At 68.8% G+C, this 46,743-nt stretch carries 46 protein-coding genes (1 of these 46 cut by a window edge); 14 read left to right on the top strand and 32 right to left on the bottom strand.

Annotated features, from left to right (window positions below):
• Nucleotides 1-27: 27 nt before the first annotated feature.
• From VG502_RS01785 to arfA, 10 genes are all read right to left on the bottom strand, one after another.
• Nucleotides 28-321 (bottom strand): hypothetical protein, encoded by a 294-nt coding sequence (locus VG502_RS01785; RefSeq protein ID WP_325548122.1) that lies wholly within the window; start codon nt 319-321, stop codon nt 28-30.
• Between the two features lie 21 nt (nt 322-342).
• Nucleotides 343-1,221, bottom strand: a complete 879-nt coding sequence (locus VG502_RS01780) for a hypothetical protein (RefSeq protein ID WP_325548120.1) — start codon at nt 1,219-1,221, stop codon at nt 343-345.
• Between the two features lie 4 nt (nt 1,222-1,225).
• Entirely contained in the window at nt 1,226-2,209 is a 984-nt protein-coding gene (locus VG502_RS01775; RefSeq protein WP_325548118.1) for a ComEA family DNA-binding protein, read from the bottom strand.
• A gap of 161 nt (nt 2,210-2,370) precedes the next feature.
• A complete protein-coding gene (locus tag VG502_RS01770) occupies nt 2,371-3,267 on the bottom strand; it encodes a DegV family protein (RefSeq protein ID WP_325548116.1) in 897 nt (298 codons plus the stop codon).
• Nucleotides 3,268-3,271: 4 nt separating this feature from the next.
• Nucleotides 3,272-6,130, bottom strand: coding sequence for a leucine--tRNA ligase (leuS, locus tag VG502_RS01765; protein ID WP_325548114.1), 2,859 nt, complete (start codon nt 6,128-6,130; stop codon nt 3,272-3,274).
• A 272-nt stretch (nt 6,131-6,402) separates the two neighbouring features.
• Nucleotides 6,403-6,669, bottom strand: coding sequence for a 30S ribosomal protein S20 (rpsT, locus tag VG502_RS01760; protein ID WP_325548112.1), 267 nt, complete (start codon nt 6,667-6,669; stop codon nt 6,403-6,405).
• Nucleotides 6,670-6,863: 194 nt separating this feature from the next.
• The gene (holA, locus tag VG502_RS01755) at nt 6,864-7,820 is read right to left on the bottom strand and encodes a DNA polymerase III subunit delta (protein WP_325548111.1); all 957 of its coding nucleotides are present in this window, start codon (nt 7,818-7,820) and stop codon (nt 6,864-6,866) included.
• Between the two features lie 100 nt (nt 7,821-7,920).
• Entirely contained in the window at nt 7,921-8,226 is a 306-nt protein-coding gene (arfC, locus tag VG502_RS01750) for a channel accessory protein ArfC (RefSeq protein ID WP_325548109.1), read from the bottom strand.
• Nucleotides 8,226-8,384 (bottom strand): channel accessory protein ArfB, encoded by a 159-nt coding sequence (arfB, locus tag VG502_RS01745; protein ID WP_325548107.1) that lies wholly within the window; start codon nt 8,382-8,384, stop codon nt 8,226-8,228. The genes arfC and arfB overlap by 1 nt, the downstream gene beginning before the upstream one ends.
• Before the next feature lies 1 nt (nt 8,385).
• Complete coding sequence (gene arfA / locus VG502_RS01740; RefSeq protein WP_325548105.1) at nt 8,386-9,564, bottom strand: channel-forming protein ArfA/OmpATb; 1,179 nt, start codon at nt 9,562-9,564, stop codon at nt 8,386-8,388.
• 298 nt (nt 9,565-9,862) lie between these two features.
• Here arfA and purU point away from each other — a divergent pair, with 298 nt between their 5' ends.
• Entirely contained in the window at nt 9,863-10,714 is an 852-nt protein-coding gene (purU, locus tag VG502_RS01735) for a formyltetrahydrofolate deformylase (RefSeq protein ID WP_325548104.1), read from the top strand.
• On the opposite strand, the gene VG502_RS01730 is transcribed toward purU, so the two are convergent.
• The 3 genes from VG502_RS01730 to VG502_RS01720 are packed head-to-tail and all read right to left on the bottom strand — an operon-like array spanning nt 10,711 to nt 13,702.
• Entirely contained in the window at nt 10,711-11,544 is an 834-nt protein-coding gene (locus VG502_RS01730) for an ABC transporter ATP-binding protein (protein ID WP_325548102.1), read from the bottom strand. The genes purU and VG502_RS01730 overlap by 4 nt on opposite strands.
• Complete coding sequence (locus tag VG502_RS01725; RefSeq protein WP_325548100.1) at nt 11,541-12,641, bottom strand: FecCD family ABC transporter permease; 1,101 nt, start codon at nt 12,639-12,641, stop codon at nt 11,541-11,543. Before VG502_RS01725 ends, VG502_RS01730 begins: the two co-directional genes overlap by 4 nt.
• Nucleotides 12,638-13,702, bottom strand: coding sequence for a FecCD family ABC transporter permease (locus VG502_RS01720; protein WP_325548098.1), 1,065 nt, complete (start codon nt 13,700-13,702; stop codon nt 12,638-12,640). The genes VG502_RS01725 and VG502_RS01720 overlap by 4 nt, the downstream gene beginning before the upstream one ends.
• 176 nt (nt 13,703-13,878) lie before the next feature.
• Between VG502_RS01720 and VG502_RS01715 the strand changes: the two genes are divergently transcribed.
• Nucleotides 13,879-14,946, top strand: coding sequence for an iron-siderophore ABC transporter substrate-binding protein (locus tag VG502_RS01715; RefSeq protein WP_325548097.1), 1,068 nt, complete (start codon nt 13,879-13,881; stop codon nt 14,944-14,946).
• A 1-nt stretch (nt 14,947) separates the two neighbouring features.
• On the opposite strand, the gene VG502_RS01710 is transcribed toward VG502_RS01715, so the two are convergent.
• The 3 genes from VG502_RS01710 to hflX form a co-directional block, all read right to left on the bottom strand.
• Nucleotides 14,948-17,263, bottom strand: coding sequence for an ATP-dependent DNA helicase (locus tag VG502_RS01710; protein ID WP_325548095.1), 2,316 nt, complete (start codon nt 17,261-17,263; stop codon nt 14,948-14,950).
• A 190-nt stretch (nt 17,264-17,453) separates the two neighbouring features.
• Nucleotides 17,454-20,126 carry an MGH1-like glycoside hydrolase domain-containing protein gene (locus VG502_RS01705; protein WP_325548093.1) on the bottom strand — a complete coding sequence of 891 codons (2,673 nt, stop codon included), beginning with the start codon at nt 20,124-20,126 and terminating at the stop codon, nt 17,454-17,456.
• 38 nt (nt 20,127-20,164) lie between these two features.
• The gene (hflX, locus tag VG502_RS01700; RefSeq protein WP_325548091.1) at nt 20,165-21,634 is read right to left on the bottom strand and encodes a GTPase HflX; all 1,470 of its coding nucleotides are present in this window, start codon (nt 21,632-21,634) and stop codon (nt 20,165-20,167) included.
• Between the two features lie 210 nt (nt 21,635-21,844).
• Here hflX and VG502_RS01695 point away from each other — a divergent pair, with 210 nt between their 5' ends.
• The gene (locus tag VG502_RS01695) at nt 21,845-23,143 is read left to right on the top strand and encodes a COG4705 family protein (RefSeq protein ID WP_325548089.1); all 1,299 of its coding nucleotides are present in this window, start codon (nt 21,845-21,847) and stop codon (nt 23,141-23,143) included.
• A gap of 36 nt (nt 23,144-23,179) precedes the next feature.
• Nucleotides 23,180-23,788, top strand: coding sequence for a class I SAM-dependent methyltransferase (locus tag VG502_RS01690; protein ID WP_325548088.1), 609 nt, complete (start codon nt 23,180-23,182; stop codon nt 23,786-23,788).
• Between the two features lie 37 nt (nt 23,789-23,825).
• Here the strand turns inward: VG502_RS01690 and dapF are convergent, their stop codons facing one another.
• Complete coding sequence (gene dapF, locus VG502_RS01685; protein ID WP_325548086.1) at nt 23,826-24,704, bottom strand: diaminopimelate epimerase; 879 nt, start codon at nt 24,702-24,704, stop codon at nt 23,826-23,828.
• Nucleotides 24,705-24,747: 43 nt separating this feature from the next.
• Complete coding sequence (gene miaA, locus VG502_RS01680; protein ID WP_325548084.1) at nt 24,748-25,689, bottom strand: tRNA (adenosine(37)-N6)-dimethylallyltransferase MiaA; 942 nt, start codon at nt 25,687-25,689, stop codon at nt 24,748-24,750.
• Between the two features lie 43 nt (nt 25,690-25,732).
• Here miaA and VG502_RS01675 point away from each other — a divergent pair, with 43 nt between their 5' ends.
• From VG502_RS01675 to VG502_RS01655, 5 genes are all read left to right on the top strand, one after another.
• The gene (locus VG502_RS01675; RefSeq protein WP_325548082.1) at nt 25,733-26,692 is read left to right on the top strand and encodes an acyltransferase domain-containing protein; all 960 of its coding nucleotides are present in this window, start codon (nt 25,733-25,735) and stop codon (nt 26,690-26,692) included.
• Nucleotides 26,693-26,717: 25 nt separating this feature from the next.
• Nucleotides 26,718-26,846 (top strand): hypothetical protein, encoded by a 129-nt coding sequence (locus VG502_RS01670; protein ID WP_325548080.1) that lies wholly within the window; start codon nt 26,718-26,720, stop codon nt 26,844-26,846.
• 83 nt (nt 26,847-26,929) lie between these two features.
• Nucleotides 26,930-27,217, top strand: a complete 288-nt coding sequence (locus tag VG502_RS01665; RefSeq protein WP_325548078.1) for a hypothetical protein — start codon at nt 26,930-26,932, stop codon at nt 27,215-27,217.
• Between the two features lie 51 nt (nt 27,218-27,268).
• Nucleotides 27,269-28,081 (top strand): class I SAM-dependent methyltransferase, encoded by an 813-nt coding sequence (locus VG502_RS01660; protein WP_325548076.1) that lies wholly within the window; start codon nt 27,269-27,271, stop codon nt 28,079-28,081.
• Between the two features lie 74 nt (nt 28,082-28,155).
• Nucleotides 28,156-29,325, top strand: a complete 1,170-nt coding sequence (locus VG502_RS01655) for an RtcB family protein (RefSeq protein WP_325548074.1) — start codon at nt 28,156-28,158, stop codon at nt 29,323-29,325.
• 77 nt (nt 29,326-29,402) lie between these two features.
• On the opposite strand, the gene trpS is transcribed toward VG502_RS01655, so the two are convergent.
• Together trpS and VG502_RS01645 are read right to left on the bottom strand one after the other, a co-directional pair.
• Entirely contained in the window at nt 29,403-30,500 is a 1,098-nt protein-coding gene (trpS, locus tag VG502_RS01650; RefSeq protein ID WP_325548073.1) for a tryptophan--tRNA ligase, read from the bottom strand.
• A 147-nt stretch (nt 30,501-30,647) separates the two neighbouring features.
• The gene (locus VG502_RS01645; protein ID WP_325548071.1) at nt 30,648-31,868 is read right to left on the bottom strand and encodes an MFS transporter; all 1,221 of its coding nucleotides are present in this window, start codon (nt 31,866-31,868) and stop codon (nt 30,648-30,650) included.
• 84 nt (nt 31,869-31,952) lie between these two features.
• On the opposite strand from VG502_RS01645, the gene VG502_RS01640 reads away from it, so the two are divergent.
• Nucleotides 31,953-32,822, top strand: coding sequence for a LysR family transcriptional regulator (locus VG502_RS01640; protein ID WP_325548070.1), 870 nt, complete (start codon nt 31,953-31,955; stop codon nt 32,820-32,822).
• 68 nt (nt 32,823-32,890) lie between these two features.
• Here VG502_RS01640 and miaB read toward each other — a convergent pair whose 3' ends face one another.
• The 7 genes from miaB to VG502_RS01605 form a co-directional block, all read right to left on the bottom strand.
• Nucleotides 32,891-34,420 (bottom strand): tRNA (N6-isopentenyl adenosine(37)-C2)-methylthiotransferase MiaB, encoded by a 1,530-nt coding sequence (gene miaB, locus VG502_RS01635; protein WP_325548069.1) that lies wholly within the window; start codon nt 34,418-34,420, stop codon nt 32,891-32,893.
• Between the two features lie 58 nt (nt 34,421-34,478).
• Nucleotides 34,479-35,018 (bottom strand): hypothetical protein, encoded by a 540-nt coding sequence (locus tag VG502_RS01630; protein WP_325548067.1) that lies wholly within the window; start codon nt 35,016-35,018, stop codon nt 34,479-34,481.
• A 9-nt stretch (nt 35,019-35,027) separates the two neighbouring features.
• Nucleotides 35,028-35,657 carry a proline-rich domain-containing protein gene (locus VG502_RS01625; RefSeq protein WP_325548065.1) on the bottom strand — a complete coding sequence of 210 codons (630 nt, stop codon included), beginning with the start codon at nt 35,655-35,657 and terminating at the stop codon, nt 35,028-35,030.
• 75 nt (nt 35,658-35,732) lie between these two features.
• Nucleotides 35,733-37,100 carry an FAD-binding oxidoreductase gene (locus tag VG502_RS01620; RefSeq protein ID WP_325548064.1) on the bottom strand — a complete coding sequence of 456 codons (1,368 nt, stop codon included), beginning with the start codon at nt 37,098-37,100 and terminating at the stop codon, nt 35,733-35,735.
• A 23-nt stretch (nt 37,101-37,123) separates the two neighbouring features.
• Complete coding sequence (locus VG502_RS01615; protein ID WP_414655689.1) at nt 37,124-37,657, bottom strand: LysE family translocator; 534 nt, start codon at nt 37,655-37,657, stop codon at nt 37,124-37,126.
• An 85-nt stretch (nt 37,658-37,742) separates the two neighbouring features.
• Nucleotides 37,743-38,294 carry a helix-turn-helix domain-containing protein gene (locus VG502_RS01610; protein WP_325548060.1) on the bottom strand — a complete coding sequence of 184 codons (552 nt, stop codon included), beginning with the start codon at nt 38,292-38,294 and terminating at the stop codon, nt 37,743-37,745.
• Between the two features lie 40 nt (nt 38,295-38,334).
• A complete protein-coding gene (locus tag VG502_RS01605) occupies nt 38,335-39,114 on the bottom strand; it encodes a class I SAM-dependent methyltransferase (protein ID WP_325548058.1) in 780 nt (259 codons plus the stop codon).
• 72 nt (nt 39,115-39,186) lie between these two features.
• Here VG502_RS01605 and VG502_RS01600 point away from each other — a divergent pair, with 72 nt between their 5' ends.
• Complete coding sequence (locus VG502_RS01600; protein ID WP_325548056.1) at nt 39,187-40,050, top strand: LysR family transcriptional regulator; 864 nt, start codon at nt 39,187-39,189, stop codon at nt 40,048-40,050.
• Between the two features lie 14 nt (nt 40,051-40,064).
• Here VG502_RS01600 and VG502_RS01595 read toward each other — a convergent pair whose 3' ends face one another.
• From VG502_RS01595 to VG502_RS01575, 5 genes are all read right to left on the bottom strand, one after another.
• On the bottom strand, nt 40,065-40,817 hold the full coding sequence (locus VG502_RS01595) for a regulatory protein RecX (RefSeq protein WP_325548055.1): 753 nt from the start codon (nt 40,815-40,817) through the stop codon (nt 40,065-40,067).
• Between the two features lie 122 nt (nt 40,818-40,939).
• Nucleotides 40,940-42,007, bottom strand: coding sequence for a recombinase RecA (recA, locus tag VG502_RS01590; protein ID WP_325548053.1), 1,068 nt, complete (start codon nt 42,005-42,007; stop codon nt 40,940-40,942).
• Nucleotides 42,008-42,266: 259 nt separating this feature from the next.
• Nucleotides 42,267-42,734: a DUF2000 domain-containing protein gene (locus VG502_RS01585; protein ID WP_325548051.1), complete on the bottom strand. Its 468-nt coding sequence runs from the start codon at nt 42,732-42,734 to the stop codon at nt 42,267-42,269.
• Between the two features lie 51 nt (nt 42,735-42,785).
• Entirely contained in the window at nt 42,786-43,277 is a 492-nt protein-coding gene (locus tag VG502_RS01580) for a DinB family protein (protein ID WP_325548050.1), read from the bottom strand.
• A 58-nt stretch (nt 43,278-43,335) separates the two neighbouring features.
• A complete protein-coding gene (locus tag VG502_RS01575) occupies nt 43,336-44,142 on the bottom strand; it encodes an AraC family transcriptional regulator (protein WP_325548048.1) in 807 nt (268 codons plus the stop codon).
• 156 nt (nt 44,143-44,298) lie between these two features.
• Here VG502_RS01575 and VG502_RS01570 point away from each other — a divergent pair, with 156 nt between their 5' ends.
• The 3 genes from VG502_RS01570 to VG502_RS01560 all read left to right on the top strand — a co-directional run.
• Nucleotides 44,299-44,976, top strand: coding sequence for a FadR/GntR family transcriptional regulator (locus tag VG502_RS01570; protein WP_325548047.1), 678 nt, complete (start codon nt 44,299-44,301; stop codon nt 44,974-44,976).
• Nucleotides 44,973-45,740 carry a creatininase family protein gene (locus VG502_RS01565; protein WP_325548045.1) on the top strand — a complete coding sequence of 256 codons (768 nt, stop codon included), beginning with the start codon at nt 44,973-44,975 and terminating at the stop codon, nt 45,738-45,740. Before VG502_RS01570 ends, VG502_RS01565 begins: the two co-directional genes overlap by 4 nt.
• A 93-nt stretch (nt 45,741-45,833) precedes the next feature.
• A protein-coding gene (locus VG502_RS01560) for a CE1 family esterase (protein WP_325548044.1) crosses the window boundary here: on the top strand, nt 45,834-46,743 show its 5' portion. The gene runs 92 nt beyond the window's last position; 910 of the gene's 1,002 nt are visible here — the first part of the coding sequence; it begins with the start codon at nt 45,834-45,836; the stop codon falls past the right edge of the window.

Genomic DNA, 46,743 nt, shown 5'->3' with positions numbered 1-46,743 from the left:
TCGTGTCCCACTTCTCCGGCTCCACGATCACCCCTGCAAGCAGCGCGCGATCCGGTCGAGCGCACCCGGCACCAACGCCCACTCGTAGGTCACCCGGCCCTCAGCCAACCGCTCGCCCTCGATGATGCCGACGTCCTCGAGCATGCGGAGCTCGTCGTGCCGGGACGGCAAGTCGGCGGTGAGCTTCGGCCCGTCGAGCAGCAGCTGCAGCGTTTCGAGCCGCGACCGGGTGCCGAGGACGTGCAGGATCGACGCCAACGCGGTGAAGTCTTTGGCGCGCGACAGCGGCACGGTCAGATTGGCGGCGATGGGTCGAACCATGCCCGAATTATCACCCGTCCATCACAACCATGTAACAGAATCGTTCGTCCCCGATACGGCATTCAGATGCGTCATGCCGGTCGCGCGCATGTCGTCATTGAGCTGGGCAGGCAGCCGCGAGGTGTCGCCCATCACCAGGGCCGGCACCAGGCCGCGGGGGTCGGTCGGCAGGCCCTCCGTGGCCGCCCGCGTGTCGCGCCGGACCTCCTCGACAGCATCGAAGAGCGGACCCGCGCCAGCGATGACCCGCGGTGGCCCGCGTGCCGTCAGCACGGCTTCCACGTCATCGCCGCGTTCCGCGGGCTGCAGTCGCCCGGTGATCGCAACACGCTCGTGCCAATGGACGGCCAGCCACCGCTCGTCGCCGAGCACGAGCACCGGTGTGTTGGGCGTGCTGAGCATGCCGCGGCCGACGATCTGGCGCACCGAGAGCTTCGCGATCACCAGACTCCGGTGGCCGCCGAGCCCGGCACCCACCGGCCGTGGGTCGGAGGTCACCACGGCTTCGAGCCGGACGATCGCCCGCCTCGCAGCCAGTTGGTCGACCGTGCCGGCCTGGCGTGTCATGAGATGTCCGGCGGTCCCGGCGCAGACGAGCGCGACAGCCGCCCCCGCGAGCGCCACTGTCTCCAGCATTCTGCGGCGGCGTCCGGGCACCTCCGCGGGTCGGCGTCGAAGCACGATCACAGCCGAGCAGAACGCGCCGGCCGCGGCGAGGCACACGCTGACCCCGGCCGGCAGCCGGAGTGCGACGAGCGTGACCGGCCAGGCGACCGCGGCAGCGGTGAACAGCCGAAGATCCAGCGAGCGCGACCGACCGGTGACGGGTTCGGGCACGCTCCGGAGCCGCTCGAGCACGGGCTGGATGACGGCCGCGCCGACTGCCCGCAGAGCACGCACCTCCTCAGCCGACCGTCACCAGCGGAAGCAGCTGCGCCAACGTCTTGTCGCCGATGCCACTGACCTCGCCGAGCTCGTCCACGGTGCTGAACCGACCGTTGTCCGCGCGCCATTGCAGGATGCGTTGAGCCATCACCGGCCCCACTCCGGGCAGACCCTCGAGGGTTGCCTGGTCGGCCGTGTTGAGATTGACGATGCTGCCGGTCGTGCTCCCGGCACTGCTCCCGGCCGCGCCACCCGTCGCCGACGCCGCCCCCGCGGCGCCGCCCGGCGGCGGTGCCGGCTGCTCGCCGGGCTTGGGGACGTGGATCTGCTCACCATCGGCCACGACTCGCGCCAGGTTGATCGCCGACAGGTCGGCGCCGGGCAACGCACCACCGGCCGCGGCGACCGCGTCCTGGACCCTTGACCCGCTCTTGACGTGCACCACGCCGGGTTTGCGCACCTGTCCCACGACCTGGACGACCAGGGTGGTGGGAGTCGCGCTCGATGAGGGGCCCGTGGCACCGAACCCCTGCCGCGCGGTCGAGGGCCCCGACGCCGGCGCCGACGCGGCGCGTGTGGAGGAGACCGCGCTCGCCGAACTGACCGGGTGCGGCTGCGCGGCCGCCCGCGCCCACAGCACCCGCCCGCCGAAGACCAGTGCCGCGACCGACACCAGGATCAGCGCACCGATCACGGCGAGTCTGCTCGGCGCGACCTGCGCACCGATGAGCGGCTCGGGTGGCCGAAGCAACGGCTCGCGCGGGCGCAGCTCCTCACCGGTCACCCCGGCGGCATGCCGACCCCCACGCCGAGCCTGCTCGGTGCGTTCGACCCGACGCGTCGCGGCGACCCGGCGCGGCAGGTCGGCGACCCGGGACCGCGGCTCGTCGACCACGGAGTCCTCGCTCGGCACCCAGCCCGGTGCGCGACGCACCGCCTCCAGCTCCTCCAGCACCGCCGCCAACCGATCGGGTGTGGCGTCCTCCGCACGCGACCTCCCCATCAGCTCACTCCCCAGCTCGCCGTGGTTGTTGCGAATTGACTGTCATGGGTGGAACTGTAAGTACGACAACGCAGTTCGCGCTCGAGCCAGGCGACTGACCTGTGGACAAACCGGCGTCCGCGCGGGGATGTGGACAACCCGCTGACCAGCCGTGGTTCCGGTCAGTCGGATGACCCCACGATGCGGGTCCGGCCGGACAGTCGCGGAGTCACGACCGCCGCCAGCGTGCCGGGGCCGACATGGGCGCCGACAGCCGCGCCGAGTTCGACGAGCAGCAGCCGGCGTGCCCTCGGCAGCTCGGCGGCCAGTTGTTCCACCAGGGTCTCGGCGCGCTCGCGCGAATCAAGGTGGTGCACGGCCACGTCCACCCCCTCGACGTCGTCGCGCTTCTCCAGTTCCTCGACCGCGTCAACCGTATGTTTCACGAGCCGGGCAAGTGCCTTGCCGGTGGTGCGCACGCGTTCCAGCGGCTCGATGTGCCCGTCGCGCACGGTCAGCAGCGGTTTGATGGCCAGCGCGGATCCCATCAGCGCGGAGGCACGACCGATACGTCCACCGCGGCGCAGATGCTCGAGGGTGTCGACGTAGAAGACGGTCGTGGACGCTCCGGTATGACGCCGCGCCGCGTCGGCGACCACTGTCGCATCAGCTCCGGACGCGGCGGCCTCCGCGGCCGCGATGACGCCGAAACCCATTGCCATGCCGATGGTTTCACTGTCTATCACGGTGACCGGGATCGGCGCGTCGCGCGCCGCCAGTTGTGCCGAGGACAGCGTCGCCGACATCTGCGAGGACACGTGCACCGACACGATCGAGTCGTGGCCGGCAGCCGCGAGTGCGGCATACACCTGGCTGAAGAGCGCCGGCGACGGCCGCGAGGTCGACACCGGCACGAAGTCGCGCAGCGCCTGCGCGACCTCCTCCGCGGAGACGCCGCGCCCCTCGTCATACGACACGCCACCGATCGCGAGCCGCATCGGCACGACCGAGATGCCGTTGGCCGCGGCCACCCCCGACGGCAGATACGCCGTCGAGTCGGTCACGACTGCCACAGACACGGAGTCAGCCAACGACCAAGTTGACGAGCTTGGGAGCGCGCACGATCACCTTGCGAATCTGCTTGTCCCCCACCGCTGCTGCGATCTTCTCGCTGGCACGGGCCAGCGACTCCAGGTCGGCGTCGGAGATGTCCGGCGACACCTCCAGGCGGTCGCGGACCTTGCCCTGGATCTGCACGACGCAGGTGACCGTCTCGTCGACCAGCAGGGACTCGTCGGCGGCCGGGAAGTCCTCGTGCGCCAGCGATGACTCGTGACCCAACCGGGACCACAGCTCCTCGGCGATGTGTGGTGCGACCGGTGCGGTCATCAAGACCAGGGGCTCGATGACCGTCCGTGGTGCGGGGCCATCCGCCGAAGCCTTGGTCAACGCGTTGTTCAACTCGATCAGCTTGGCGATCGCGGTGTTGAACTGCAGCGCCTCGTAGTCCTTGCCGACGCCGTCGGCCGTCTTGGCCAGCAGGCGCTGCAGATCCTGCGATGGCTCGGAGTCCGATACCCGCAGCTCGCCGGTCTCCTCATCGATCACGTTGCGCCACAGGCGTTGCAGGAAGCGCTGGGCACCGACAACGGCGCGGGTCTCCCACACACGGGACTGGTCCAGCGGGCCCATCGACATCTCGTAGACGCGGAACGTGTCCGCGCCGAAGGTCGCACACATCTCGTCCGGCGTGACGACGTTCTTCAGGGACTTGCCCATCTTGCCGAACTCGCGAGTGACCGGCTGGCCCTGCCAGGTGAAGGTCGTGGTGTCACCACTGACCTGCTCCTCCACCTCCGCGGCGGGGACGGGCTGGCCGCGATGGTCACGGTAGGCGAACGCCTGCACGTAGCCCTGGTTGAAGAGGCGGCGGAACGGCTCCTCGGAACTGACGTAGCCCAGGTCGAACAACACCTTGTGCCAGAAACGCGAGTAGAGCAGGTGCAACACCGCGTGCTCGACACCTCCGACGTACAGGTCGACGCCACCGGTGTCGCCGGCCCGACCGTTCGGCCCCATCCAGTAGCGCTCACAGTCGGCATCGACGAAGCGTTCCTTGTTGGACGGGTCCGTGTAACGGATCTCGTACCAGCATGAGCCGGCCCAGTTGGGCATGGTGTTGGTCTCGCGACGATAGGTCTTGGGACCGTCGCCCAGGTCGAGCTCGACCTCCACCCATTCCTCGGCGCGAGACAGCGGGGACTCGGGCATGGAGTCCGCGTCGTCGGGCGCGTAGGTCTTCGGTGAGTAGTCCGCCACCTCGGGCAGTTCGACGGGCAGCATCGACTCGGGCAGCGGATGTGCGACGCCGTCCTCGTCGTAGACGATCGGGAACGGCTCGCCCCAGTACCGCTGCCGGCTGAACAGCCAGTCGCGCAGCTTGTAGGTGATGGTCCCGCGCCCGGCGCCGTGCTGCTCCAGGAAATCGATCACGATCTGTTTTGCGTCGTCGATCTCCTTGCCGTCCAACGAGATTCGGTCGTTGGTGGAGTTGATCTTCGCGCCCGGACCGGTGTATGCCGTGTCCTCGTCGTGGCCCTCCGCGGGCTGCACGGTGCGCAGATACGGCAACTCGTACTTCTTGGCGAAGTCCCAGTCGCGCGGGTCCTCGGCAGGCACGGCCATGACTGCTCCGGTGCCGTAGCCCATCAGCACGTAATCGGCGATGAAGACCGGGATGCGTTCTCCGGACACGGGATTGGTCGCGAAGGCGCCGGTGAAGACTCCGGTCTTGGCCTTGGCATCCTCGGTCTGGCGCTCGAGCTCGGACTTGCGGGACGCGGCCCTCCGGTATGCCGATACCGCCTCCGCCGGGCCGGCCGCGCCGCCCGTCCACGCGTCCTGCGTGCCTTCCGGCCAGGCATCGGCGGTCACGATGTCCACCAGCGGGTGCTCCGGTGCCAGCACCATGAAGGTGGCGCCGAAGATCGTGTCGGGTCGGGTCGTGAAGACCTCGATCCGGTCTGTTGTGCCATCGACCTCGAACTCGACTGCGGCGCCTTGGGATCGGCCGATCCAGTTGCGCTGCATCGCCTTGACCGACTCCGGCCACTGCAGCCGGTCCAGGTCGTCGATCAGCCGGTCGGAGTAGGCGGTGATGCGCATCATCCATTGCGGCAGGTTGCGCTGGAAGACCGGCATGTCACCGCGTTCGGTCAGGCCCTCGTTCGTGACCTCTTCGTTGGCCACCACGGTGCCCAGGCCCGGCGCCCAGTTGACCGGCACTTCCTTCTTGTAGGCCAGTCGCCGGTTGTCGATCTCGTCGCGCCGCTCGGCAGCGGTCAGCTGCGACCAGGCGCGACCGTCCGAGGTCGGCACGTCGCCGGCTTCGAAGGCGGTCACCAGCTCGGCGATGGGCCGTGCCTTGGCGACGCGTTCGTCATACCAGGCGTTGTAGATCTGCAGGAAGATCCATTGGGTCCACTTGTAGAAGTCCGGGTCGATCGTCGCGAACGCCCGCCGCTTGTCGTGGGACAGGCCCAGCTGCCGCAGCTGCCGGGTGTAGGTCGTGATGTTGTCCTCAGTGGTCTTGCGCGGATGCTGGCCGGTCTGCACGGCATACTGCTCGGCCGGCAGCCCGAAGGCGTCAAAGCCCATCGTGTAGAGGACGTTCTTGCCGGTCATCCGCTGGTAGCGCGCGAAGACGTCGGTCGCGATGAAGCCGAGCGGGTGGCCGACGTGCAGCCCGGCACCACTCGGGTAGGGGAACATGTCCTGCAGGAAGTACTTCGGCCGGTCGCCGATGGCCGCCTCGTCCGCCCAGGGGCCGGCCGGGTTGGGGGCATGGAATGCGCCCTGCTCCTCCCAGCGGTCCTGCCAGGTGCGCTCGATGTCATTGGCCAGGGCAGCGGAATAGCGGTGTGCGGGTTGCTCGTCGTTCATGGTTCGTCCTTTGCGAGGGAGCAAGTGGCGTGCGCGTCGGACTCGCGCTGCGTGGTCCTTGAACCCAAGGAAAAGACCCCTCGTCGCAGGGAGGGGTCAGCCGCGTCGAAGTCCGCTTGCCGTCAACGCGGCTTGCTAAGAAGAAGCAACTGCCGCACGACAGACAGATTACCGCACCATGTCACCCACGCTGCGGTGGTCCGGTCAGGGAACGACGAAGGTCCGGGCCGTCCCTGCGGGACGGGCACCGGACCTCGTGTCGTTCGAGCCGATCAGGCGTCGAGCGAGTTGACTGCCTTGGCCAGCGCCGACTTCTTGTTGGCGGCCTGGTTCTTGTGGATGACACCCTTGCTCACGGCCTTGTCCAGCTTCTTGGACGCGGTCGCCAGCATCTCGGTGGCCTTGGCCTTGTCGCCGGCCTCGACGGCCGAGCGGGTGTGCCGGATCCAGGTACGGAGCTCCGACTTGTAGGCCCGGTTGCGCTCAGTGCGGATCGCGTTGGTCTTGATCCGCTTCATCTGCGACTTGATGTTTGCCACGTGTAGTACTTCCTTGGTCGAAACGATGTTGTTGTCAAGTGAGGGTTGACGGACGCGCCGACGGATGGGGCGTGGGGACACCCGGGCGATGTAGACGCGTCGTTTGCTGCTGCATGCGCGCACGACCAGAGCGCGCACGCAAGAATCAAAGTTACCAGCGGCGCGTCATTCCGCCCAAATCGGCCGTGATCTGGTCAGCCGTTGCGGGCGGCGGCGATGGTCATGATCGCGCGCTCGAGCGCGTAGACCGGGTCGCGGCCGCCACCCTTGACGTCGAAGTCCGCTGCCGCAACGGCCTGTATGGCGCTGCCCAGCCGGTTGCCGTCCCAGCCCTTGGCGTCACGGCGGGCGCGATCCACCTGCCAGGGCGCCATACCCAACTGTTTGGCGAGTGCGCCGGACGGTCCGCGACCGGCAGTCGCGACGCGCGCGATCTGCCGCAACTGGCTGGCCAGCACCGCGACGATCGGCACCGGGTCGAGGCCGGACGCGAGCGCATGGCGCACCAGCCGCAGCGCCTCGGGCAGGTTGCCGCTGATCGCAGCGTCTGCGACGCGGAAACCGGTGGCCTCGACCTTGCCGCCGTAGTAGCGCTGCACCACATCGGCGGTGACCATGCCGTCGGTGTCGTCGACCAGCTGCTTGCACGCCGATGCCAGCTCCCGAAGGTCCTTGCCGACCGCCTCGAGCAACGCACGCACCGCGTCCGGCGCCACCTTGCGACCGGCGGAACGGAATTCGTTCGTGACGAACGCCGACTTGTCACGGTCGCTCTTGATCGCGGGCGCCTCGATGATCCGGGCGCCGTTCTTCTTCAAGGCATCCAATGCCTTCTTGCCGCGCACCCCACCCTTGTGCGCGACGATCAGGGTCGCGTCGGGCGACCCGGCCGAGACCACGTCGACCAGGTCGGAGATCAGCTCCTCGCGACCTTCGTCGAGGTCCCGCACCAGCACGATCTTGCTGTCCCCGAAGAGGCTCGGGCTGGTGTGCAGCTGCAGGTCGCCGCTCTCATAACTGGCGGCTTCGATGCGCACCAGCTCGGCGTTCGGGTCGCTCTCGCGCACCAGTGCGATCGTGCTGGTGGCCGCGCGCTCGGCCAGAATCTGCTCCGGTCCGGTGATGAGCACCAGCGGCGGGACGTCCGTCATACCTGCACACCTTGCCACCCGGGGCCGACAGGTCGGTCGACGGGACCGACAAGGGCCGACGACCTCTCGCGAGGTCGCCGGCCCTTCGGTTTGGACAGTGTCAGCTGTCGAGGTCCTTCTCGTCCCTGCCCACGGCGCGCTTGGCGGCCGAGATGCCGGACTCACCGGCGTCGCCGGCCTTGTCCTTCAGGCCCTTCGCGCCGGCGGCTCCGGCTGCGCCGATGCCGGACGCCGTGGCGCCGAGGCCACCGGTCCGCTTCGATGCGCCCCGTCCGGAACCACTCGCGGCAGCTCCCGCCGGCACGCGCGCCGACACCTTCTGCACGAGCCAGAACCACGTCAGGATCAGGCCCAGCACGAAGCTGATGACGATCCAGATCCATTCCCTACCTGCGAGCCACCCCATCAGGACCGGCCTCCTTCAATGATCTGTGCACCGTCGACATCGTCGAAGGCGTTCTTCTTCAGCGGATACAGCAACCGCACGACGACCCAGGCCACGAGCGCACCCACGAGGAACGCGATCAGCAACCAGAACCATGTCTGTCCGAACAACCAAGCCATGTCAGCCTCCCTGGACCGTGATCTCGACGCGACGGTTGGCGGCCTTGCCTGCCGTCGTGTTGTTGGATGCGACCGGGTCGGCCTGTCCGAAGCCCTTCGCGGTCACGCTGCCGGCGTTCACGCCCTTGCCGACGAGGTACTTGCGGACCGCAGCAGCGCGGTTCTGGGACAGCGTCACGTTGCCGGACTTGGTTCCGGTGTTGTCGGTGTATCCAGCGACCTGCACCTTGACCCCGGCGTCCGCACCGGAGCACTTCTCCAGCGCCTTCGCGACCTTGTCGAGCGTCGCGAAGGACGAGGGGTTCAGCGTGGCCGACGCGTTCGCGAAGGTCGGCTGGTGACCCTTGAGGTAACCGGCCACCGTGGTGTTGACGCCGGAGCAGGCGTTCGCACCGGACACCGTCAGCTGGTTGTCGACGGTCGCCTTCGGGAAGGCCTTGGTCGCAGCCGCGCCCGCAGCCTTCTTGGCAGCGGCGTCCGCAGCCTTGCCGGTCAGCGTGACGTTGTCGCCGTCAACGGCGACCTTCTGGCCGTCGGCCAGCTTGCCGAGCGCCGTTCCGGCTGCCGTCACGGCGGCAGCGCTCGGTGCCTTCGCACCGGACTTCACCGTCACCTTGTCGATGACCTTCTTGGGTGCGACCGCCTTGGTCACGTCAGCGACGAGCTTCTTCTTCGTCGCCGCGTCCGGCACTGCGCCTTCTGCAAGCACCGAATTTCCTTGCGGGGCAAGCGAGAACGAGCCGTTGCCCGTGTCGGCCTTCGGCTTGGACTTGCCGGCAGCAGCCTTGTCGCCGCCGCCCTTCACGTCCGCGACACGCACGCCGTCGACGTTCTCGACGATCGCCTTGGCCTGCTTCGCGTCGGCGTTCGCCGGCAGCGTGACGGTGCCGTCACGGCCGGAGAAGTCGACCTTCGCGCCATTGACGCCCTTGTTCTGCAGCGCCTTCTCCGACGCCGACTTCAGGTCGTCCTGGATGCCCCCGCGGGTCACCAGGCCCGCGATCAGCGCGAGCAGGACGGGGACGGCGACAAGCGCGAGCCACCACCAGCCCCCGAGCCCGCGGCGTGCCCTGCGGGTCAGCGTCTCCTGTCCGGAATCGTTCGTGGTGCGGGACCCGGACGACGTACCGTCGCCCGTTCCGCCTGCAGCACGAGGCTGCTTATCGCCGGTGGAAGCCACAGCGATCTCCCTCTTTTCACATTGAATGGCACGAGGCGCCGCGCGCCCCGGATGTCATGTCTCGTGGCGACGAACCCGTCTCCACCGGTTCGTAACCGCGTGCCATCCTGTGGGTCGCCGCCGCGCATGTCGACCATCACGCGCCGGTCTTTTCACAAATTTTTACGATTCCTGAGACATCCATGACTTTCCACCCCTACAATCCGGCGCCCTGGGCCGAAATGTGAGACGAACAGCACACCGGCTCTCACTCCGGACACCCCGGCGGCGGCATCCGTCGCGGCTCTAAAGTTCGCGAATGAGCCAGAGCCAGTCCTACGTCTTCACCGCCTCGTGTTCCGACCGCCCCGGCATCATCGCGTCGATCAGCACCGAACTCGTCCGGCACGACGCGAACATCGACGAGTGCCAGCAGTTCGGCGACCCGCTGACCGGTCAGTTCTTCATCCGCGCCCGGGTGCACGGACGCGTCGACGAGGACACGCTGCGCGCGTCGCTCGCACCCGTCGCCGATCGATTCGGTATGACGTGGGGGCTCTTCCCCGCACAGCAGCCCACCAAGGCGCTGGTGCTGGTCTCCAAGCTCGGCCACTGCCTCAACGACCTGCTCTACCGCCAGCAGGTGGGATCACTGCCGATCGACATCGTCGCGGTCGGCTCCAACCACCTGAAGTTCCAGAAGCTGGTGTCGAGCCACGACATACCGTTCCACCACGTCCCCGTGGACCCGGCCCGCAAGGAGGACTCGGAGGCCCGCCTCGTCGAACTCATCGACCAGACCGGCGCCGACCTGGTGATCCTCGCCCGCTACATGCAGGTGCTCTCACCCCAGCTGTGCGAGCGCCTCGCCGGCCGGGCGATCAACATCCATCACTCGTTCCTGCCCAGCTTCCGCGGCGCACGTCCCTATCACCAGGCGCACGAGCGTGGCGTGAAACTCATCGGGGCCACCGCACACTACGTGACGCCCGACCTCGACGAAGGACCGATCATCGAGCAGGACGTGGAGCGCATCGACCACAGCTACTCCCCCGCGGACATGGTCGTCGCGGGGCGTGACGTCGAAGCGCAGGTCCTCGCGCGCGCCGTCACCTGGCATGCCGAGCACCGGGTCTTCCTCAACGGCTCCAGCACCGTCGTCCTCCGCTAGTCCTTCTTGCCGTGCGGGACCACCATCGGTATGCCGGTGCGGGGATCGGCGACGAGATCGGCCTGCAGGCCGAAGACGTCGTAGAGCAGCTCCGCGTCGACGACCTGCGCCGGATCCCCTTGCGCCACAACGCGACCGCGGTGCATGACGACAAGATGGTCACTGAACCGCACGGCGAGGTTGAGGTCGTGCAGCACCATCGCGACGGTGGCGCCGCGCTCGCGGTTGAGCCGGCATACGAGGTCGAGCACGTCCACCTGATGGGCCAGGTCGAGGTAGGTCGTCGGCTCGTCGAGCAGCACGAGATCGGTGTGCTGCGCGAGCGTCATCGCGATCCAGACGCGCTGCCGCTGGCCACCGGACAGCGCATCGACCGGCCGGTCGGCCAGCTCGAGGATGCCGGTCCAGCGCATCGCGTCGATGACGATGTCCTCATCACCGTGGGACCACTGCTGGAACCAGCGCTGGTGCGGGTGCCGCCCGCGTCCGACGAGGTCCCGCACCAGCAGCCCCTCGGGCGCGAGCGGGCTCTGCGGCAGCAGTGCCAGCGTGCACGCGAGCTGCTTGGCCGAGCGCGTGCCGATCGGGCTGCCGTCGAGCGTCACCTTGCCCGAGCTCGGTGACAGCAGACGCGAAAGCGTCCGCAGCAGAGTCGATTTGCCGCATCCGTTCGGGCCGATGATGGTGGTCACCTTGCCGTCCGGAATCTGCAACGAGACGTCGTGGACGACGGGCTCTTCGCCATACCCGACGGTGATGCCGTGGGCGACCAGTCGCGCGTCGGGCCCAGCCGCTGCATGCTCGAGGACGGCCGTGGAGGTCTGCGTCATGAGTCCTGCCTTTGCTTGCGGATCAACAAGTAGATGAAGTACGGCGCGCCGACCAGCGAGGTCACGACACCGGCGGCGAGACCGGTCAGCCACAGCCGGGTGATCACGTCGGCCCCCTGCACCAGGACGGCGCCCGCGAGCGCCGACGTGAGCAGCGGTGGCCGGGAGGTGCCCGCCAGCCGCCGGGCGATCTGCGGGCAGACGAACGCGACGAAGCCGATCGGGCCGACCGCCGACACGGCGACCGCGGCGAGCAACACCGCGCACAGCAGCGCGACGGCCTGGGCCCGCGAGGTGCGTATGCCGAGGGCGCGCGCCGTGTCGTCGCCGAGTTCGACGATGTTGAGGGTGCTACCCAGCCAGAGCGCGACGGGCGCCACCAGCACGATGACGACGAGCAGCCAGGTGACGTTGCTACCGGAGACCCCGGTCAGCGACCCGGACAGCCACACCTGCGCGGATGCCGCGGTCTGCAGTCGTGCCGAGACCAGTAACCACGACGTGCACGCGGTCAGTGCCGCGGCGATCCCGATGCCCACCAGCACGAGCCGGCGGCCGTCGAGCCCATGGCGCCACCCGGCGGCATACAGCAGCCCGGCGGCGATCAGTGCGCCACAGAACGCGGCGAGCGGCAGCGCGAGGTCAGCCGAAACACCTGACGGGACACCGGAACCCGCGGTCGCGAAGAGCACGATGTAGCCCACTGCGCCGGCTGCCGCACCGGCGTTGACGCCGATGACATCAGGGCTGGCGAGCGGGTTGCGCGCGATCGTCTGGATGAGCGCGCCGGACAGACCGAGGGCGAGGCCGGCAAGGAGTGCGACGGCCGCTTCCGGCAGGCGCACGTCCCGCACGATGAAGGAATTGACGCCCGACGAGTCACCCAGCAGTGCACGGATGACGTCGATGAAGGGGATCTTCAGGTCGCCGTACGACAGGTTGACGACGAGCAGCACCGACACCGCAACTCCGGCGAGCGCCGCACAGATCGTCGCCCGCGGGTGCACCCGCCACGAGGTGCGGCCGATGCGCAGCGCGGGACGGAGCCGGGCCGGTGTCGCCGGTGTCGCCGTTGTCGAACCCACAGTCGAACTCACAGTTGCACCAACCGGGCGCGGCGGACGAGGAGCACGAAGGCCGGACCACCGACCAGGGCCATCACGATCCCGACCTGAACCTCGGCGCCTCCCGCCATGACGCGGCCGAGGATGTCGGCGAGGGTGAGCACGAGCGCGCCGATCAGCCCCGAGTACGGGACCACCCAGCGGTAGTCGGGACCGCAGCAGAAGCGCGCGACGTGCGGCGCCACCAGGCCGAGGAAGCCGATCGGACCACACGCAGCGACCGCGCCACCGGTGAGCAGCATGACGGCGCAGATGCCGAGGAACTTGTGCAACCCGGGCCGCACGCCCAGTGCGCGGGCGGCATCGTCACCGAGTTGCAGGAGGTTGATGGCCGGCGTGCAGATCACGGTCAGGACCATTCCGAGCGCGATGAACGGCAGCACCTGCCAGCAGACCTCGAGGCCACGGCCGCTTGCCGAACCCACCACCCAGAACCGGTATTGGTCCAGCGTCGAGACGTTCGAGGTGATGATCGAGGTGATGATCGCAGAAGCGAGCGCGCTGACCGCGGCGCCGGCGAGGACGAGGGTCAACGGGGACGGTCCGCCACGGACGGCGCTGATCGCGAAGACCAGCCACGCGGTCAGGCCGGCGCCCAGCAGCGCGAACCAGGCGTATGCCGCGGGCGACCCGATGTGCAGCCAGAAGATCGCGAGCACGACGGCGAGCGACGCACCCTCGGAGACGCCGAGCAGGCCGGGATCGGCGAGCGGGTTGCGCGACTGGCCCTGCATGAGGGCGCCCGAGACACCCAGCGCGACGCCGACGACCAGCAGCAGGAGAGTCCTCGGCAGCCTCAGGTTGTGGATGATCGCCGACGCCTGTGAGCTGTCCGAGTCGAACAGCACGTGCAGGGTGCGCGCCGGGCTGATGCCGACGTTGCCGATCATCAGGCTGAGCACGCCGCAGACGAGAACACCTGCGACCAGCAGGCCGACGATCAGCCACGAGCCGGTGCGCGCCGAAGTCTTCTTCGTTGAATTCGCCTGTGCAACAGGCGAATTCGCCGTGTCGCTCTTCTCCAGGGTCGTCACGAAAGCTCCGTCGGCGGCGGTCCGCGACCCGTGCGGCCGCAGCTGTCTCAGTAGGAAGGTTAGCCTTACCAAAGGCATCTGGCGAACCGGGGGGCTCGAGTGGAACCGCTCGACCCGGTCATGTTTAGGTAGGTAAGCCTTACCAACCTTCTCATCACATCATCGCCAGGAGAACCATGCAACCGTCTCGTCGTCTTGTCCTCGCCAGCAGCGGCGCACTCGGCCTCAGTGCCTTCCTCGCGGCCTGTGGCAGCAGCTCCGGCGGGTCCGCGTCGCAGAGCCCGGCCGCGTCCGGCGGTGCGGCGGGCGGCAAGTCCTTCCCCGTCACGGTCGAGCACAAGTACGGGTCCGCCACGATCAAGTCGGCCCCCAAGCGCGTCGTGTGCGTCGGGCTGCTCGAACAGGACTCCGTCCTGGCGCTCGGTGTCGTGCCGGTCGGGGTGACCTCGTGGCTCGGAGCGGCCAAGGGTGAGATCTACCCGTGGGCCAAGGACAAGCTCGGTGACTCCCCACTGCCGAAGGTCCTGGACAGCAAGAAGATCAACGTCGAGGAGATCGCCGCGCTCCGGCCGGATCTGATCCTCGCGATCTACTCCGACCTCAAGCAGGCGGATTACGACAAGTTGTCGAAGCTGGCGCCGACGATCGCCGCTCCCAAGGGGTATGTCGACTGGGGCACCCCCTGGGACAAGACCGCGCAGCTCATCGCGGACGCCCTCGGCAAGCACGCCGAGGGCGTGGCGCTGGTCAAGAGCGTCAAGGACGATCTCGCGGCCGCCAGGAAGGCCCATCCGCAGTTCGTCGGCAAGACCGCCGTCGTGGCAACGCCATACGAGGGCGCCTACATCTACGGGCCGTCCGACATCCGCTCGCAGATCCAGCACGCGCTCGGCTTCACCTTCCCGGCGAAGTTCAAGGACATCGGCGGCAAGACGTTCGGCGGCTCGATCAGCGCCGAGCGCACCAAGGAGATCGACTTCGACGTCGTGGTGTGGCTGGACAGCCCGGCGAACGTGAAGTCCAAGCTCGGTGGGCTCTACGAGCAGACGAAGGCCTACAAGGAGGGCCGCACGATCTACGTGCCGAGCGCGATCGGCGACAGCAAGAAGGTCAGCACCTACTCCTCGGCGTTCAGCATGGTGACGCCGCTGTCGATCCCGTGGGTTCTCAAGCGCTACGTGCCGCAGCTCGCCGCTGCTGTCGACGGCAAGAAGTCGACGAAGGTGCGCATCATCAACGAGTGACTCAGCCGATCCGTAACTGCACCAACCGGTTTCGCACGTCCTCCAGCGGCCGGTCGAGGTGGTCGGCGAGCTCCTCCGGCTCGAGCCCGAGGTCGATGCCGTCGCGCAGCTCTTCGTCGTCCTCGGCGTTCCAGCCGCCGGCCGCGGGCGCCGCCTCGGCGACCGGCGCCTGCTCGGCGACCGGCGCCCGCTCGGTCACCGGTTCCTGCTCGACGACCTGCTCGGTGACCGCGAGCTGCGGTGTCTCGGCGGGGAGCGTCTCGGTCTCGACGTCGGGGTGCGGCGCCAGCTCGGTCGGGACGTCGTGCGCGGCGTCGACGGTGGTCTCCTCTGCCTCGGCGGCGGCGCGCTCGACCTCCTCGACGTCGGTCGCGGCCGGCCGGTCCACGGCCGTCTCGTCGAGCCGCTTGAGGGCCTTCAGCACCAGGGCGCGATCGGTCGTGGGCCAGAACGGCGGCAGCGACTTCTGCAGGAACCCCGCATAGCGCGCAGTGATCATGCGGGTGTCGAGGAAGGCCACGACACCGCGGTCGGCACTGCTGCGCACCAGTCGCCCGGCGCCCTGGGAGAGGCGCAGCGCGGCGTGGGTCGCCGACACCGACATGAAGCCGTTGCCACCGCGCCGCGCGATCTCCTGCGACCGCGCGGACGCCAGGGGGTCGTCCGGCCGCGGGAATGGGATGCGGTCGATGATCACCAGCTGGCAGGACGGGCCGGGCACGTCGACGCCCTGCCACAGGGTCAGGGTGCCGAACAGGCAGGTCCGCGGGTCAGCGGCGAATTGCCCCACGAGAGTGCGGATCTGGTCATCCCCCTGGCACAGCACGGGTATGTCGTCGCCGAATCGGGTGCGCATCTCCTCGGCAGCCGCGCGAGCCGCACGCGTCGAGGAGAAGAGACCGAGTGTGCGGCCGCCCGCGGCCCGCACGAGGGTCTCGATCTCGTCCATGGCCTGGGTCGACATGCCGTCGCGCCCCGGCGGCGGGAGCTGGGAGGCGACATACGCGATCGCCTGCCGGGGGTAGTCGAAGGGCGAGCCGACGTCGAGACCCTTCCACTGTGGGCCGCCCTCGCCGCGCAGTCCGAGGGTGCCGGCGACGGAGTCGAAGGACCCGCCGAGCTCCAGCGTCGCGGACGTCATGATCACCGTACGGTCGCCGAAGACCTTGTCCCGCAACAGCATTGCGACACTCATCGGTGCCACGCGCAGGATCGCGCCACGTCGCTGGTCCTGCGACACCCAGACGACGTCGAGCTCGCGCCCCTCGAGGATGCGGTCGCAGTTGTCGAAGATCTCGTCGATCGCGGCACGGGCGACCTGCCGGGACGCGTCGTTGTCCGCGGGTGAGGCGGGCTTCAGCTCGCTCTGCACCGAGCGGGCGGCATCGCGCACGCGGGTCAGCGCCAGCGCCAGGTTGTCGGGTATGCCGAGCAGGCGTCCCTCCTGGACGCCGTTGAGCAGCTCCTGCAGGAGCTCCCCCGCCTCGCGCATGGTCGACGCGTCCGCCATACGGCCACAGCGGCGGGCCGCCGTCGCGATCATCCCGCCGGTGACCTCGTCGGTGATCGTAGAGGTGACCCGGTCGACGAGCTCGTGCGCCTCGTCGACGACCAGCAGATCGTGCTCGGGCAGCATCTGCCGGCCCTCGAAGGAGTCGATCGCCATGAAGCTGTGGTTGGTGACGACGACGTCGACGTCCTTCGCGGCGGCACGCGACCGCTCGACGAAGCACTCCTGCACCATCGGGCACTTCGAACCGAGGCACTCCTCGGCCGAGACCGACACCTGTCGCCAGGCGCGCTCACTGACGCCGGGGACGAGTTCGTCGCGTTCGCCGGAGTCGGTCTCCTGCGCCCACTCGCGCAACCGGACGACCTCCTCGCCGATCCGGCCGGCGGCCCGGTCGACCTCTCCGACGTCGAGCAGTGAGTCCTCGTCGTCGGGGTATCCGCCTTCGATCTTGTGCAGGCACAGGTAGTTTCGTCGCCCCTTGACCAGTCCGTAGGTCGGGCGGCGGCCCAGGATCGGAGCCAGGGCGTCGGCTATCCGCGGTAGATCGCGGTCGACGATCTGCGCCTGCAGGGCCAGTGTCGCGGTCGCCACGATGGCCGGCTGCCCCGTCTCGACGGCATGCCGGATCGCGGGCACCAGGTAGGCCAGCGACTTGCCGGTGCCGGTGCCGGCCTGCACCAGCAGGTGGGTGCCACTGCGCGCCGCCTGGTCGACGGCCCGCGCCATCTTCCGCTGGCCGGGGCGATCGGTGCCACCGACTCCTCCGACCGCAGCTTCCATCAGGGCATCGAGGTCGGCAGGCATCCTCACAGGGTATGCGGTCGGCTTTCGCCGTGGTCGTCGTCCACCGGTCGACCCGCGCGCCGCCCTTTCTTACCGAGAGGAGTACCGAACAACCGAGCGGAGTACGGATTCGGCCCGATTTCGTACTCCCCTCGGTCAAGTGGTGCTCCTCTCGGTCATGAACCGGTCGCGACGATCAGGGAGACGGGCACTACTGGGGTTCGGGGCCGCGGCAGATGAAGTAGGCGACCAGCGCGGTCCAGCCGGTCTGGTGGGTGGCGCCCAGACCGGAGCCGTCGTCGCCGTGGAAGTACTCGCTGAAGGTCGGGTGCGGATCCCACAGTGGGCCGCTGGGATACCACTTCGGGGTGCCGGGGCGCCGACCTTCCGCATCCGGCCGGAACAACGTCACCAGCCGGTCCATCAGGTCGGCGGTGATCTCGTCGAGACTGCGCTGCTGCCCGGAGCCGGTCGGATGCTCCACCCGCAGGTCGGGATACGCCTCGGCATACGTCGCGAGCGCATCGACCAGTAGGAAGTTGATCGGGAACCAGACGGGACCGCGCCAGTTGGAGTTGCCGCCGAAGAGCGCACTGTCGGACTCGGCCGGCGTGTAGCCCACGGTGAAGTCGGCGCCGTCGACGTCGACCGTCAACGGCGTGCGGTATGCCGCGGAGAGCGAGCGTATGCCGTGCGGTGACAGGAATTCGTCCTCGGCGAGCAGCCGCGCGAGCAACTGCTCGCGGCGTTCCACCGGCACCAGCGACATGGTGATGCGGGTGTCGTCGTGGTGCTCGTGGTGTGCCAGGACGTCGGCCAGCCCGGTGTCCCGGCGCTCCAGCCAGTGCACCTCGCTGAGCAGGTCGGGTATCTGCCGGGCGATGACGGGGTGCACGGATTCGACTGCAACCAAAGGCAACAGCCCCACCAGAGAGCGCACCGGCAGCCGCTCGGCGCTGCCGTCGGGACGCACCAGGGCGTCGTAGTAGAAGCCGTCCTGCTCGTCCCACAGGGAGATGCCGGTGCTGCCGAAGTCGTCCATCGCGCGGGCCAGCCGCAGGAAGTACTCGAAGAACGTGCGGACCGAGGCACTCCAGCTGCGGTCGTGCCGGGCGAGCTCGACGCCGATCCGCAGCATCGAGAGCGAGTAGAACGCCATCCAGCTGGTGGCGTCCGACTGCTCCAGGCGCATGCCGTCCGGCAGCGGCTTCGACCGGTCGAACGGGCCGATGTTGTCCATGCCGAGGAAGCCGCCCTCGAAGAGGTAGGAGTCGTCGGCGTCCTTGCGGTTGACCCACCACGAGAAGTTCATCAGCAGCTTGCTGTAGACCCGGGCGAGGAACTCCCGATCCGGTTCTCCTGCGACATCTGCCGCAAGCGAATACACCTGCCAGGCCGCCCAGGCGTGGACGGGCGGGTTGACGTCGTTGAAGTTCCACTCGTAGGCCGGCAACTGGCCGTTCGGGTGTTGCGCCCACTCGCGGACCATCAGGTCGACCTGCTCCTTGGCGAATGCCGGATCGATCAGCGCCAGCGGGACGGTGTGGAAGGCCAGGTCCCAGGAGGCGAACCACGGGTACTCCCATTCGTCCGGCATCGAGATGACGTCGGCCAGGTCGAGGTGCGACCAGCCGGCATTGCGTGCACCCGCGGTGCGGCGCTGTGGCGGTGGCGGCGGGCCGGCCGGGTCACCCTCGAGCCACTCACCGATCGCGTAGCGGTAGAGCTGCTTGCCCCACAACAGGCCGGCGAACGCGCGCCGCGCGATCAACGCGTCCTCCTCGCTCGCCGTCTCCGGTATGACGCCTCGGTAGAACTCGTCCGCCTCGGCAGCGCGGGCCCGCTGGATCTGCTCGAAATCGGCGAAGCCGCCCGCCGAGGTGGTGTCGACGGGTGCGGAAGCGTGGTCGCTGCCGGCCGCGACCGCACGCAGTCGCAGGCGCACCGTGCGGGTCTCCCCCGGCGCCATACCGCGCAATTGCCACCAGAAGCCGACCTTCGTGCCGTGGTCGGTGCGCACGGCGGCCTCATCGGCGTGCACGATCGCGCGGTCCAGGCCGTTCTTCGGGCAGTCGGTCCGCGGCTCGACTCCCCACAGGCCGGCATCATCGGTCTCGTTGTCGCAGAAGAGGATTCGCGGGTCGCCATCGGCTTCCAGCTCGTAGCTGCCGAGCCAGGCATGCTGCAGGTGAACCGTGCCGTCGGTCAGCGTCATCGACGGGGTGCGGTCGTCGCGGCCGTATGCCCAGGTGTTGCGGAACCACGCCTGCGGGATCAGGTGCAGGTCGCTCGCCTCGGGACCGTGGTTGGTCACATCGATCCGCATCAGCAGGTCGGTCGGGTTCGCCTTGGCGTGGGTGACCGCGACGTCGAAGAACCGGTCCTCGGCCAGCACACCGGTGTCCGTCAGCTCGAACTCCGGGTCGTTGCGGGTGCGCGCGGCATTGGCGGCGACGAGTTCGTCATACGGGAAGGCGGCCTGGGGGTAGCGGTAGAGCCACGACGCCCAGGAGTGCGTCGGCGTGGCGTCGGTCGGCCACCAGACCTCCTTGACGTCCTCGCCGTGGTTGCCCTGCGCGTTGGTCAGGCCGAAGAAGCGTTCCTTGAGGCGGTCGTCCCTGCCGTTCCACAGCGCGATGCCGAGGTTGAGGAAGCCGAAGCTGTCGCAGACCGCCGCCATACCGTCCTCACCCCAGCGGTACGCGCGACGGTGCGCTTGGTCGAAAGGTAAGTAGTCCCAGGCATTTCCGTCCGCCGAGTAGTCCTCGCGGACAGTGCCCCACTGGCGTGCCGAGACGTAGGGTCCCCACAATCGCCAGGGATCATCGGCGCCGGGTGAGGCTGCGATGCGGTCGTGTTCAGAGCCGACTGCTGGTGACGTCACGACACCGATGGTGCCAGCCGGCCCTGAACCTGAGTGCTCTACACGGCGAAAGTTGCGAGTTCGGCCTGCAACGTCGGGGTGACCTTCGCGTGGACGTGCGTGCCCTCGCCGGTGTGCTCGCTGGAGAGCACCTCGCCGTCGTCGTGGATCCGGGAGAGCAGGTCGCCGCGCTCGTAGGGCAGCAGCAACTCCATCCGGATCTCCGGACGCGGCAGCTCCCGCGCGACCAGGGCGGCCAGCTCGTCGAAACCGGTGCCGGTGCGCGCGCTCACGGCGAGCGCATGCTTCTCCGAACGCAGGATCCGGTCGACGACCTCGGGATCGGCGATGTCCGCCTTGTTGACGACGACGACCTCCTTGACGTCGTGCGCGCCCACGTCGGCGAGCACCGATCGGACCGCGGTGATCTGCGACTCCGGGTCGGGATGCGAGCCGTCGACGATGTGCAGGACGAGGTCGGCGTCGCCCACTTCCTCCAGGGTCGAGCGGAACGCCTCGACCAGCTGGTGCGGCAACTCGCGCACGAAACCGACGGTGTCGACCAGCGTGTAGGTGCGGCCGTCCTCCGTCTCCGCCCGGCGGACCGTGGGGTCCAGCGTTGCGAAGAGTTGGTTCTGGACCAGCACCCCGGCACCGGTGAGGCGGTTGAGGATCGACGACTTGCCGGCGTTGGTGTAACCGGCGATGGCGACCGACGGCACGTGAGCGGCGTGACGCGAGCCACGCTTGGTCTCGCGCATCGTCTTCATGCCCTTCAACTCGCGACGCAGCTTGGCGATGCGGGTGTTGATGCGGCGGCGGTCCAGCTCGATCTTGGTCTCACCGGGACCACGCGAACCCATGCCCTGACCACCGGCGGCCTGACCACCGGCCTGACGGGACATCGACTCACCCCAACCACGCAGGCGCGGCAGAAGGTACTGCAGCTGGGCCAGCTCGACCTGCGCCTTGCCCTCCTTGGACTTGGCGTGCTGGGCGAAGATGTCCAGGATCAGCGCGGTCCGGTCGATCACCTTGACCTTGACGACGTCCTCGAGGCCACGTCGCTGGCTGGGCGTCAGCTCGGTGTCGGCGATGACGGTGTCGGCGCCCTCCTCGATGACGATGTCGCGCAACTCGGCGGCCTTGCCCGAACCCATCCAGGTGCCCGGGTCCGGCTTCATCCGGCGCTGCAGCACACCGGCGAGGACGGTCGAGCCGGCGGTCTCGGCGAGCGCCGACAGCTCGTGCATCGAGTGCTCGGCATCCTCCGCCGTGCCCTCACCCCAGACCCCGGCCAGCACGACGCGCTCCAGGCGCAGCTGGCGGTATTCGACCTCGGTGACGTCCTGCAGCTCGGTGGAGAGCCCGGCAACGCGGCGGAGCGCGGCCCGGTCCTCGCGGTCGAACTGGTCTCCGTCGTACGACTCCTCGATCAGGAAGCCGTCGGCGTCATACCGCCGGTCCTGATCGGTCTCCGCGGCCAAGGCCTCGGCGCGACCATCGAGCACATGTGAGCGAGCGGTCATCGCGCCTCCATCGGTGTTGCGTTGGGTCATGTTCCCCCTGTTCGGGCTTCACGGTCGCAAATGTCAACGTCATACGCGAATGGTTTATTGCGCGGTATCCGCGGTGAGCAGGTCAAATCTACGCGACTGTCCCACGTCCGCCGCTGCGTATGACGGGCTGCCCGGCATACCTACACCGTCTGCACATCTGTAGAAAACTAGCTTCCCCGCATGGCTTCCCTGACGACGTCCGCGCCGCCCGGCAGTGCCGCTCGCCGGCGCACCCTCAACAAGGTCCCCGAGGTCACCATCTGGTTCTGGGTGATCAAGATCCTGTGCACGACGGTCGGCGAGAGTTTCGCCGACTGGATCAACATGCAACTCGGTGTCGGACTCGACAACACCGCCCTGCTGTTCACCGCCATCCTCGTGGTGACGCTGGGTGTGCAACTGACCCTGAAGAGATACGTCCCGTTCCCGTACTGGCTCACGGTCGTCGTCGTGTCCGTGACCGGCACGCTCTACACCGACATCCTCACCGACGAGCAGAACGTGCCGCTGTGGATATCGTCCACCGTTTTCGCAGTGGCGCTGGCAGCCGTGTTCGGCATCTGGTGGCGCAGGGAACGCACGCTGTCCATCCACTCGATCGTCACGCTGCCCCGGGAGGCCTTCTACTGGCTCACGGTGCTGGTGACCTTCGCGCTCGGCACGGCCACCGGTGACTGGACGCTCGAGCTCACCGGGTGGAGCCCGGGCGTCTCGATCCTGTTGCCGCTCAGCCTGATCGCCGCAGTGACCGCCCTGTGGAAGTTCGGCGCCAACCCGGTGCTGTCGTTCTGGCTCGCCTACATCCTCACCCGGCCGCTCGGCGCCAACATCGGTGACTTCCTCGCCTCGCCGACCAAGGCGACCAACCCCGGCGACCCCGTGGGCCTCGGCATCGGCACGTTCACGACCAGTCTGATCTTCCTCGGGCTGATCCTTGCCACGGTCATCTACCTCTCGGTCACTCGCTCGGACGTCACGGAGACCTACGAGGTCACCCACGAGCCGGCTGTCGCCACCGACCCACGGCGGGAACGCCTGGGACTGGCGGGCTTCGGTGCCCTCGCCGCGGCCCTGGCCGCGATTCTCATCTGGGCACACCTGACCCCGCACCAGGGCCCCGCTCCCGCTGATGACGGCGCAGCCACCGGGCCGGTCAAGCACTTGACCCCCGCTCAGGCGACGGCACATCTCCCGAAGCCGATCGTCGCGAAGTACCGGACGTTCGCGAAAACCGCAGTGGCACAGGACAAGACGGGCAACGCGTCCGCATCGCACGCCACGGTGCAGCAGATGCGCGACAGCTGGGATGCGGATGCCAGCCGACTGCAGGCCGCGAACGGAACGGGATGGACCTTCCTGGACCACGAGATGGATGCCGTGCTGAAGAAGTACGCGATCGATCACCCGGGTGTCCACGCGGCATCGCCCGCGGCTCAGGAAGCCGAGCTGCGCGTGCTCCTGAGTGACCTCGGCGCCTGACGATCGGGCCACCGGCATGGGTACCCTCGTGGCACCATGACCGAGCGTCCTGATCATTATTTCTCCGCGAGTCCGGCCAGCGCCGACGAACGTCGCACCATCCACGTTCCGTTGGCCGGCCGGACTCGCGCTGTGCAGGTGGCGCCGGGCGTCTTCTCCGCGGAGCGGATCGACCAGGGCACCTCGGTCCTGCTGCAGAACGCGCCGGAACCGCCCTCGTCGGGCACCTTCCTGGACCTCGGCTGCGGCTGGGGGCCGATCGCGCTCACGCTCGGCCTGCGCTCCGCCGACGCGCAGGTGTGGGGCGTCGACGTCAACGAACGGGCCCTGGACCTGGCCCGTGGCAACGCGGCCTCGCTCGGACTGTCGAACGTGCATGCCGAGACCGCGGACGCTGTGCCGGCCGAGCTGCGCTTCGATCTCATCTGGTCGAATCCGCCGATCCGGGTCGGGAAGTCGGTGCTACACGACCTGCTGCTGGCCTGGCTCCCCCGGATGACCGACACCGGGGTCGCCTACCTGGTCGTCCAGCGCAACCTCGGATCCGACTCGCTGCAGCGCTGGCTGATCGAGCACGGGTTCCCGACCGAGCGCTTCACGAGTGTCAAGGGTTTCCGGATCCTGCAGGTCCGGCCGCGCGCCTGAGAGCCGAGACCTCGATGCGCGGCTCGTGCCTCGCCGCTTACTCGGCCAGCGTGGGCAGTGGCAGCCGCACCGTCCCGGACGCGACGATCTCCGCCGGCCCGGACAGCAGGACACGGTCACCCTCGATGCGTATGCCGAGCCGGCCTCCCGGGACGTCGACCTGCCAGTCGAGCTGGTCACTCGGCTGCCCGGCCCACCACCAGGTGGCGATCGCCGCTGCCGCGGCACCGGTGCCGCAGCTCTGCGTCTCGCCGACGCCACGCTCGTGCACCCGCATCGCGATGTGCCCGGGGCCCACCGCGCGGACGAACTCCACGTTGGTGCCGTGCTCCGGGAGCGGGTCGACGCGCGGCTGATGCGTCAACTCCAGTGTGCGCAGGTCGAATTCGGGAGGGAGTGCCACCACGGTGTGCGGGTTGCCCATGTCGATGCTCAGCGCCGGCAGTGCGTCGGGAGCGCCCACCGCCTGCACCACGCTGTCCGACCCGTGCTCGTCCGCCTCGGGCTCGCGCGCGAGGCGCCATACACCCAGGTCGACCTCGAAACCGTTCTGGATACTCGTCATCCGCTTGATGCCGGCACGGGTCGCGATGTCGAAGTCCGGTCCGGTGACCAGCGCATTGTCGACGAGGTAGCGCGCGAAGACGCGGGTGCCGTTGCCGCACATCTCCCCTACCGAACCGTCCTGGTTGCGGTAGTCCATGAACCACTCCGCACTGCCGGCACCTGCGCGGATCTCGGCCGGTGCGTGCTCGATCGGCACCACGCGAATGACGCCGTCGCCGCCGACTCCGCCACGCCGGTCCGCCAGGAACGCCGTCTCGTCCGCGCTGAGCTCCGGTGTGCCGTCCAGCGCCGGGACCAGCACGAAGTCGTTCTTCGTGCCGTGACCCTTGGCGAAACTGATCGTCCTCATACCACCATTCAAGGTCATCGGGCCGCCACGCGTCATCCCGGTGTCACGGCCTGGACCGGTCACCCACCTCTTGCAGGGCCTCCTGCAGCGTGCGCCGAGTGCGCTCCAGCAGGTCCGGGGCGTCATACGGCTGCCAGTGGATGCGCGGCTCGGGACCGAACCACGAGTGTTGCCTGCGCGCGAATTTCCTTGTCAGACTTGCCGTTTCGTCCTTCGCCTGCTCCTCCGTGAGAACCCCGTCCAGCTGTTGCAGGGCCTGCGCGTAACCGATCGCCCGGCTCGCAGTGCGGCCCTCCCGCAACCCGATGCGGTCCAGCGCACGGACCTCGTCCAGCAGCCCGTCCCGCCACATGTGCTCGACGCGGCGACCGATGCGGGCATACAGCTCGCTGCGCTCGATCCGCAGCCCGATCATCACCGCGGGCGCGATGAACTCGCGGGTGGGCATGGTGGCGCTGAACGGCTCGCCGGTCAGCTCGATCACCTCGAGTGCCCGGACGACGCGCCGGCCGTTGCTCGGGTGGATCTGTGCCGCGGCGGAAGGGTCGGACGCGGCCAGCCGGGCGTGCAGCGCGGGCGCGCCCTCCTGCTCCAGCCGCGCCTCCCAGCGCGCGCGCACAGCGGGCTCGGTCGGCGGGATCCGCAGGTCGTCCAGCACCGCCCGGACGTAGAGTCCGCTGCCACCGACCAGGATCGGCACCCGGCCGCGCTGTCGGATGCCGTCGATCGCCACCCGCGCATCCCGCTGGTATGACGCAACGCTCGCCTCGTCCCGCACCTCCAGCACATCGAGCATGTGGTGCGGCACGCCCTCGCGCTCCGCGGGTGTCAGCTTCGCCGTGCCGATGTCCATCCCGCGGTAGAGCTGCGAGGCGTCGGCGTTGACGATCTCGCCGTCCAGGGCGTGCGCGAGCGCAACGCCGAGGTCGGACTTACCGGTCGCCGTCGGTCCGACGACGGCGACGATCGGGTGCGGGGTCGTCATACGGCTCAGTCTCGCAAAGTGGCGATCCTCCTACGATGGCCCGGTGACTTCGCTGCCCACGACCGACCAGTTGCGCACCCGCATCTCCGGAGCCGCGTTGCAGCGGGCGTTCGACTACTTCGCGGTGCAGCAGCCGGACCGCGCCGACTTCGCGACGGCCGCCGCACGGATCAGCGGCGACGCCGCTGCGCTCGCCCGGGTCGGCCAAGTCGTCGCCGCGCTCCGCAGCGGGATGGGCCGACTGCTGACGCAGGAGCAGGCGTCCCTGCCTGCCACCTTCGACCCGCAGGACCCGAACGAACCGGTCGAGGCGCGTTTCTTCCACGCGGTCGCGTTCGCCGCGACCCTGCCGGACACGCTGGCGTTCCACCGGACTCGCGCGATCCCGGACACCGCGTCGCGAGCGATCCTCGCCGATCTCGGTCGCCACCTGCGGATCTTCGAGCGCACCTTCGGGCACACGGGCCTGCACGTGCAGAACTGGCTCGCACTGCACCTGCGTGGTGTGATCTACGATTTCGGGCGCCTGCAGGCCGAGCTCGAGAGGCTGGACGTGCCGGCCGCCGAGTTGCGCGCGGCCGGGGTGCCGACCGTGACGGGGTCGGTCGTTGCCGGCATACACATCCCGGACAGCGGCCCGCTGCGACCGGCCGAGGTCGATGCATCACTGGCTCGGGTACGGCCGTTCCTGGCCCGTCACTTCCCGGAGCTGCCGCCGGTCTCGGTCGCGCGCTGCACCAGCTGGCTGCTCGACGAGCAGTTGTGCGATCTGGTCCCGGACAGCAACATCGCCCGCTTCTGCGCCCGCTGGCACCCGATCGGCGCACCGACCGACGGCGACTGGTCGGTGCGCAACTTCGTCTTCCGCCGGCCGGACGCCGATCCCGCCGACCTCGTGGCGTCCACTCGTCTCGAGCGGGCCGTCCTGGACCACTGGCGGTCCGGCGGTCACCTGCACCAGCGATCCGGCTGGCTGAAACTGTCGGGAGCTGTTCCTTCCTGAGCCCGGGTGCGGGAAGGTGGACGGTATGAGTACCGAACAGGAGCACGACGACTACGACCGTACGGAAGAGGAGACCGCGACCGAGGAGGGTATGCCGCTGCTTCCCCACCGGGACGACTGGAACGAACCGATCGAGGACGACGGCGAGGACTGAGTCCCCGCGCTTGACCTTCGAGCCGGTCGAAGGTCCACGCTCGGTCGTATGACGAATCCAGCGGACCCCGGACCGGACCCGGCATGAGCGTCCTGGTCCACCTCTGCCGGTCGTGCGGACATCAGCAGACCTGGCACTCCGCCGGCAACGGCGGCTACACCTCCTGCCGATGCTGTCGGGCCTATCAGTGCGACCCGGAGCCGGAACCCGTGCTGCTGCAGACCTTTTCGTTCCCCGGCTGGCGGGTGGAACCGTTGCTCGTGCCCGGGAGCATCCGTAATCCACGATCCATGCATTCCACGGAGTGCTGCTCCTGCGACGCCTGCCTGGCGGCATACGACCGACTGGCCGGCACCGCCCGGTCCGCCTGACGCACCGCGAATTCGGTTGCCCGCCGGGCCGTCCTCCCGCACCCTTGGGGCGTGACCGATTACCTCGCGCTCAACAGGGCCAACTGGGACGACCGGGCCGCGGCACACGCCGCGAGCCCGGACTACGCCGTGTCCGAGATCGTTGACGACACAACGCGATTGAGCGATGTCGTCGCCTTCGACAAGGAACGCCTGGGTGACATCCGAGGGCTCGAAGCGTTGCACCTGCAGTGCCACATCGGCACCGACACCCTGTCGCTGCACCGCCTCGGCGCGCGCGTGACGGGGCTCGACTTCTCCCCAGCGTCGCTGGCCGAGGCACGCACGATCGCCGACCGCGCGGGCGCGGCGATCGACTATGTCGAGTCGGACGTCTACTCCGCGCCGGAAGCGCTCGGCGGCCGCACCTTCGATCTGGTCTACACGGGTATCGGCGCGTTGTGCTGGTTGCCCTCGGCCGACCGGTGGGCCCAGGTCGTCGCGTCCTTGCTGCGACCCGGTGGGCGCCTCTTCATCCGGGAGGGCCACCCGATGCTGTGGACCTTCGAGGAGGACGGTTTGGAACCCGAGTACTCGTATTTCGAGCAGCCAGAGGGCAATAGGTGGACCGACGGCGGCACGTACGTCGCCACCGACCACGAGATCACCGCGAAGACCACGGTGGACTGGAATCACGGGCTCGGCGAGATCGTCACCGCGCTACTGCGGCACGGGCTGCAGCTGACCGGGCTCGTCGAGCACGACAGCGTGCCGTGGTGCGCGTTGCCCGGTCTGATGACGGTCGACGAGCGCGGTGAATGGCGCCTCAGCGACCGACCCGAGCGCCTCGCCGCCAGCTACACCCTGCAGGCGGTCAAGACCTGACCGACACCGTTCTTCCAATACGGCGTCGGTCCTTGATCGACGCCGTATTTGTATGCTCAGCAAAGGAATTCATCATGCAGAAGATCAACGACCGGCTCTTCAACTGGGCTTCGCTGCTCGAGAACAACCCTCGGGAGCAGGCGGAGCTCACCGCAACGATGCCGTTCATCCACCCGCACCTCGCTCTGATGCCGGACGCCCACCTCGGGCTCGGCGCGACTGTCGGGTCGGTCATTCCCACCCTCCGGGCGATCATCCCGGCGGCGGTCGGTGTCGACATCGGCTGCGGCATGATCGCCGTCCGGACCCAGTTCAGCGTCGGCGACCTGCCGGAGGACCGGTCCGTCATACGGCACAGCATCGAGCGGTCCATCCCGCTGTCGGCGGGCGGCTACAACCACCGGATCACGAGGGAGCACACCCAGGTTCGACTCGACGAGCTGTCCACGATGGCGCAGGACGCCGGGTTCGACCCGTCGTCATACGCCAAGAAGTGGGATGTGCAGCTCGGTTCGCTCGGCTCCGGCAACCACTTCATCGAGGTGAGCCTGGACGAGCAGGACCGGGTGTGGCTGTTCCTGCACTCGGGGTCACGGGGCGTCGGCAACCGGATCGCCCAGCGGCACATCAAGGTCGCCCGGGAGCTGTGCGAGCAGTGGTGGATTCCGCTGCCGCACAAGGACCTTGCCTACCTGGTCGAGGGGACCGCGGAGTTCGACACCTACCTGCGGGAGCTGCGGTGGGCGCAGCACTTCGCGCTGCTCAACCGGGAGGAGATGATGGACCGGGTCGTGCACGACGTGTCGCACTGGGTCGGTGAGCCGGTCGTGGAGCAGGAGCGGATCAACTGCCACCACAACTACACCGAGCGGGAGCGGCACTTCGGCAAGGATGTCTGGCTCTCCCGGAAGGGCGCCATCAACGCCGAGTCGGGCCGGCCGGGGCTGATCCCGGGGTCGATGGGCACTGCGTCATACGTCGTGGTGGGCAAGGGTAACCCGCTGGCGCTGAACTCCTCACCGCACGGGGCGGGGCGGATGTACTCCCGGAGCAAGGCCCGGAAGACGTTCACCGTCGACCAGCTCCGGACGGCCATGACGGGCATCGAGTACCGGGACACCGAGGCGTTCCTGGACGAGATCCCGCAGGCGTACAAGGACATCGATGTGGTCATGCAGGATGCCGCCGACCTCGTCGAGGTCCGGCACACGCTGCGGCAGATCGTCAACGTCAAGGGCGACTGACGTCGGAGTCGCCGAGAGTGCAGTAGCGGTCGTTTTCGGCATACGAGAACGACCGCTGCTGCACTATCGGCACCGGGTCAGTAACGCAGGCCGAGGCGATCCTGGACGTCGTCGAGCGTCCTGGCCGCGACTTCGCGGGCACGCGCATTGCCTTCTCGCAGCACACTTTCCAGGTATGCCGGATCAGCTGCGAACTCCGCCCGGCGCGCGCGGTGCACGGCCAGTCCGTCATTGACCGCGGTCGTGAGCGCAGCCTTCAATGCCGCGGCTCCCCCGTCGCCGATGCGGTCGGCCACCTGCTCCGGGCGCTCGCCGGTGAAGAGCCCGGCGATCCGCAGCATGCTGGCGACCTCGGGGCGACCGTCGGGGTCGAAGGTGATCCGGCGCTCGGAATCGGTGCGTGCCTTGCGGATCCGGGCGGCGGTCTCGTCTGCCGTCATACCGAGTGAGATGCCGTTGCCGCGACTGGTCGACATCTTGCGGCCGTCCAGTCCGGGCACGACAGGCAGGTCGGTGAGCAGCGCGTCCGGGGTTCGGAAATACTCCTCGCCGCCGGCATACCGGGCGTTGAAGCGTCGTGCGATCGCCCGGGTCTGCTCGACGTGCGGCAGCTGGTCGCGTCCGACCGGCACGACCGAGCCGTGGACGCTGAGGATGTCCGCGGCCTGGTGCACCGGATAGGTCAGCAACAGGCCGGACAGCGGGCGACCGTCGGTGGCGGCCAGCTCATCCTTCACCGTGGGGTTGCGTCGCAGCTCCGCATCGGTGACCAGGGACAGGAACGACAGCATCAGCTGGCCGATCTCGGGCACGGCGGAGTGCGCGAAGATCGTCGAGCGAGCCGGGTCGATCCCGGACGCGAGATAGTCGGCCAGCTGTCCGTAGGTGGCCGCCCGCACGTCGCCAACGCTGTCGCGATCGGTGATCACCTGGTAGTCCGCGACCAGGATGAACGTGTCGATCCCCTTGTCCTGTATGGCGACTCGCGACTGCAGCGTCGCGAAGAGGTGGCCGATGTGCAGCGGCCCGGTCGGTCGGTCGCCGGTCAGGACCCGTAGCTTCTCGCGGCCTCTCCCGTGTGGGTCGTCGATCAGCTTGTGGATGGTGTCGCTGCGCGCCCGGCTCGCGGCGTATGACGCGTCGCCGTGCAGTTCGGTGTCGTCCAGGATGGTCATTAGGTGCTCCTTGGGGTCGGAGCCCGACCGGGAGCGTCATACGAAAGAAGCCGCCCGACCGGGCGGCTTCGAGGAAAACGGGTTTCGTCAGCGGGCCGCCGGGGAGGGCAGCCACCACTGGATGCTGACGATGTGCATGCACCAAGCCTAGCGCGCGGTTCGGCCGGCCACGCGCGCGACCATTGCCGCCACCAGGAGCGCGGCAGCCAGGAAGAAGCCCATGTAACAGACCATCGACGTCCAACCCCCGGCGCTGAACGCGATGCCCGCACACGCGCCGATGACCGAGCTGCCGATGTAGTAGGCGAAGAGGTAGAGCGAGCTGGCCTCGGCACGATGTTGTCGGGCGAGCAACCCGACCCAGCCACTGGCGATCGCATGCGCCGCGAAGAACCCAGCGGTGAAGAGCAGGACCCCGAAGAGGACCGCGACCAACGAGCCGGGAAGGGTCAGGACCAGACCGAGCACCATCACCACCTCGGCTGTCATCAGCGTCCGCGCCCTCCCGAACCGTTCGGCGAGACGTCCTGCGATCGCCGACGAGACCGTGCCCGAGAGATACATCAGGAAGATCGAGCCGACCACCGCATCCGACAGGTTGAATGGTGCTGCGGACAAACGGAATCCGAGCATGTTGTAGAGCGACACGAAGCCGCCCATGAGCAACAGTGCGGTCGCGAAGAGACCGAGCAGCGCAGGGTCACGTAGGTGGTCCGCGAGCGCACCGGACGTGGCCCGCAGGCCGACGGGCTGTGCCGCGAAATGACGCGAGGCCGGCGCCAGGCGCACGAACACCACGGTGAAGGCCAGTGCGACGAGCGCGGCCACCTCGAGGGCCCAGCGCCAGGTGCTGAGGTCGAGCGTGAACGACGCGACGAGCCGCCCGGCCAGGCCACCGATCGTGGTGCCGGCGATATAGCGACCCATGGCGGCACCGAGGTGCCTGCGGTCGACCTCCTCGGCCAGGTAGGCCATCGCGGTTGCCGGGACACCGGCGAGCGCGATGCCCTGCAGCGCGCGCAGCACGACCAGCACCGCCATGGACGGCGACCACGGCAGCACCAGGCCTATCGCCGCGGAGGCCAGCGCCGACCACGTCATCACCCGGGTGCGGCCGAACCGTTCGGACAGGGCACTGGCCGGAATGATCGCGAGGGCGAGCAGGCCGGTGGTGGCGGAGACGCTGAGCGCCGAGACCGCCGGTGACACCGAGAAGTCGGTGGCCAGCGACGGCAGCACGGCCTGGGCGCAGTACATCGCGACGAACGTCGTCATACCCGCGGCGAAGAGGGCCGCGGTGATCCGGCGGTACCCGGAGTCACCACGTCGATAGCCGACGGGCGCGAGCTGCGCAGTGGTCGTGGTCACCACGCCATCGTCACGCACGCTTCGTTCATACGGAAATGATTCTTTCTTCCCTCTCTCATGCTAAATAGGCATAAGCTGGGCTCTGTGCGTGATGCCGTGTGGTGGTTCGTCGTCCTCGCCGAGGAGGAGAACGTCACGGCCGCCGCTGCCCGCCTGCAGATCCCGCAGCCGACCCTCTCGCGGCGTCTCGGCCGACTCGAACGTCAGCTCGGCAGCACTCTTTTCGACCGTCGCGGCAAGCGACTGCACCTCAATGCCGCCGGTCGCGTGTATGCCGAACACCTGCGCCGCGCGCACAGCGAGCTCGTCGCCGCCGAGGAAGCGGTGCGCGAGCTCCGGGCACACGGCCCGCGCGTGGTGCACCTGGGCTTTCTGCACTCCTTCGGCACCTGGCTGGTCCCCGAGCTGATCCAACGGACACGGGCGGCCGAGCCCGGGCTGCGGTTCGAGCTGATCCAGGACGCGGCGGACATCATCACGGCCAAGGTGGTCGCAGGCGACGTCGATCTCGGGATCGTGTCGCCGCGACCGCGGGATGCGCCGGTGAGCTGGCGTCGACTGCTCCGGCAACGGGTGCAACTCGTCGTGCCGGCGGGCGATCCGCTCGCCCGACGCCACTCGATAGGGTTCAGCGAGCTTCGGGATCGCGAATTCATCGCAATGGCAACCGGATTCGGGATGCGTCAGTTGCTGGACGAAGCATCTGCCGCCGCGGGCATCGAGCCGCACATCACCGTCGAGTGCCAGGAGCTGGACACCGTCGCCGGACTCGTCGCGGCCGGCATCGGTGTCGCCCTGCTGCCGGAATCCCCCGATCGGCATCTCCCGCCGGGCGTCACCGCGTTGCAGGTCACCGGGATCGATGCGACGCGCGAGGTCGGCCTGATCTGGGCACGCGGGAAGGCTCTTCCCGAGCCGGCGCGCCAGGTGCGCGCCCTGGCCATCAGCAGATGACCGGCGTCAACCGGATCTCGATACGCCTTCCTCCGCTTCGCCCCCGGGCACTCGATCCGCGGGGTCGGTCAGTTGCAGCCGCAGCCGTCCGCGACGGGCGCGGAGATCGGCTTGCCGAGGCCCGGCATACCGAGGGCGACGGCGGGCTTGCGCGTCCCACCGTCGGTGGCTTGGTCCTGCAGCGCCTCCCAGGCGTCGCCGCCACGGGTACGGCGAACCTCCCAGGTGCCGCCCTCGGCGCCGGAGTCGGCGACCAGATGGTGCGGGGCGCCATACGTGACGCCCACGGTGGCCAGGTCACCCGGACGCGGCCGGTCGACGCCCTCGGGCACGGCGAAGTGCACCAGCCGGTTGTCGCGGGCGCGGCCCGACATACGGTGCGTCTCGGCGTCCTTGCGGCCCTCCCCCGGCGACACCAGCACCTCGACCGTCGTGCCCTCCAACTCCTTGTTGCTCGCCCAGGAGACTTCCTCCTGCAGCTCGATGAGCCGGTCGAAGCGTTCTTGCACAACGGCTTTCGGGAGCTGGTCGGGCAGGTCGGCAGCGGGCGTGCCCGGGCGGATGGAGTATTGGAAGGTGAACGCCGATGAGAAGCGCGCCTCGCGAGCGACGCGCAGGGTCTCGGCGAAGTCCTCCTCGGTCTCCCCCGGGAAGCCGACGATGATGTCGGTGGTGATCGCCGCGTCGGGCATCCGCTCGCGGACCCGGTCGAGGATGCCGAGGAACTTCGTCGAGCGGTAGGACCGGCGCATGGCCTTCAGCACCCGGTCGGAACCCGACTGCAGCGGCATGTGCAGCGACGGCATCACATTGTGCGTCTCGGCCATCGCGTCGATCACGTCGTCCGTGAACGCGGCGGGGTGGGGAGAGGTGAAGCGCACCCGCTCCAGGCCCTCGATCTCGCCGCACGCGCGCAGCAGCTTGCCGAAGGCGAGCTTGTCACCGAACTCAACGCCGTAGGTGTTGACGTTCTGACCGAGCAGGGTGACCTCGACGACGCCCTGCTCGACGAGCGCTCGGATCTCGGCGAGCACGTCGCCCGGGCGGCGGTCCTTCTCCTTGCCACGCAGCGACGGCACGATGCAGAAGGTGCAGGTGTTGTTGCAGCCGACCGAGATGGAGACCCAGCCGCTGAAGGCCGAGTCGCGCCGCGTCGGCAGCGTCGACGGGAAGGTCTCCAGCGACTCCAGGATCTCGACCTGTGCCTCGGTGTTGTGCCGCGCCCGCTCCAGTAGCACCGGCAGCGACCCGACGTTATGGGTCCCGAAGACGACGTCGACCCACGGCGCACGCTTGACGATCTCGCCCTGGTCCTTCTGCGCCAGGCAGCCGCCGACGGCGATCTGCATCCCGGGGTGCGCGTCCTTGGCCGGGCGCAATTGGCCGAGCTGGCCGTAGAGCTTGCCGGCGGCGTTCTCGCGCACCGCACAGGTGTTGAAGACCACCACGTCCGGCTGCTCCGGCCGGTCCCCGAAAGCGAGGCCGGCACGGTCGACATACCCCGCGGTTTCCAGCAATCCGGCGATGCGCTCGGAGTCGTGGACGTTCATCTGGCACCCGTGGGTGCGCACTTCATAGGTCTTCAGATCACCAGTCATGACCCGTCAAGGGTACGGCGTCGTCCCGACACGCCCGGAATCGCCGCTCAGGTGCAGGTCAGGACCCCGGCGGGCGCTGGTACGGCGAACCGCCCGTGTATGGCGCGGGGCGTGGCGGCACGAACGGCTTCTGGGTCTTCGGGCGTTGCCGCATGCTCGACGCCATCGAGCCGATGCCCACACCGGCCATGACGAGCAGGAGCAGGCCTATCGACAGATCATCCGCCAGCGCAGCGTTGTCGCGACACAACTCACCGATCGCGAGCGCACCGGCGATGCCGGTCACCGGGAACGAGGCCCACAGCATGGCCGGACCGGCCTGGTACTTCCCCAACGTCACGCTGGCCCCGACGATCGCGTACGCCACCGCGCACACAGCGGCCAGGGTGACACCCAGCATGAAGAACTCGAGCAGAATCATCCCGTCCGGGTCAGCACTCCGATGCGTGTCGTAGTACTCCGTCGTCTCCGAGCGGTTGAGCCAATGGATGCACGCCCAGGCCCCGCCCGCGAAGACGAAGGCGTTCAGCAAATGGCACACGGCGGTCGCGATCCACCACCACTTCCCGGGCGGCCGGCCGGACGAGGTGCGGTTCATCATCGGGCCTTACCGGTGCTTCGGTTGCCGGTGAAACAACGCAAGGACCGGGCACACGATCAGTGCGAGGGCTGCCAGACCCAACACGACGAGCGTCGACATCGAGATGCGCAGCACCGTCGCGCACCAGACCAGCTCGCCGATCGAGAGGGCACCGAGCAGCATGCTGAGCACGGCGCCGGAGGTCCTTGCGCGCAGGCAACGGAGACCGGCCATGAATCCGAGCATCACCGAACCGACCTGGAAAGCAAGGAAGATCCAGACAGCCACCCCGGAGCCGGAGAAGAAATCGTCGGAGATCTGCCGCAGGCCTTCACCACCGCCCATGACGGCGACCAGAAACAGGAGGTAACCAGCCATCACTGCGATGGATGCCAGAACTGACGCCGCGAAGCCGGCGCCGATGAACGCAAGCACCGCGGAAGCGGTCCACCACCCGTGCACCGGTGGTCGGACCGGCCGTGTCCTGACCGGATATCCGGGGCGCAACGGCGGGCCCTGTTGCCACGGCGGCGGTATGGCGCCCGCGCCCTGCTGCCACGGCGGCGGGCCGAACTGCTGCGGTGGCGGGCCGACCCGCTGCGGCGGTCCGAACTGCTGCGGCGCCTGCGGCGGAATGCTCCCCTGCGGTTGACTCATGACGATCAAGCTAGCCGCGCGGACGGCCCGAAAAGAGCTTGTCCACAGGCCAGTTCTGCGGTCACCGCCAGCGAGTCAGAACACCTTGCCCGGGTTGAAGATGCCGTGCGGATCCAGCGCCGCCTTCACGGCACGCTGCATGGCGATGACCTCTGGGCCGAGCTCGCGCGCCGCACCGGGCATCTTCAGCAGGCCGACACCGTGCTCGCCGGTGACCGTGCCACCGAGCTTCAGGCACTCGTCGATGATCCGGTCGAAGGCCGCCTGTGCGCGTTCGCGCTCGTCGTCATCGTCGTGGCCGGCGACCATCAGTGGATGCAGGTTGCCGTCGCCGGCGTGCGCGACGCTGGCGATGGTGATCCCCACTTCGGCCGAGATCTGCTCGATCCGGCGCAACATCTCCGGCACATGCTCCTTGGCCACCACGATGTCCTCGGTGAGCAACGGCCCCTTGCGCTCCATCGCCGGGTAGGCGAGCCGCCGAGCGGCCATCATGGCGTCGGCCTCCTCGGCATCCGAGGTCTCGGCGACGAACGTCGCTCCCCCGGTCTGGAAGGCGGCGACCATCTCCTGCGCCGCCGCCACACCGGCTTCCCCCGGCTCGTCCAGCTTGCCGATCAGGACCACATTGGCCTCTGCCGCCAGGCCCATGTTGGTCATCTCGTCGACGGCTTCCAGGCAGATGCGGTCGACGATCTCCAGGGCGGATGGCGTCAGGCCGCGGGCCGCCACGTCGCGCACCGCGACACCGGCGTCGACGATGCTGTCGAAGTAGCCCAGCACCGTCCGCCCCGGATCGGGCAACGGCCGCAGCTTCACGGTGATCTCGGTGACGATGCCGAGCGTTCCCTCCGACCCGACGAACAGGCCGGCCAGGTCGAGTCCGGCCACACCCTTCGCCGTGCGCCGACCGAGCCGCACGACTTCACCCGTGCCCGTGACGACCTCGAGCCCGATGACGTAGTCGCGCGTCACGCCATACTTCACGCAACACACGCCACCCGCGTTCGTCGCGACGTTGCCGCCGATCGTCGACCAGGGTGAGCTGGCCGGATCCGGCGGGTACCAAAGACCTTGCTCCCCAACGGTTTTGCGCAGATCGTCGTTGACGACGCCGGGTTGTACGACGGCGATCCGCTCCAGCGGGTTCACCTCGAGGACAGCGTTCATCTTCTCCAGGCTCACGACCACGCAACCGTCGGTCGAGTTGGCGCCGCCCGACAACCCGGTCCCGGCGCCGCGTGGCACCAGCGGCACATCGTGCTGCAGCGCCCACCGCACGGTCCGCTGCACGTCGTCCGTGCTCGTCGCGCGCACCACCGCGAGCGGCGTGCTGTATGGCGCCCACTCGGCCTCGTCGTGCACGTAGGACGCGATCCGGTCCGGGTCGGTGAGCACGCGCGAGCTGTCCAGCGTGCTGATGAGTTCGTCGATGACGGGCATGCGGCCCACGCTAGTGGTGCCGGTCAGCGCGGCACGAGCGTGATGCCGATCGCCGTGAACAGGCCGCCGGCGATGCGGTCGATGGTCCGTTGCAAACGTCGGTATGCCGCGACCACCGGCCGGGAACCGGCGCACCAACTCACGACGGCGAGCCAGCCGACCGCCATCGCCAGCATCATGGCCAGCACCGCGACACGGACACCGACTCCCTCCTGCCGCGGCATCAACGTGGCGAAGAGCGCCCCGAAGAAGACCAGCGCCTTGGGGTTGGCCAGATTGGTGAAAAGCCCCAGCCGCCAATAGTTTCCGGCGCTCGGCCGCTGCTCCTGTATGGCGCCATGACCGGCCTTGCGCGCCGACCACAGGATGTGCACGCCATACCCGATCAGCAGCACGGCACCCACGCTGCGCACGACGAGATAGAGGTGCTCGTAACGTGCCAGCAGAGCACTGAGTCCGCACATCGCCAGCGTCGCCCAGCAGGCGATGCCGGACACGACACCGAAGCCGACCCGCATGCCCGCCGACCGACCGTGTGCGGCCGAAGTGCGAAGCACCGCAAGGAAATCCGGCCCCGGGCTGATCACAGCGACAAGCCACGCAAGCAGAAGTGGGAGGACGAGGAACATACGGATCATCCGTTCAGAGGCTGACTGGGGAGGCAATGAGGACGGTGAGGTCCGCCGGCTCGGAGGTGGTTCGGTACGAGTGTGCGACGTCGCCGGGGAAGGCCAGCAGGTCACCCGCGCCGAGTTCGACGAGATCGCTCGTCGGCCCTGCGGACAGGTTCCCCGACGCGACCACGAGGTGCTCGAGCGTGCCGGTCGCATGCGGAACGCCGACGAACTCGGTGTGCGCGGGAAGGCGGAGTCGCCAGATCTCCACCTGGTGGCCCCCGCTCACCCTGCGCAACAACTCGCGATGCGGTCCCGACGTGTCAGCGTCGGTGGCGCGCACGACGTGCGTCCCGGCATCGTCGGTCTCCGCGAGCAGATCGGCCAGTGGCACGCCGAGCGCGACGGCGACCGCGTCGAGGGTGTCGATCGTCGGATTCGCTCGCCCCGACTCCAGGCCGGACAGTGTGGCCTTGGACAACCCGGCGCGCCGGGCGAGCTCAGCGGCGGACATACCGCGTTGGTCACGACGCAGGCGTAGCTGCGCTCCCACGGAGGCTGCGAGCGAGGACGGCGGCATGATGTCCACTATATCGAACGCTCAGTTCATTTCAATACGCCTATACCAAACCGACCATGACGAAGTCGTCGCCGTTCTGCCAGGCCGTGCCGACCTCGGCACAGCCCGCGCCGGTCAGCGCACGCTGCACATCGGACAGCGATGCCACCCGTTGCCGGCGACGCTCCACGCTGCTCGGCAACTGCTCCGCCGCGCGGCGCTGCATGAGCGACCGCAGCTCCGGCGCCTCGGCGACGGCGTCCCACCATGCTCCCCAGTCCTCGGCGTCGACGCGTCCGGCACGGCGCGCGGCGCCGGCTGCCACGTCTCGTCGCACGGCGTCGAGCCGCGGAGTGCGCTCCGGCTCGTAGAAATGATCTCCGTCGACGAACACCCCGCCGGGTGCGAGGTGCCGGACCGCCTCGTCGGCGACGGCCGCGAAGTCGTCGGCGCCGAGCCAATGGAGTGCCGTCGTGCTGACGAACGCATCGGCCGCGCGGTCCAGCCCCAGCCGCCCGCACCAACCGCGTTCAGTGAGGTTCAACTGCATCACGCTGAAATCGTCACTGCCGTATGCCGATTCGGCGAGCGCCAAAAGCAGCGGATCCATGTCGACACCGACCACCGTCGCAGCGGGAATGCGCTGCAGCAACCGATGGGCCAACGAGCCCGGGCCGACACCGAGGTCGACGACCAGCGGATCCGGGCGGCCGACTGCCGCCTCGACGACATCGGCGATCACTTCGAAACGCTCTTCCCTGTCCGCGAAGTAGGTCGCCTGCTGGTCGTCCCACCGTTGCAGCCAGCCGAGGGCCGATTCCTTGTCGATCTGTGTTGTCATGCCTTCATCCTCCGGCCCGGCCAGGGCCAGCAGTAGATGCTGATCGAGGCGGATCGGTCATAGCCTGGGCCTATGTCTTCACTGCCTGAGGTAGATGACCTGACGTTGGTGCGGGAGGTCTCGCGCACCGGCTCGGTGGGCGGTGCGGCGCGCAACCTGCGGATCAGCCAACCGTCGGCGAGCGCCCGACTGGCCAGACTCGAACGGCGGATCGGCATCGAACTGTTCGAGCGGGACACCAGCGGCGCCAGACCGACGACGGCCGGCGCCGAACTCGTTCGCCAGGCCGACCACATCCTCGGCCACCTCGAAGGTGCCTTCGGCGCGGCTCGTGCTGCGGCGTCCCATCGGCCCCTTGTCGTCGGCAGCTTTGCCAGCCTGACCTCGCTGCTCTTTCCGGCCCTTGACGCACTGCTGCCCGAGGTTGCCATCGAGCAGCGACAGGATCACGGACCGGTGCTCATGCAATGGGTCGCCGAGGGGACGATGGACGCCGCTTTCGTGGCGATCGCCGACCAGGTCACACTGCCCAGCAGCGTGGTGGCGCACCCGATCGGCCGCGACCCGCTCGTGTTCTTCCGGGCCGCCGGCGTCGAACCGCCGGGCCGGGGCCGGCTGCCGCTGCGGGATCGCCCGGTGATCGTCTCGACCTTCGACCTACGGCTGGACGACATCGTGCAGCGGCTGCAGCGGCTGGGCTCCGACGCGCGTCGCGGCATCACGCTCGCCACGGCCATCTCGATGGCACGACGGCGCGGCCACCTGGCCGTGCTGCCGCACAGCGCCGTCGCGATGGATCTACATCCGGATGAAGCGATCGACCGATTGCCGTTCCGCATGTCGGTGCAGCTGACGATGATCACCGGACGGCGCCCCGACCCGCGGCTGACCGACCTCATCCCTGCGCTACGCAAGGAGCTCGGGCTCCGCAAGTGACCGCACGTGCTCGGTCAGTCCGGTTGGTGCTCCGGGGCGTCGGCGATCGCCTCGCGGATCACCGACCAGGCGATCGATGACGAATAGCCTTTGCGGGCAAGCATTCCCGCCAGGCGTCGTGCTTGAACCGTTGCGTCGAGACCGTGCATCGAGCGCAGCTTCTTGTCGACCAGCGCCCGAGCGCGCTCCCGCTCGTCATCGTCGTCGATGCTCTCGAGCTGCTCGTCGATGACCTCGGAGGCGACCCCCTTGCGGCGCAGCTCCTGACTGATCCCCTGTCGACCCAGGCCACGACGGGTCTGCTGGGACTGGATCATGGTCGCGGCGTAGGCGGCGTCGTCGATCAGCCCGACCTGCTCCAACCGGTCGAGCACGGACGCGGCGATGTCGTCGTCGCAGCCGCGCTCGCGCAGCTTGTCGGCCAGCTGTTTGCGGCTGCGTGGCGCGGCAGCCAGCTGCCGCAGCACGATGGTGCGGGCCACCTCGTGCGGGTCGGCATCGGGGCCCTGCTTGTCGGGCGGCGGCTCCCGATCGTCGCGCGCCTGTCGCGGGCTGCGCCGACCGCCGGTGGTTCCGGCCGCACGGCTGGTTGCGCCGCCGCCGCGAGGACTGGGCCGCCGGGCACCCCTGTCGCGCCCCCTGTCGGCACCTTCGTCCCGGCCGGGCGTCGGTCCCTGAGCGCCCGAGCCGGCCCATGGGCCGACGATGACGTCCGCCGGGTCTACGAAGTCCGGCGGTGAATCCGGTGCACTGTCAAAGGGATTCATCGCCTTCGGGACACCTCACTTCGTGGCTCGGGCCCTCGGGCAAGCAGCGGCGTGCTGCAGGGCTCCGTCATACGGGAGAACATCTCGGCCGCCGACCGCCCGATCGACGGCCGAGATGTCGATCAGAAGTCGACCGCGGTGACGACCGGTGCCGCTTCTTCGGCCGGCTTGTCGACTCGCGGCCCGACGCCGAGCTTCTCCTTGATCTTCTTCTCCAGCTCGTCGGCGAGGTCGGGGTTGTCCCGCAGGAAACCGCGGGCGTTCTCCTTGCCCTGGCCGAGCTGGTCGCCCTCGTAGGTGTACCAAGCACCGGCCTTGCGCACGAAGCCCTGCTCGACACCCATGTCGATCAGGCCACCCTCGCGCGAGATGCCATGGCCATAGAGGATGTCGAACTCCGCCTGCTTGAACGGCGGGGACACCTTGTTCTTGACCACCTTGACGCGGGTGCGGTTGCCGACCGCGTCGGTGCCGTCCTTCAGCGTCTCGATGCGCCGCACGTCCAGGCGGACCGAGGCGTAGAACTTCAGCGCCTTGCCACCGGTCGTCGTCTCGGGCGAGCCGAACATGACACCGATCTTCTCGCGCAGCTGGTTGATGAAGATCGCGGTGGTGCCGGTGTTGTTGAGCGCACCGGTGATCTTGCGCAGCGCCTGCGACATCAGCCGCGCCTGCAGGCCGACGTGACTGTCACCCATCTCGCCCTCGATCTCCGCGCGCGGCACCAGCGCGGCGACGGAGTCGACGACGATGATGTCGAGCGAACCGGACCGGATCAGCATGTCGGCGATCTCGAGTGCCTGCTCGCCGGTGTCGGGCTGGCTGACCAGGAGTGCATCGGTGTCGACACCGAGCTTCCGGGCGTATTCGGGGTCGAGCGCGTGCTCGGCGTCGATGAAGGCCGCAATGCCGCCGTTGCGCTGCGCGCTGGCGACGGCGTGCAGGGCGACCGTGGTCTTACCGGAGGACTCCGGTCCGTAGATCTCCACCACGCGGCCCCGCGGTAGCCCGCCGATGCCGAGCGCGACATCGAGCGCGATGGCACCGGTGGGGATCACGTCGATCGGCGGCCGGACGTCATCGCCCAGGCGCATGACCGCGCCCTTGCCGTGCGCCTTCTCGATCTGGGACAGGACGGTGTCCAGCGACTTGAGCTTGTTGTCCCCGGCGTTCGCCGTTTTTGCTGCCATGTGCGGCACTCCTTCAAGAGTTCGTGGATGGGTCGCGTCCACCGGCGACCGTCCGCAGCCCGCCAGTGCAGGTCGAGCCTTGGAACGTGTCAGACGCTAGATCCCCGCACCGACAACCCGATGTGTGTCGTCCATGCACTGTGGACAACGGGTCGTCGTTCGAGGACTTGTGGATGAGCCTAGCCCAGCTTCCCGAACATCCGTACGAAGGTTTGCGGCGTGGCGTGTCGCACTTGCGCACGTCGCCGACTGGCCCGTTCTACGGGTGCAGGTGCGCGCCCTTGAGGATCTTGTCGACACCGTTCTTGGGTCCGTGCACCGCGAGTCCGACCAGGTCCAGCTCCTCCGCCGGCACGCCCGCGGTGGCCGCACGGTTCGCGGCGTCATACCCGGTCGAGAACATCTCCTGCGTGTAGATCGCCGGGCGCAGCCCTCGGGAGACCGCGCGGTTGCGCGCGTTGGCGAGTTCGCGCGCGCCGCCCTCGAAGACCAGCACCGGCATACCGAGCAGCGGCAGGTAGGTCCCGTCGTCACCGTCGCGGTAGGGCTCGCTCACCAGCTCCGGATTCGCCGCCGCTATCCCCGACGCGAGGAACGCGGTCACGTTCATCCGCTGCCAGGCGGCCAGGTCGTCACGCAGCAGGATCGCCACCTTCGTCGCGAAGGGCGGGGTCAGCAGGTCGGTGGCGGTTTCGTGGTTGGTCCGTCGGTCGGTCACGTCATACATGCGGTCATCGTGCGTGCGGGCGCACGGCAACGTCTTGTACGAAAGTGACCATCAGTCGAGGACGAGGTGCTGATGACCGTCGAGCAGTTCCCGGACCGCATCGAGGTGACCCGCGTGCGTGGCCGTCTCCACCAGCACATGCACCAGGACCGATCGCAGATCGGGGAAGTCGCCCGGCGCTTCTCCGGGGTTCGCGGGTGGTTCGTCGAGTCGGTGCTCGGCGATGAGCTCATCCGAGACGGCGATGGCATCGCGGTAGGTCTGCAGCACTTCCGCGGCCGGCTCGTCGCCTGCGACGAGCCAATCGGCGTTCTTCCCCTCCGGCCAGAAGTCGAGTGGTCGCCCGGCGACGACGACCTCGAACCAGAATCGCTCGTCCGACAGCGTCAGGTGACGCACCAGCCCGAGGCAGCTCCACCCGGACGGCAGCACCGGTCGGCGCAGCTGCTCATCGGTGAGTCCGTCCAGCTGCGCCAGCACGTGCTCCCGCTTCGCGGTCAGCGACGACAGCAGCTCTTCTCGTTCCCGATCGGTTTCCGCCATACCGACGAACCTAACCGGTGCGGCCGCCACGGTGCGGTCGCACGATCGCGGGGTCATTTCACGCGGCCGACGCCTGATAGCTGCCGGGTGTGGTGCGCAGCAGCCGGCGGAAGTGCCGGTGGAAATGCGCCTGGTCGTAGAACCCGGTGGCGACGGCGACCGCTGCGGCCGGTTCGCCCTCGAGCAGTCGCCGCCGGGCCAGGTCCAGCCGACGCCCGGTGACGTACCGGTGCGGAGGTATGGCGAACTCCCTCGTGAAGGCGCGGATCAGGTATGCCGCACTGACGCCGAGCCGGGTCGCCAGCTGCTCGACCGGCGGCGCCTCCACCGGGTCGGCATCGAGGATGTCGCGGGCCCGGCGGGCGATCCACGCCCGGCGGGATGCGTCGACGCGCGCGGGCGCGGGGCGCCCACCCAGATGCCACCGCAGGCCGTGCGACACCAGTGCCAGGTGCGACTCGGCCGCGAGGCGCTCGCCCGCGGACAACGCGGTGTCCAACTGCGAAACCGACTGTCGCAACGTCGAATCCAGCACCAACGGCGCATCGACGCACGGGCCGATCAGCGATTCCGGGAGCACGCACTCCTCGAGGTAGACGACGCGCTTGCGGAACCCGCTCGACGTCAGCGGATGGCCGTCATGGGTCACGTGCGGCGGCAGCAACGTGACGCCGACACCCGCGTCCGCGCGGTCCCGGTGGCGGTCCACGTCATACCCGATGAAGCCGTCGTCGACGATCAGCAGCGTCCAGGCGTCGTGCGTGTGCGCGGGATAGCTGTGGTCGGCCCAGGACGCGTGCAGCACCTCGCGGATCCCGGCGACACCGGGATCCCACGCACGCACTCGATCCGGACTTGCTGGCACTCCGCCAATTTACCGACCCCACCCGGACCCCGCCGAATGACGGCTTCTTCGGCGAATGACGGCGAGATCGAGCCGTCACTCGCCGAGGGAGCCGTCATTCGCGGCTGGCCTGTGACCCTTGACACATCAGGTCACCAAGTGATCTAGTCACTTCTCGTGACCACCCAGACCTCGCTGACCAGCCGCCTCGCCGACGAGATCGTCGACCTCATCGTCGAGGGCGGCCTGCGCCCGGGCGACGCCCTCGAGTCGTCGCGGGCACTCGCCCAGCGCTTCGAGGTGACCACCCCGACCGTGCGCGAAGCGCTGCGTCGCCTCGAGGCCACGGACGTCGTGCAGTTCCGGCACGGTTCGGGGACGTATGTCGGTGCGGGTTTCGAGCGCCGCATGGTCGTCAACCAGCACGCGGGGCGTGACTCGATCGAGGAACTGATCGCCACGCGCCTGCTGCTCGAGCCGGCCATCGCGGCCGAGGCGGCCCGCAGCCGCACCGACGCGGATCTCCTCGCGCTGGAGAGCGCCCTGGCCAACGCACTCACCCCGCAGCGCGGCGACGAGCGTCCCGCCCTGCATTTCCACGTCGCCGTAGCCGGTGCCACCGGCAACCGCCTCGTCGCCGAAACGCTGGAAGCGTTGCTGCACCTACGTTCTCGCGAGCAGGTCCAGATCCGGCACCGGTATGACGACCGCGAGCGCGACCACGCCGAGCACCAGCAGATCCTGGAGGCGATCCGCGCCGGCGACGCCGACCGTGCGTCCGAGCTGACGCGTTCGCACCTGCAGTCGATCCGCGACGTCCTCGCGCCCGGGTCCGCCGACAAGGGCGCGAAATGACCGGCACGTCATACCGATTGGGTGAACTGACCACGCACGATGCCGCCGAATCGGTCGCGCGCGGCGACATCGTGATCCTGCCCGCGGGCGCGTTCGAGCAGCACGGACCCGCGATGCCGATGGCCACCGACCTGATCCGTGCCGAGGACATGGCCGACCGGGTCGCCGCGACGCTTCCGGGCCGGGTCGTCATCGGGCCGAGCCTGCCGGTCGGGGTCTCCCCGCACCATCTCGGCTTCGCCGGCACCGTCACGCTGCGTCCGGCCACCTTCCTCACAGTGGCTCGCGAGTATGTCGACTCCCTCGCGCACCACGGGTGGCGCCGGATCCTGGTGATCACCGGGCATGCGGGCAACAACGCCACCCTCGGCGCGCTCGCACAGGACCTCCTGCACGATCGGCCGGACATCGAATTCGCTTGGACCGCAATAGCTTCCCTCGCTGCACCCGTCACCGCGCAGATGGACCGCGCTGAGGTGACCGGGCACTGCGGCGAGTCGGAGACCGCCCAGATGCTGCATGTCGCACCGCATCTGGTGCACACCGACCGGCTGGCCCCGGGCACGACTGCCCTGGATCAGCTGGACCCGTTGTCGCGCATCGCGCGACGCACCGCGCCGGCGCTCGCCCGCCGGTACGACCAGCTCAGCGCGAATGGCGTGCTGGGTGATCCCACGACCGCGACGGCGGACCAGGGCCGCGCGATCGTCGACGCCGTCACCACGGCACTCGTCGAATATCTCCAGGAGTGGCGCTCCGCCTGACCCACCTCCCCGCAACAACCGGTCGCTTCCCCGAGCCGACCGGTGGGTCGAGCACGCCTCGAGAAGGCCCGACCCGGCCGAAAGGAACCAGTTATGAAGACGATTCGGCAACGACTCGCCGTCCTCACCGTGAGCCTGATGACCACCGGCGCCCTCGGTGCCATGGCCGCCCCCGCCGTCGCTGCCGGCGGCTCCCCTGACGCGTCACCTGAGACCGGCGGTGCTCAGGCGGCCGCGCAGTCCTGCACGAAGGCGACGGACCAGGAGTCCGGAGCGAGCGCGAAGTACGAGATCACCAGTGGCGATGACACTCGCACCTACATCCTGCACCTGCCGAAAAACTATGAGCAGCACCGCAATTGGCCGCTGATCGTCGCTTACCACGGCCGTGGCAGCACCGGCACCGAGATCGAGGGGTTCTCCGGCCTCTCGTCGCTGCCGGCCGTGGTCGCCTACCCGAACGGTGAGATCGGCACCGGCTCCGGCTATCGCCAGGCGTGGCAGGGTGCGCCATACGCCCCGCCGGGAGTCGACGACGTCAAGTTCACCTCCGACCTGCTCGACCAGCTGCAGTCCGACTACTGCGTCGATCCGTCCCGGACCTACGCCACCGGGAAGTCGAACGGCGCCGGCTTCGTCAACCTGCTCGCGTGCCGTATGGCGGACCGCTTCGCGGCCTTCGCGCCGACCTCCGGCGCGTTCTACCCGCAAGCGACGGAAGGCTGCGATAGCGCGAAACCCGTTGCACTGCTTGATATTCACGGCACCGGAGACAGCACCATCCCCTACGCGGGCGACCCGGATCGCAAGCTGCCCGCCATCCGCTCCTACGTCGCCGATTGGGCTGCCCGCGACAAGTGTGACCCGAACCCGTCCACCCGCCGGATCGGCACCGACGTCACTGTCTACGACTGGACGAACTGCGCGGCAGGCGACGTCGAGCACGTCGCCGTCACCGGCGGCGGTCACGTCTGGCCCGGCACCAACACCTACTCCGGCGGCG

Origin of the sequence: Flexivirga sp. (assembly GCF_035551235.1) — a bacterium.
Classification (GTDB): domain Bacteria; phylum Actinomycetota; class Actinomycetes; order Actinomycetales; family Dermatophilaceae; genus Flexivirga.
This window is presented reverse-complemented; position numbering and strand designations above follow the sequence as displayed.

Bases quoted from the DNA above. Each gene is read 5' to 3' on its own strand.
- VG502_RS01670 (WP_325548080.1), top strand. From the start codon at position 26,718: ATGAGTACCGAACAGGAGCACGACGACTACGACCGTACGGAAGAGGAG.
- VG502_RS01600 (WP_325548056.1), top strand. From the start codon at position 39,187: ATGTCTTCACTGCCTGAGGTAGATGACCTGACGTTGGTGCGGGAGGTC.
- VG502_RS01775 (WP_325548118.1), bottom strand. From the start codon at position 2,209: ATGGGGAGGTCGCGTGCGGAGGACGCCACACCCGATCGGTTGGCGGCG.
- arfB (WP_325548107.1), bottom strand. From the start codon at position 8,384: ATGGCTTGGTTGTTCGGACAGACATGGTTCTGGTTGCTGATCGCGTTC.
- VG502_RS01595 (WP_325548055.1), bottom strand. From the start codon at position 40,817: ATGAATCCCTTTGACAGTGCACCGGATTCACCGCCGGACTTCGTAGAC.
- arfC (WP_325548109.1), bottom strand. From the start codon at position 8,226: ATGGGGTGGCTCGCAGGTAGGGAATGGATCTGGATCGTCATCAGCTTC.
- VG502_RS01695 (WP_325548089.1), top strand. From the start codon at position 21,845: ATGGCTTCCCTGACGACGTCCGCGCCGCCCGGCAGTGCCGCTCGCCGG.
- VG502_RS01730 (WP_325548102.1), bottom strand. From the start codon at position 11,544: ATGACGCAGACCTCCACGGCCGTCCTCGAGCATGCAGCGGCTGGGCCC.
- VG502_RS01710 (WP_325548095.1), bottom strand. From the start codon at position 17,263: ATGCCTGCCGACCTCGATGCCCTGATGGAAGCTGCGGTCGGAGGAGTC.
- VG502_RS01630 (WP_325548067.1), bottom strand. From the start codon at position 35,018: ATGAACCGCACCTCGTCCGGCCGGCCGCCCGGGAAGTGGTGGTGGATC.
- VG502_RS01580 (WP_325548050.1), bottom strand. From the start codon at position 43,277: ATGGCGGAAACCGATCGGGAACGAGAAGAGCTGCTGTCGTCGCTGACC.
- purU (WP_325548104.1), top strand. From the start codon at position 9,863: ATGAGCCAGAGCCAGTCCTACGTCTTCACCGCCTCGTGTTCCGACCGC.
- miaA (WP_325548084.1), bottom strand. From the start codon at position 25,689: ATGACGACCCCGCACCCGATCGTCGCCGTCGTCGGACCGACGGCGACC.
- VG502_RS01785 (WP_325548122.1), bottom strand. From the start codon at position 321: ATGGTTCGACCCATCGCCGCCAATCTGACCGTGCCGCTGTCGCGCGCC.
- VG502_RS01715 (WP_325548097.1), top strand. From the start codon at position 13,879: ATGCAACCGTCTCGTCGTCTTGTCCTCGCCAGCAGCGGCGCACTCGGC.
- VG502_RS01655 (WP_325548074.1), top strand. From the start codon at position 28,156: ATGCAGAAGATCAACGACCGGCTCTTCAACTGGGCTTCGCTGCTCGAG.
- holA (WP_325548111.1), bottom strand. From the start codon at position 7,820: ATGACGGACGTCCCGCCGCTGGTGCTCATCACCGGACCGGAGCAGATT.
- VG502_RS01690 (WP_325548088.1), top strand. From the start codon at position 23,180: ATGACCGAGCGTCCTGATCATTATTTCTCCGCGAGTCCGGCCAGCGCC.
- VG502_RS01585 (WP_325548051.1), bottom strand. From the start codon at position 42,734: ATGTATGACGTGACCGACCGACGGACCAACCACGAAACCGCCACCGAC.
- hflX (WP_325548091.1), bottom strand. From the start codon at position 21,634: ATGACCGCTCGCTCACATGTGCTCGATGGTCGCGCCGAGGCCTTGGCC.
- VG502_RS01610 (WP_325548060.1), bottom strand. From the start codon at position 38,294: ATGCCGCCGTCCTCGCTCGCAGCCTCCGTGGGAGCGCAGCTACGCCTG.
- recA (WP_325548053.1), bottom strand. From the start codon at position 42,007: ATGGCAGCAAAAACGGCGAACGCCGGGGACAACAAGCTCAAGTCGCTG.
- trpS (WP_325548073.1), bottom strand. From the start codon at position 30,500: ATGACCATCCTGGACGACACCGAACTGCACGGCGACGCGTCATACGCC.
- VG502_RS01625 (WP_325548065.1), bottom strand. From the start codon at position 35,657: ATGAGTCAACCGCAGGGGAGCATTCCGCCGCAGGCGCCGCAGCAGTTC.
- miaB (WP_325548069.1), bottom strand. From the start codon at position 34,420: ATGACTGGTGATCTGAAGACCTATGAAGTGCGCACCCACGGGTGCCAG.
- VG502_RS01605 (WP_325548058.1), bottom strand. From the start codon at position 39,114: ATGACAACACAGATCGACAAGGAATCGGCCCTCGGCTGGCTGCAACGG.
- VG502_RS01565 (WP_325548045.1), top strand. From the start codon at position 44,973: ATGACCGGCACGTCATACCGATTGGGTGAACTGACCACGCACGATGCC.
- VG502_RS01665 (WP_325548078.1), top strand. From the start codon at position 26,930: ATGAGCGTCCTGGTCCACCTCTGCCGGTCGTGCGGACATCAGCAGACC.
- VG502_RS01620 (WP_325548064.1), bottom strand. From the start codon at position 37,100: ATGCCCGTCATCGACGAACTCATCAGCACGCTGGACAGCTCGCGCGTG.
- dapF (WP_325548086.1), bottom strand. From the start codon at position 24,704: ATGAGGACGATCAGTTTCGCCAAGGGTCACGGCACGAAGAACGACTTC.
- leuS (WP_325548114.1), bottom strand. From the start codon at position 6,130: ATGAACGACGAGCAACCCGCACACCGCTATTCCGCTGCCCTGGCCAAT.